Annotated in this window: 41 protein-coding genes and 1 pseudogene; 14 read left to right on the forward strand and 28 right to left on the reverse strand. The window is 50.9% G+C overall.

Features of this window, described 5'->3' with window-relative positions:
• From ACJAZW_RS07855 to ACJAZW_RS07880, 6 genes are all read right to left on the reverse strand, one after another.
• Window positions 1-193 (reverse strand): molybdenum cofactor biosynthesis protein MoaE (locus ACJAZW_RS07855; protein WP_415156785.1); only part of this gene is annotated, 193 nt, incomplete at its 3' end.
• A gap of 1 nt (window position 194) precedes the next feature.
• Entirely contained in the window at window positions 195-446 is a 252-nt protein-coding gene (locus tag ACJAZW_RS07860) for a MoaD/ThiS family protein (RefSeq protein WP_415156787.1), read from the reverse strand.
• Window positions 443-991, reverse strand: coding sequence for a CDP-diacylglycerol--glycerol-3-phosphate 3-phosphatidyltransferase (pgsA, locus tag ACJAZW_RS07865; protein ID WP_415156789.1), 549 nt, complete (start codon window positions 989-991; stop codon window positions 443-445). Before pgsA ends, ACJAZW_RS07860 begins: the two co-directional genes overlap by 4 nt.
• Before the next feature lie 54 nt (window positions 992-1,045).
• Window positions 1,046-2,932 carry an excinuclease ABC subunit UvrC gene (gene uvrC / locus ACJAZW_RS07870; protein ID WP_415156791.1) on the reverse strand — a complete coding sequence of 629 codons (1,887 nt, stop codon included), beginning with the start codon at window positions 2,930-2,932 and terminating at the stop codon, window positions 1,046-1,048.
• The gene (locus ACJAZW_RS07875) at window positions 2,929-3,687 is read right to left on the reverse strand and encodes an SDR family oxidoreductase (RefSeq protein WP_415156793.1); all 759 of its coding nucleotides are present in this window, start codon (window positions 3,685-3,687) and stop codon (window positions 2,929-2,931) included. The genes uvrC and ACJAZW_RS07875 overlap by 4 nt, the downstream gene beginning before the upstream one ends.
• Window positions 3,688-3,693: 6 nt before the next feature.
• Window positions 3,694-4,668, reverse strand: a complete 975-nt coding sequence (locus tag ACJAZW_RS07880) for a calcium/sodium antiporter (protein WP_415156795.1) — start codon at window positions 4,666-4,668, stop codon at window positions 3,694-3,696.
• 171 nt (window positions 4,669-4,839) lie between these two features.
• Between ACJAZW_RS07880 and ACJAZW_RS07885 the strand changes: the two genes are divergently transcribed.
• Entirely contained in the window at window positions 4,840-5,457 is a 618-nt protein-coding gene (locus tag ACJAZW_RS07885; RefSeq protein WP_415156797.1) for a metal-dependent hydrolase, read from the forward strand.
• On the opposite strand, the gene ACJAZW_RS07890 is transcribed toward ACJAZW_RS07885, so the two are convergent.
• Complete coding sequence (locus tag ACJAZW_RS07890) at window positions 5,448-6,311, reverse strand: DMT family transporter (RefSeq protein WP_415156799.1); 864 nt, start codon at window positions 6,309-6,311, stop codon at window positions 5,448-5,450. The two genes, ACJAZW_RS07885 and ACJAZW_RS07890, sit on opposite strands and share 10 nt — an antisense overlap.
• Window positions 6,312-6,320: 9 nt before the next feature.
• Entirely contained in the window at window positions 6,321-7,370 is a 1,050-nt protein-coding gene (locus ACJAZW_RS07895; protein ID WP_415156801.1) for a DUF1176 domain-containing protein, read from the reverse strand.
• A 173-nt stretch (window positions 7,371-7,543) separates the two neighbouring features.
• Between ACJAZW_RS07895 and ACJAZW_RS07900 the strand changes: the two genes are divergently transcribed.
• Both ACJAZW_RS07900 and ACJAZW_RS07905 read left to right on the forward strand, forming a co-directional pair.
• A complete protein-coding gene (locus tag ACJAZW_RS07900; protein ID WP_415156803.1) occupies window positions 7,544-7,831 on the forward strand; it encodes a hypothetical protein in 288 nt (95 codons plus the stop codon).
• A gap of 276 nt (window positions 7,832-8,107) precedes the next feature.
• Complete coding sequence (locus ACJAZW_RS07905; protein ID WP_415156805.1) at window positions 8,108-9,103, forward strand: DMT family transporter; 996 nt, start codon at window positions 8,108-8,110, stop codon at window positions 9,101-9,103.
• A gap of 1,208 nt (window positions 9,104-10,311) precedes the next feature.
• On the opposite strand, the gene uvrB is transcribed toward ACJAZW_RS07905, so the two are convergent.
• The 7 genes from uvrB to iolD form a co-directional block, all read right to left on the reverse strand.
• Window positions 10,312-12,783 (reverse strand): excinuclease ABC subunit UvrB, encoded by a 2,472-nt coding sequence (uvrB, locus tag ACJAZW_RS07910; protein ID WP_415156807.1) that lies wholly within the window; start codon window positions 12,781-12,783, stop codon window positions 10,312-10,314.
• 152 nt (window positions 12,784-12,935) lie between these two features.
• A complete protein-coding gene (locus ACJAZW_RS07915; RefSeq protein WP_415156809.1) occupies window positions 12,936-13,322 on the reverse strand; it encodes a DUF1761 domain-containing protein in 387 nt (128 codons plus the stop codon).
• Between the two features lie 330 nt (window positions 13,323-13,652).
• A complete protein-coding gene (gene iolG, locus ACJAZW_RS07920; protein WP_415156811.1) occupies window positions 13,653-14,642 on the reverse strand; it encodes an inositol 2-dehydrogenase in 990 nt (329 codons plus the stop codon).
• Between the two features lies 1 nt (window position 14,643).
• Window positions 14,644-15,474 (reverse strand): class II fructose-bisphosphate aldolase, encoded by an 831-nt coding sequence (locus tag ACJAZW_RS07925; RefSeq protein WP_415156813.1) that lies wholly within the window; start codon window positions 15,472-15,474, stop codon window positions 14,644-14,646.
• Window positions 15,471-16,313 carry a 5-deoxy-glucuronate isomerase gene (locus ACJAZW_RS07930; RefSeq protein WP_415156815.1) on the reverse strand — a complete coding sequence of 281 codons (843 nt, stop codon included), beginning with the start codon at window positions 16,311-16,313 and terminating at the stop codon, window positions 15,471-15,473. Before ACJAZW_RS07930 ends, ACJAZW_RS07925 begins: the two co-directional genes overlap by 4 nt.
• Before the next feature lie 24 nt (window positions 16,314-16,337).
• Window positions 16,338-17,318 carry a 5-dehydro-2-deoxygluconokinase gene (iolC, locus tag ACJAZW_RS07935; RefSeq protein ID WP_415156817.1) on the reverse strand — a complete coding sequence of 327 codons (981 nt, stop codon included), beginning with the start codon at window positions 17,316-17,318 and terminating at the stop codon, window positions 16,338-16,340.
• Window positions 17,318-19,204: a 3D-(3,5/4)-trihydroxycyclohexane-1,2-dione acylhydrolase (decyclizing) gene (gene iolD, locus ACJAZW_RS07940; protein WP_415156819.1), complete on the reverse strand. Its 1,887-nt coding sequence runs from the start codon at window positions 19,202-19,204 to the stop codon at window positions 17,318-17,320. Before iolD ends, iolC begins: the two co-directional genes overlap by 1 nt.
• Window positions 19,205-19,340: 136 nt before the next feature.
• Here iolD and ACJAZW_RS07945 point away from each other — a divergent pair, with 136 nt between their 5' ends.
• Genes ACJAZW_RS07945 through ACJAZW_RS07955 form a run of 3 tightly spaced genes read left to right on the forward strand, consistent with a single transcriptional unit; the run spans window position 19,341 to window position 22,528 of the window.
• Window positions 19,341-20,465, forward strand: coding sequence for a Gfo/Idh/MocA family protein (locus ACJAZW_RS07945; RefSeq protein ID WP_415156821.1), 1,125 nt, complete (start codon window positions 19,341-19,343; stop codon window positions 20,463-20,465).
• Between the two features lie 11 nt (window positions 20,466-20,476).
• Window positions 20,477-21,370, forward strand: coding sequence for a sugar phosphate isomerase/epimerase family protein (locus tag ACJAZW_RS07950; RefSeq protein WP_415156823.1), 894 nt, complete (start codon window positions 20,477-20,479; stop codon window positions 21,368-21,370).
• 9 nt (window positions 21,371-21,379) lie between these two features.
• Complete coding sequence (locus ACJAZW_RS07955) at window positions 21,380-22,528, forward strand: Gfo/Idh/MocA family protein (RefSeq protein WP_415156825.1); 1,149 nt, start codon at window positions 21,380-21,382, stop codon at window positions 22,526-22,528.
• A 4-nt stretch (window positions 22,529-22,532) separates the two neighbouring features.
• Here ACJAZW_RS07955 and ACJAZW_RS07960 read toward each other — a convergent pair whose 3' ends face one another.
• The gene (locus ACJAZW_RS07960; RefSeq protein ID WP_415156827.1) at window positions 22,533-23,534 is read right to left on the reverse strand and encodes a LacI family DNA-binding transcriptional regulator; all 1,002 of its coding nucleotides are present in this window, start codon (window positions 23,532-23,534) and stop codon (window positions 22,533-22,535) included.
• 180 nt (window positions 23,535-23,714) lie between these two features.
• Between ACJAZW_RS07960 and ACJAZW_RS07965 the strand changes: the two genes are divergently transcribed.
• From ACJAZW_RS07965 to ACJAZW_RS07975, 3 genes are all read left to right on the forward strand, one after another.
• On the forward strand, window positions 23,715-24,668 hold the full coding sequence (locus ACJAZW_RS07965) for a sugar ABC transporter substrate-binding protein (RefSeq protein WP_415156829.1): 954 nt from the start codon (window positions 23,715-23,717) through the stop codon (window positions 24,666-24,668).
• 71 nt (window positions 24,669-24,739) lie between these two features.
• Window positions 24,740-25,864 carry an ABC transporter permease gene (locus ACJAZW_RS07970; protein ID WP_415156831.1) on the forward strand — a complete coding sequence of 375 codons (1,125 nt, stop codon included), beginning with the start codon at window positions 24,740-24,742 and terminating at the stop codon, window positions 25,862-25,864.
• Window positions 25,865-25,895: 31 nt separating this feature from the next.
• Entirely contained in the window at window positions 25,896-26,654 is a 759-nt protein-coding gene (locus tag ACJAZW_RS07975) for an ATP-binding cassette domain-containing protein (RefSeq protein WP_415156867.1), read from the forward strand.
• Between the two features lie 162 nt (window positions 26,655-26,816).
• Here the strand turns inward: ACJAZW_RS07975 and rsgA are convergent, their stop codons facing one another.
• From rsgA to ACJAZW_RS08005, 6 genes are all read right to left on the reverse strand, one after another.
• Window positions 26,817-27,869 (reverse strand): ribosome small subunit-dependent GTPase A, encoded by a 1,053-nt coding sequence (gene rsgA, locus ACJAZW_RS07980; protein ID WP_415156833.1) that lies wholly within the window; start codon window positions 27,867-27,869, stop codon window positions 26,817-26,819.
• 304 nt (window positions 27,870-28,173) lie between these two features.
• Complete coding sequence (locus tag ACJAZW_RS07985) at window positions 28,174-28,644, reverse strand: hypothetical protein (RefSeq protein ID WP_415156835.1); 471 nt, start codon at window positions 28,642-28,644, stop codon at window positions 28,174-28,176.
• A gap of 42 nt (window positions 28,645-28,686) precedes the next feature.
• Window positions 28,687-28,896 carry a hypothetical protein gene (locus ACJAZW_RS07990; RefSeq protein ID WP_415156839.1) on the reverse strand — a complete coding sequence of 70 codons (210 nt, stop codon included), beginning with the start codon at window positions 28,894-28,896 and terminating at the stop codon, window positions 28,687-28,689.
• Window positions 28,897-29,161: 265 nt separating this feature from the next.
• Complete coding sequence (locus ACJAZW_RS07995; protein ID WP_415156841.1) at window positions 29,162-29,824, reverse strand: SH3 domain-containing protein; 663 nt, start codon at window positions 29,822-29,824, stop codon at window positions 29,162-29,164.
• A gap of 172 nt (window positions 29,825-29,996) precedes the next feature.
• A complete protein-coding gene (locus ACJAZW_RS08000) occupies window positions 29,997-30,380 on the reverse strand; it encodes an acyl-CoA thioesterase (RefSeq protein WP_415156843.1) in 384 nt (127 codons plus the stop codon).
• Window positions 30,381-30,383: 3 nt separating this feature from the next.
• Entirely contained in the window at window positions 30,384-31,046 is a 663-nt protein-coding gene (locus ACJAZW_RS08005; RefSeq protein WP_415156845.1) for a thymidine kinase, read from the reverse strand.
• Window positions 31,047-31,431: 385 nt separating this feature from the next.
• Between ACJAZW_RS08005 and ACJAZW_RS08010 the strand changes: the two genes are divergently transcribed.
• Together ACJAZW_RS08010 and ACJAZW_RS08015 are read left to right on the forward strand one after the other, a co-directional pair.
• Window positions 31,432-32,151 (forward strand): DUF2461 domain-containing protein, encoded by a 720-nt coding sequence (locus ACJAZW_RS08010; protein ID WP_415156847.1) that lies wholly within the window; start codon window positions 31,432-31,434, stop codon window positions 32,149-32,151.
• An 86-nt stretch (window positions 32,152-32,237) separates the two neighbouring features.
• Window positions 32,238-32,636: a DUF2147 domain-containing protein gene (locus tag ACJAZW_RS08015; RefSeq protein WP_415156849.1), complete on the forward strand. Its 399-nt coding sequence runs from the start codon at window positions 32,238-32,240 to the stop codon at window positions 32,634-32,636.
• 16 nt (window positions 32,637-32,652) lie between these two features.
• Here ACJAZW_RS08015 and ACJAZW_RS08020 read toward each other — a convergent pair whose 3' ends face one another.
• From ACJAZW_RS08020 to ACJAZW_RS08035, 4 genes are all read right to left on the reverse strand, one after another.
• A complete protein-coding gene (locus tag ACJAZW_RS08020) occupies window positions 32,653-33,555 on the reverse strand; it encodes a DMT family transporter (RefSeq protein WP_415156851.1) in 903 nt (300 codons plus the stop codon).
• Between the two features lie 63 nt (window positions 33,556-33,618).
• Entirely contained in the window at window positions 33,619-34,842 is a 1,224-nt protein-coding gene (locus tag ACJAZW_RS08025; RefSeq protein ID WP_415156853.1) for an aminotransferase class V-fold PLP-dependent enzyme, read from the reverse strand.
• A gap of 176 nt (window positions 34,843-35,018) precedes the next feature.
• Entirely contained in the window at window positions 35,019-35,624 is a 606-nt protein-coding gene (locus tag ACJAZW_RS08030) for a Spy/CpxP family protein refolding chaperone (RefSeq protein WP_415156855.1), read from the reverse strand.
• Window positions 35,625-35,871: 247 nt separating this feature from the next.
• A complete protein-coding gene (locus ACJAZW_RS08035) occupies window positions 35,872-36,108 on the reverse strand; it encodes a hypothetical protein (RefSeq protein WP_415156857.1) in 237 nt (78 codons plus the stop codon).
• 202 nt (window positions 36,109-36,310) lie between these two features.
• On the opposite strand from ACJAZW_RS08035, the gene ACJAZW_RS08040 reads away from it, so the two are divergent.
• On the forward strand, window positions 36,311-37,510 hold the full coding sequence (locus ACJAZW_RS08040) for a pyridoxal phosphate-dependent aminotransferase (protein ID WP_415156859.1): 1,200 nt from the start codon (window positions 36,311-36,313) through the stop codon (window positions 37,508-37,510).
• Between the two features lie 10 nt (window positions 37,511-37,520).
• A complete protein-coding gene (locus ACJAZW_RS08045; protein WP_415156861.1) occupies window positions 37,521-38,543 on the forward strand; it encodes a D-cysteine desulfhydrase family protein in 1,023 nt (340 codons plus the stop codon).
• 156 nt (window positions 38,544-38,699) lie between these two features.
• On the opposite strand, the gene ACJAZW_RS08050 is transcribed toward ACJAZW_RS08045, so the two are convergent.
• Window positions 38,700-39,650, reverse strand: coding sequence for a nucleoside hydrolase (locus ACJAZW_RS08050; protein WP_415156863.1), 951 nt, complete (start codon window positions 39,648-39,650; stop codon window positions 38,700-38,702).
• Window positions 39,647-40,522 (reverse strand): ribokinase, encoded by an 876-nt coding sequence (locus tag ACJAZW_RS08055; protein ID WP_415156865.1) that lies wholly within the window; start codon window positions 40,520-40,522, stop codon window positions 39,647-39,649. Before ACJAZW_RS08055 ends, ACJAZW_RS08050 begins: the two co-directional genes overlap by 4 nt.
• Before the next feature lie 140 nt (window positions 40,523-40,662).
• Between ACJAZW_RS08055 and ACJAZW_RS08060 the strand changes: the two are divergent.
• A pseudogene (locus ACJAZW_RS08060) lies at window positions 40,663-41,005 on the forward strand (protein-methionine-sulfoxide reductase catalytic subunit MsrP); the annotation flags it as partial.

Below are 41,005 nucleotides of genomic sequence, written 5' to 3' on the forward strand. Positions count from 1 at the left end.
TCGCAAAGCGTTCGATTTGTTTTTTGGCCATGGTTGGATGATGTTCAAGGATGAGCGCTTCAATGGGTTTGTCTGGTGTTGAGCGCACCAAACCCGTGAACGTGACCGTTGCACCTGCCGCACCATCGCTGGCAAAAAACGCGTTGCTTTCGCCACCCGGGTCAAACGGTTCTTGTTGGATGCGCACCCACATATTAGCCGCCTGTCATTGGGGGGAAGAACGCTATTTCGCGCGCGCCGGAAATTGATGCATCGGTTTGGACCAATTCATCGTCAATTGAAGCGCGGATGATGTCGCGGTCTGCAAAAGCCAAAGCAAAGCTTTCGTCCGTCGTTGATTTCCAATCGATCAATTGATCAATGGTGGTGACGGTTTGCGGTGGCGATACGTCTTCGCTGCCCTTGTTCATGCGCTCTCTGAGCCATGCAAAATAGAAGATTTTCATTTTTCTTCCTTAATCAGATGCGGCCATGCGCCTGCAAAATACTCGTAGCCAGTGTAAAGCGTCAAACCAGTGGCGAGCCACAGCGTGGCGGTGGCGACAAGCTGAAGGCCAGGCACGATCGGCAGTACCATAACAAACCCCAGTGCAACCAGTTGCGAGGTGGTTTTGTATTTGGCAATACCGGAGACCGGAATGACGATGTTTTGCGGGCCCAAATGTTCGCGCAAACCTGACACGGCGATTTCGCGCATGATAATGAAAATTGCGGCGAATGTCAGTGCTGTAGAAAAGCTGCCGTCAAAGGCGAATGTGATTAGCAACGCGCCAACGATGAGTTTATCGGCAATAGGGTCGAGCATGCGGCCCAATGGGGACACGAGCTTCATTTTGCGGGCCAAATAGCCGTCCAAAAAATCGGTGAGGGCGGTGGTCACGTATAGCGCGAAGGCGATCCATTGGGCGGTTGTGTTGTGCATCATCACCAACGCAACGATGAGTGGTATCACAGCAATACGTGACAATGTGAGTATGTTTGGAATATTCACTGGCCGGTCCTAATCAGTTTTGTTGCCGTAACCAATCGCATCGGATTGTTAAGGTCAAGTGCGCTTGAAATGGTCATAGATGATTTGCGCCATTTGTTTTGAAATACCCGAAATTGCTTGCAAGTCTTTCAATGTTGCACCGCTCACGGCTTTGGCTGATCCAAAGTGGGTGAGCAGGGCCTTTTTGCGTGTTGGGCCGATACCGTCGATTTCATCCAACGGATTTTTGACTATCTGCTTTGAGCGCTTGGCGCGGTGGGTGCCGATGGCGAACCGATGAGATTCATCGCGCAAACGTTGCAAATAATAAAGCACCGGATCTCGGGCTGGCAGCATAAAGGGCTCCCGCCCCTCAAGGATAAACGTTTCGCGGCCTGCGTTACGTTCTTCGCCTTTGGCGATGCCGATTAGGGTTACCTTCTGCGGCAAGTTAAATTCTTTGAGTGTTTCGCGCACCGCCGTTACTTGGCCCTTGCCGCCATCAATCAACAGCACGTCGGGCCAGTCGGGCATCGTTTCCTTGTCGGCGTCAGCGCTGTTGTCGGTTGGTTTGTACTCGCTCACAAGCCGGGTGAAGCGTCGGGTGAGCACTTCTCGCATCATGCCAAAATCATCGCCCGGCGTGATCTCCGTGGATTTAATATTGAAGGTCCGATAGTGCTTTTTCGACAAGCCGTCGCGTCCGGCAACAATCATCGCGCCCACAGCATTTGTGCCTTGTATGTGCGAGTTGTCATAGACCTCGATGCGGCGCGGTGCTGCATCAAGACCAAAGGTTTTGACCATGCCGTCGAGCAATTGAATTTGTGATGCGCTTTCTGACAATTGTCGACCCAAAGCCTGACGTGCATTGTTGAGGGCATGCTCCACAAGTGCGCGTTTTTCGCCGCGCTGCGGGGTCAAGATTTCGACTTTGCGATCCGCACGTATGGCCAAAGCTTCGCCCAACAGCTTAGGCTCTTCTACTGGATGGGACAGAAGCACTAATTTGGGCGGTGTGCGCGCTTCATAAAATTGTGCGATGAAAGCGGTGAGTACTTCTTTTTCGTCAAAACTCTTGTCGGCACGCGGATAATAGGCGCGGTTGCCCCAGTTTTGGTGCGCGCGGAAAAAGAACACCTGAATGCAGAATTTGCCTGCTTCTTGGTGAATGGCAAAAATGTCAGCGTCGGCAACTGTTTGCGCGTTCATATCGCCTTGACCTTGGATATGAGAAAGCGCTGCGATACGGTCGCGCAATAAAGCGGCACGTTCAAAGTCCAATTCCTCAGACGCTTTTTGCATATCTTTGGACAAATCGGACTGCACGGTTTTGGATTTTCCGGACAGAAATTTCACCGCATCGTCGACCAGGACTTGATAGTCTTGAAGGGAAATTTCGCCCGTGCATGGGGCAGCGCAGCGTTTGATTTGGTGTTGCAAGCAAGGGCGGGTACGGGCTTCATAATAACTGTCTGAACAGTTGCGCAGCAGAAAAGCCTTTTGTAGGGCTGCTATGGTGCGGTTGACGGCCGTCACAGAGGCGAAGGGGCCAAAATAATGTCCCTTTTTGCGCCGTACACCACGATGTTTGGTGAGTTCTGCGGCGGCGTGCTCTGTCGCCATCAAAATATAGGGAAAGCTTTTGTCGTCGCGCAGCAACACGTTGTAGCGGGGTTTAAGCCGCTTGATCATGTTGGCTTCTAATAAAAGGGCCTCGCTCTCGGTGTTTGTGGTGACAAACTCCATGGTGCGGGTGGACGAAATCATCCGGCCAATACGAACCGAATTGCCATCGTAACGGGTGTAATTTGTGACCCGCGCTTTGAGGTTCCGCGCCTTGCCCACATAAATCACGTTGCCTGCATCGTCGAACATGCGGTAAACGCCGGGACCCGTTGGCAGGTTCTTGACGAATTTCTTGATGATGTCAGGGCCGGGTGATGTGGTTGCGTCGCTCATTGGGGTGAGATGTTTTCACCTTTGTGGGACCATTTCAAGTGTTCACCACCATCAAGCGCAACCATTTGTCCGGTCATAGATGGTGCAGACAAAATGAACCGTACAGCGTTGCAGATTTCTTCAAGTTTTGGCCCAACTTCTAGGGGCAATGCTTCGATTTCTTTCTGGAAAGCGGCTTGATTCTGGTGAATGTTCTTGATCGTGGGGCCTGGTCCAATGGCGTTTACGCGGATGCGCGGGGCAAGAGATTGGGCCATGGTTTGTGTTGCGGTCCACAATGCAGACTTGGAGAGGGTATAGGAGAAAAATGTTGGCTTGAGCGCCCACACACGTTGATCGATCATGTTGATGACGTTGCCGGTGGCACCCTCGCTCAACTGCTTGGCAAAGGCGCTGGTGAGAAAGACCGGCGTTTCAGCGTGGATGGTGAAGTGCTTTTGCCACAGTTCGGCTGAGAGTGCGTTGATATTGTCTGGCTGAAAAATTGAAGCATTGTTGATTAACACATTCAAAGGACCAAATAGGTTTCGAGCCTGTTCGATCAATTGATTGCGCGCACTTGCCTGCAACAGGTCCGCACAAACTGTTGCTGCGGTGCCGCCATTTGCGGAAATTTGCGCTGCCAGCGCATCTGCTTTTTCGCCGGAACTGTTGTAGTGAATAATTGTCTTGTAGCCATCAGACGCAAGCGCTGTGGCGATCGCGGCCCCAATGCGGTCGGCTGCGCCTGTGATGAGTGCAACACCTTTTGACATTGCTTGTTAAACGCTCCCCTCAACCACGCCGTGGCCAACATTAAATACGATGAACAAATAGATGACGTAGAAGGTTGCCATCACTAACCCTTCGCGTCTGCCAATGCTGCGATGCATGAAAACTATTGGCACCAGACCAAGCGTAACAAGCAGCATGACCCAATAGTCAAACGTGAGGAAGTTGGTGTCAACTTTAAGCGGGATGATCATTGAGGTGACGCCGATGATCGACAAGATATTAAAAATGTTCGAGCCCACAGCATTGCCAATTGCCACTGCTGATTGCTTGCGCAGCGCCGCAGCCATTCCAGCGGCAAATTCGGGCAAGGACGTACCGAGTGCAACAATTGAGAGGCCGACGGCACTTTCTGCCACGCCCATCATTCTTGCAATGTCTAGCGCACTGTCTGTTGTCAGTTTACCGCCAAGCGGCAAGCCAATGATGCCGATAAGTAAGTAGATAGTTATTTTGCGCGTGTCGTCCGGTGCGTCGTTTATTTCCTCGACGATCTCTTCAATCGCTTGGCCTTTTTTGCGCATCCGGTTTGCTTCGATGCCATTGTAAATCAAATAGCCAGCGAGCAGCACGAGCAAAATTAAGCCATCGGAGAAACTGATGATTTGATCAAGGCTTAGTACAATCAAAAGGACGCTCACAAAAACCATGAAGGCTGTGGAGCGGCGTAAACCTGTTTGTTTGCAATCAATGGAGAAAAAAAGCGCCGGAACGCCAAGCACGAACAAAATATTGGTGATGTTTGAGCCGACAACGTTACCAATGGATAGGCCGGATGCGCCCTCGGCTGCGGCGGAAAGTGAGACCACAAGTTCAGGTGCCGATGTGCCAAACGCGACGACAGTGAGCCCGATTACCAGCGGGGGTATGCCCATACGGTTGGACAGGCCGACAGCGCCACGAACCAACAGATCACCAGTTACGACTAGTGTGGCAAGGCCCAAAATGAGCAACAAATATGGCATTTGAACCTTTTCATATAAACGCGTGCGCTTGGTAGTGACAAAGATCGACGCAAAACACAAGAGTCTCTCATATGGGGATTGGGAATTATATGTAAAGACATCACAACTTATGTGATGCGCTGGTCATGTAAATAATTTCCTCGTACAGTTTTATGCGATAGGGGATTGAATATGCTAACCAATACGCACGTTTTGATTGCTGCGGCTGCGCTAACGCGAAGACGATATACACGCAGGCAGAATCTATTGATCGTTTTTGGCGGATTTTTTCCCGATTTGTCATTGTTTGTGATGTTCGTTGTGGGGCGAATGCCCGGGTCACAAATAACGAACCTGTGGCGCAAACCGGATGGGATGTATTGGCAGGAGCCCTGGCAATTTCTGTCTGCCCTGTCGAACTCGTTCCCAATATATATCGCCGCTCTTCTGATCTTCTTGCTTTTGCTGCGCAGCGCGCCAAAATCTCGGGTGGTCTGGTTGAGCCTGGTGTTATTTGTTTTGGCTGGCCTGACGCATATACTCGTTGATTTCATGACGCATGCGGACGATGCCCACGTGCAATTTTGGCCGTTCAGTGGCGCACGGTTCAACTCGCCTATTTCCTATTGGCAGTCGCAATATTACGGCAAATGGGTTGGCGCGTTTGAGTTGTTGATGGGGGCGGGTCTAGTAACAATTTTGTGGCGGCGTTTTGCAAGTTGGCAACCGCGCGTTGGTGTTGCATTATTGGGTTTGCCCTATCTAGCTTCGGTTGCTTTCACATTGGCGGGCTTTGGGCATCAAATTTGAGCGGGTTTGCGCTTAAAAATCGTTGCTACTGCAACGCCTGTCAGAATGAGCGTGCTGGCGACAATGAAGCGCAAACTAAGCTGCTCGCCGAGCAACAATATGCCGCCAGCTGCCGCGATTGCTGGCACGGTGAGTTGGACGACGCCTGCGCTGGTGCGCGCAAGACGTGGTAGCACAGCATACCAAATGGCATAGCCAATGCCTGAGGCCAGCGCGCCTGAAAGTGTTGCGAACAGCACGCCCTTCAAGTCCACCGGCCAAATGTCGGCGATGAGCATTGAGCCAACCACAATGATGATGGCCATTGGTAGCGCCAGCACAAAGTTGCCCATCGTGTCATATAACGGGTTGATTGAACCGCGCCCCAGCAATGAGTAAACGCCCCAGCTGATGCCTGAAATGGTCATTAAAAGTGTCCCAACTGGGTCAGGAGCGACAAGGCCGGGCGATACCAGATAAATGAACGCGCCGAACGCCAACACAATTCCGCCAATCTCAATCGGCCCCGGACGCTCGCCTTTAATGATTGCCCAAACGAGCATGGTAATTTGCACCGAAGCAAACAAGATCAGCGCGCCAAGGCCCGCGCCGAGCGACAAATAGGCGAATGAGAAGAATATCGCGTAACAAAACAGCGCAAGCGACCCGCGCCACGACCCGCCTGCTTTAGCGAACGTCCAAGATTTTTTGTGTGCCGCCACAATCACGACAAGCACCAGCGCGCCGGTTGCGATGCGGATCGCTGTGAACATGATCGGGTCAATCTGGGTTTCCACCAACGCAATGCGTGTGAATACAGAATTGGCCGCAAATGCCATCATGGCGACGGCAGTTAGAATAAGCGTTTTGAGCATTCTTGCGGCCTACTTGGTGAGCGCGGGGAAAATCTGCGGAAACTCAATTTCCTCATCATCTTCAAAACCATCACACTCTGATTTGGCATAAAATTTGAGCATTTTGAAGCCGTAATCTTGCCATTGCCATTCGCCAGATGTGCCACAGTCGCCAAGCCCTCGACCCTTGTAGAAGCTGTATAGTGTTTTGGTTTCAGGCTCATAGGATGGGTTAACAAGCATGTCAGTACCCGTCCAGCCCACGGAGTCCCAATAGTCGGCAAACAGCAGTTTGGATATTCCTGGATATTCAAATGATTGAGTGTAGAACATGTAAGAGAAATTATACGCACCGGCGCTGCACGGCAGCATAAACAAAAGTGTGTCATTGTTGACTTGATAAACTTGCCAGTCGTCGCCGTGTACCAGTTCTGCTGGTGGTTCACAGTTCTCTTGTTTGGCATGTATTTCAAAAATTTCGGCGGGTAAGTCTGTTGGCAACGTTAATTTCGGCTCTGCTAATTCCAGCCCGATTGGCAAATCCCCTGCGATACGTGGATCGCCCAAACGTTCCTGTTGCTCGTCAATCCACAACATGGATGCGGTCAGACCTGAGAGCGAAAACTCCACATTGACGGTTTCGCCCTGATCGCTATCGAATGATCCGGACATATTGCTGCCCGCAAGCATTGCGCCAAGCATTTTCGTTGCGTCGTCGCCGGTCATAAAAATGTCATTGACTGCGCCATGGGCGAGGGCAGAACCGCCTTTTGTAAACCAAAAGCTGTCCTCACCAATCCAGAAATAGAATGTGGTGGTATTGCTTGGCATGGATTTGATCGGGGTGAGCGAAATTTCCCACTTGGTACCGTCTTTGTGCCGGCCAATGCGCAGCCAATGGTCCGCCACGCTGCCGTTACCCGGGTTTGGGTTAATGTATGAAATTGCGGAGCAATAACCAGTATCTGGTCGACATGCGGCCAGCCAGTCTTTGAAGTATTCGCGTTTTTCGCCAGAATTTTGTGCTTGTGCACTCGTAATTGTCAAAAGTGCCATAATAAACATGATCATTAAACGCATGATAAAATACCCCCTGTTGGTCCCAACTGTAGCTTAGATTTTGCATTTAGACAGCAAATTATTGGCGTGATGCTTTGTCAGACAATGTTGGCATATGGCTTTTGTTTTGGCGGTCCGTGCGCTAATATTTGCGTGGCAGATTGAGGGATTTGCCCAAAAAAACGGAGGGAATTATGGAAACAATTTTACCATTACTTATACAAGTGATTGCTGGTGGTATCGGCGGCAACGGTGTTGCGCTGGCGATGAAGAAAGCCAGTCTGGGCACGATGGGCAACACAATCATTGGGGCTATTGGTGGCCTTGGTGGTGCAGCACTTACTGGTGCTGTGGCCGGACCTGACACGCTTGTGGGCTTGGGCCTTGCGGGCGACGGCATTTCTGGCCTGGTCGGCGGTGGCGTTTTGACCGCTATTGTTGGGGTTGTGAAAAGCATGATGGCGAAGAACGCAGAAAAATAGGTGTTCACTGACGAAAAATACCAGCCCCGGTGCGTCATGTGCCGGGGCTACTTTTATTCAGAGTGTGCGCCTGCGGTAAGTCGCGGGATCTAATTCTTTAATGTCCACCGAAATACTACCAACGTCTGTTAGACGAGCCGCCGCAGCTGCTAATATTGCAGATGTAACTTCGATTTTTTGCGCCTCGGTTCCTGCTGTTTGGCGATTGTGGGGAAAAAGCGTGGCGTTCTTTCGAGCGCTTTATAGGTTCATTCTTGTAGGTAGTTTGAAAATTCAATGTTACGGTTCTCGTCTTCAATATTGGACGTGCTGATTTGGTCAGACGTCATTTCATTTTCAGGTCTTGCTATGAATAACACGAGCCCCGCTGCCGGGAATAACATTTCGAAGGGCATTGCCCTGACGCTGATTTCAATCCTGATTTTTTCCGTGCAGGACGTTGCGGTGAAGATGCTGGTGACAGACTACCCACCCACACAGGTGGTGATGATCCGCTTTTGGGGTGTGGCAGTTTTTACCCTTGTTTGGATTATGCGGGAAGGTCCAATTCGGCAGGCCTTTCGCACCAAGCGCCCTAAGCTTCAGGTCACGCGGGGTATTCTTCTTGTGCTCGATATTTGGTTTTTCAGCGCGGCGCTGCAATTTATGCCGCTGAGTGACCTGCAAGCAATATTTATGCTGTTCCCCATTGTTGTGACGCTTTTTGCAATTCCCCTTTTGGGCGAGCAGGTGGGCATTTTCAGATGGTCGGCGATTGGCGTTGGATTTTTGGGCGCGATGATTATCATCCGGCCCGGTTTCCAAGACGTGAATATTGGCGTCTGGTTTATGCTGGGCGCGGTTACAACATTTGCGCTGTATACGGTTTTAACCCGCTTGGTTTCGCGCCACGATAGCACAACGACATCCATGGCCTATATGGCGGTTGTTGGCGTTGTGCTTTCCACGTCCGTCGGTATTTTCAATATGGTGCCGATGGCGCTGAACGCTTGGCTTTTGATGGGTTTGGTGATTATCACAGCCAATGTGGCGCACACGCTTTTCGCCATGGCTTATCGCGAAGCGCCAGCCAGTGCGTTGCAGCCGTTCAACTTCCTTATCCTACCAGCCGCAATCATCATGACGGTGATTTTCTTTGGCCATTGGATAGATGCGATTAGTTTGTTCGGGGCATCATTGACTGTGGGTGCCGGGTTGTTTGTGTGGTGGCGGGAACGTCAAAAGGCGAAAACGGCCAAGCGCGAAGCGTTGAAACAGGTACCAATTCGCTAAGGAAAAAAGATCGGACAGGCGCGACATACGCGGAGAGATCAGATAGGGGATGATCGCGAGAACATGCCCACACCTGTCCGAACACTTGTTGGCAATAAACCTTGGACGGGTTTTGCGAGGCATGAGATGATTGCACACCCGCCAAGGTTATTGCACAGCACCACTTGCGAAGTGCTGATGGAAGGATCACCGCCAGAAAATTAGTAGGTCAACGTGCGATCAATCTCTTCAACTTGCCGCCATTATGCGCAGAAGATTTGATTCTTCTAATTGATATAAATCAATTGCGATTTAGTTACATTTGCAACGTCTTATCGCGCACTGAGCGTTTTTCGCGCCGCACGGGCGGTCGAGTTCACCAACCCTCATGGTGAGCTTGTCGAACCACGAGGGCTGGCTGTTGTGTCGCCCTTCGACAAGCTCAGGGTGAGGGCGGAGATTGGCAGAGGTGATGGTGCCGTTGTTTTGGTCCCGACCCAGGCACCCCCGCCGATTGGTGCATCACACTTATGTTGAGTGAATTTACATCCCCACTTTTTATCATCGTCATCCCCGGACTTGATCCGGGGTCGAATTTCGGTGATGTAAAGCCCCCCACCCTTAATCCCTCCCCACAAGGGGGAGGGAGACATGATTTTGTTGGCGTTGATGTTGTGCACCAACTTCCCAACAAGCATCCTAGGGCTTGCCCCGGGGCCGGGACAGTCTGTGGCGGCGTAACGACGGTGTTTGTGGCAGCGCACGGCTTCAGCTTCCCTCCCCCTTGTGGGGAGGGAGACACTCTCTCTTGTGCCGCACGTGCGATCGAATGGTTGTTTTGGTCCCGGCTCGGGGGCCGGGGACAGTCTGTGGCGGCGTAACGACGGTGTTTGTGGCAGCGCACGGCTTCAGTTTCCCTCCCCCTTGTGGGGAGGGATTAAGGGTGGGGGCTAAGTCGGTCCTCACAGAAAGCTTGTTAAATTATGGAATTTGGTCCCGGCTCGGGGGCCGGGACAGCCAGAGGATTTGGTAATCCTTTTGCCACACATTCTGTGGCATCCCCGCACTTGATGCGGGGTCTGTCTTATTTTTCGCGCCGCCGTTGCAGGTTGCACCTGCTACCCCGGCACCCCCGCCGGATGTTGCGCGCCGCCATCGGCCCCAACGGGCCGACCTAAGACCCCCCGCCGCAGAGTGCTAGGCGGAAAGGGTTTTTTAAAATCAACAATTTAATCGATGATATCGAGTTCCAAATCCTTCAGCCTCTTCACCTCGTCACGTAATCGTGCAGCTTCTTCGAACTCGAGATTGGTTGCGGCTTCGCGCATTTTGGCCTCGAAATCTTTGATCGTGGCGGCGAGGTTGTCGCCCACATGCACCTGGCCTTTGGCAAACTTGTTGCCGGTGCCGATGGTGACGCGGTCGCCCTCGTAAACAGAATCCATGATGTTTTTAATGTCGGACTTGATCGATTGCGGGGTGATGCCGTGTGCTATGTTGTATTCTTCTTGCTTTTCGCGACGGCGGCTGGTTTCGCCCATCGCGCGTTCCATCGATCCGGTGACCTTATCCGCATAAAGGATGACGCGACCATCGGCGTTCCGCGCGGCGCGGCCAATAGTTTGAATGAGTGAGGTTTCAGAGCGCAAAAAGCCCTCTTTATCCGCATCCAAAATCGCCACCAATCCACATTCGGGAATGTCCAAACCTTCGCGCAGCAAGTTGATGCCGATCAGCACGTCGAAAGCGCCAAGCCGCAGATCACGGATAATTTCAATCCGCTCAATCGTGTCGGTGTCGGAGTGCATATAGCGCACCTTGATGCCTTGCTCGTGCATATATTCGGTGAGATCCTCGGCCATCTTTTTGGTCAAAGTGGTCACCAATGTGCGATAGCCGACTTTGGCGACTTTCTTGATCTCATCGATGACATCATCAACCTGGTTTTTGGCCGGGCGGATTTCCACTGGTGGGTCAATCAGGCCCGTCGGGCGAATGATTTGTTCAGCAAATACGCCGCCCGTTTGTTCCATTTCCCATTTGCCCGGTGTGGCCGAAACATAGACGGATTGGGGCCGCATGGCGTTCCATTCTTCAAACCGCAACGGGCGGTTGTCCATGGCGGAAGGCAAGCGGAAGCCATATTCGGCAAGCGTTGCTTTGCGTCGGAAATCGCCACGATACATCGCGCCCAATTGGCCGACAGTGACGTGACTTTCATCAACAAAAACAAGGGCATCGTCGGACAAATATTCGAATAATGTTGGGGGCGGTTCGCCCGGTTGGCGGCCCGTGAGATAACGCGAATAGTTTTCAATGCCCGCGCAGGAGCCGGTGGCTCCCATCATTTCAAGATCAAACAATGTGCGCTGTTCCAGACGCTGCGCTTCCAAGAAACGGCCCATGCCGTTGAGCTCTTGTAGGCGGGCCTGCAATTCGGTTTTGATGAATTTCATCGCTTGGTTGAGCGTTGGCCGCGGGGTCACATAGTGCGAGTTCGCGTATAGCCGGATATATTTCAGGTTAGCGGCTTTGTGGCCCGTTAGCGGATCAAACTCGACGATAGATTCAATTTCGTCGCCCCACAGGGAGACCCGCCACGCAGCGCTGTCATAGTGGGCGGGGAAGATTTCAATCGTGTCGCCGCGCACCCGGAAGGTGCCGCGCACGAACGAAGCTTCGTTGCGTTTATACTGCAAGGCCACCAGTTGGCCGAGCAGTTCGCGCTGATCGATTTTTTGACCTTCTTTTAGGTCAACGATCATCGAGGTGTAGCCCTCCACCGAACCGATACCATAAATGCACGAAACCGACGCCACGATGATGACATCGTCGCGTTCCAACACCGCGCGTGTGGCAGAGTGGCGCATCCGGTCGATTTGATCATTGATGGTGGATTCTTTTTCAATAAATGTATCGGTGCGCGGTACATATGCTTCGGGCTGATAATAGTCGTAGAACGAGACAAAATATTCGACCGCATTGTTGGGGAAGAAGCTTTTGAATTCGCCATAAAGCTGTGCTGCCAAAGTCTTGTTTGGGGCAAGCACGAGGGCGGGGCGCTGGGTGTTGTTGATCAGCGAAGCGACGGTGAAGGTTTTGCCAGAACCTGTGACGCCGAGCAATACTTGATCGGTCTCGCCGTTTTCAATGCCTGCTTGCAGTTCGGCAATGGCGGCGGGCTGATCGCCCTGCGGTGAAAATTTGGTGACCAGATCAAACTTTATGCCCCCTTCAAGTTTGGCCGGTCGAGCAGGACGGTGCGGTTTCCAAGCTTCAACACCTTCCACTTCTTCGCGGCCATATTGAATGAGGTTTTCGAGCGCTTTTACGGTTTCGGACACACCTGTGCTGGCATCAATTGGTTTGCCGGGCAAAACAAATCCCGCTTGGGGAGCCTCAGCGAAGCCGTCTAGGTTTTCTGGTCGCTCAACAGAGTTCGCCTTGGACTTTGGCGACTTTTTGGACATGCCGGTAACGGTGTCAGGATTGGACGTTTTGGTGTTTTTGCGCTTCGCTTCTGCCGCCTCTGCCCGGTCAAGCGCGCGGGCGTTGCGCAACCGATGTTGGGGCAGGGGCTTTGACGCCACAATGTCCTCAGCCTTCTCTATCTCTGATATAAAATCATCAATAGAAAAGTCAGCCTTGCTTGGCCGGCTCGGCTTGTCGGGCTGCTTCGGCTTGGAATCGTCGCCGCTCATTTTAAAGTCCTGGGCATAAGTGGAAGTGAGATGTTGCTGCAATATAGGCATTAACCGTGCGAACGTAAAGAGAACATGCACAAGAATTTGGACGAAAAAGCCCCGCCCTATTTTGGGGCGGGGCCACTCTCTCCGCTAAATCTATGGCGTCTTTAAAGGACCATTTGGACCGCAATCATAACGACGACTGCCGCAATCCAGTATCCGCCATCAACCATTTTCGCGTAATTGTTTTTCTGGGTAAATGAGTTGCCCGACCATTGCAGCAACACGAATGAAATTGTGATCAATATGATGGTCAGCAAGCTATTTGTTGCCGCTGTGATGGCCACAACCCATGCAAGGCCGATCAGGCCTAGAGCCTGTGTTGCCATTGCCACCATTGGCATATCAGTAGCGTTGCCCAATTCCACCTTGCTGCCTTCAGCCCATTTTGTGCCAAATAGTTTTGGTGAATACCAAAGCCAACCCAGCAAAAATGCCAACACAGCGCCCACAATTACAGCCAACCAGCTCACACTTGCAGTTAGTTCTACCATTTTAGTCCCCAATTTACTGCGAGGCAGTTCCCCTAAAACTTGCTGTCGCCCCCTACCAGCCAGGCAAAACTTTGCATGGGTGCGACATTTTGGCAAGCTTTTGTTAACCATTGAAGTTGTTGGCAACAGTGATGGTATTCCAGTTGATGCCTTGGTCGTGCTGATAGGTCGTCTGGCGTGCGCCAGTTATATCGGGTAGGGACCTGATATGGTTGCCAGTTGGATTCACGTTCAAATCAGGACAGAATTTCGGATATATGTAACCGCTGTTTGCGTAACCAGATTTTCAAAATCGTGCACTTCGCAAGCAGATTTCGTGTAAAACATGGCCTAGCCCTTCAACAAAACAGTTTCGCCGGTTTTTGCCGAGCGCATTGCCGCTTCTGCCAGCATTTGTGCTCTAAGGGCATCATGTCCCGACGGCGACGGCGCGGCACCGTTCCTCACAGCGTCAATGAAATGGTCCAACTCGGCCCGATAGGCGGGTAGATAACGTTCTAAGAAAAAATTCATTAACGGCGCGTCGTGATAGCCATCTGCGTTGGCCAAACGCACAGCGTTCTCATGCTGGTTTTTCGCCTGCAATCCGCCTTTTGAGCCATGCACTTCGACCCGCTGATCGTAACCATATGTCGCGCGCCGTGAGCATGAAATTTGACACATCTTGCCGCTAGCGGTTTGCAACTGCACAGTTGCGCTGTCAAAATCACCGGCTAGCCCGATAGCCGGATCAACCAGTGCAGCGCCCATGGCTTGCACCGAGACAGGTTCTTCATTTAACAAAAACCGCGCCATGTCAAAATCATGGATCATCATATCTGCAAAGATGCCGCCTGAACGTGCAATATAGGAAAGTGGCGGGGCACCGGGGTCGCGTGAAATCAGATTGATCATTTCCACGTTGCCAATTGCACCCTGATTGATTTGTGCTTTTAACGCGCCAAAATGCGGATCAAATCGGCGCTGAAACCCAAACATCAAAACTGTTTCGGGCGCCAGCTGGGCCAAACAATCTTTGATGCGATCCGTGTCCAGATCAAACGGCTTTTCACAAAGGATGGCCTTGCCCGATTTAGCCGCGGCCAAGATAAAATCCACATGTGTGTCTGTCGGTGTACCAATCAGTATTGCGTCAATATCCTCTGCGGCGCAAATTGCATCAGCATCGCGCACTTGTGCACCATATTCATTTGCAAGGCTTAATGCTGCGTCATCAATCGCGTCAGCCACGGCGACCAGCTCAGCTTGTCGATTTAGGGCGATGGAGCGGGCATGAACTTGCCCAATACGGCCACAACCTAATAGTCCAATACGTAGCATATTATACTCTCCCAAAGGCGGTGATCACGGTTTTTGTTGCCTCTCGAACAGGGGCAATGGTGGGACCAAGCAGTGCAACCCGATCAAATATGTCGGGCTGATCGTTCAGCGATTTTCGTAGCGCTTGGCCAAACGCCATACGCAGTTCAGTCCCAATATTGAATTTTGATACCCGGCTGGTTTGTGCCAACTCTTGGCGTACATCAACCGGAATTCCGCTGCCACCGTGCAACACGAGCGGCAAATTTGTTACCGCTTCAATTTCGCGCAAAAGTTCGAAATTAAGGCCTGCGGTTTTTTCGGTCTTCAAGTGGACGTTACCCACCGATATGGCCAGAGCGTCCGCACCGCTTTCCTTGTCAAATCGAGCGGCTTCTTGTGGATCAGTACCCGCGGAAGCGGCACCATCTGCATAGCCAACAAAACCAACTTCACCTTCCACAGAAACGCCCGCAGCGTGCGCCAACTCAACAATCGCTGCTGTTTTGTCAATATTCTCAGAAATTGGAAGTTTGGAGCCATCAAACATAACGGAAGTGAAGCCGCTTTCAATGCCTTCGACGCATTCCGCCAACGTGTAACCATGATCAATATGGCACACGACCGGCACACTTGCCTGATCTGCGAGATGCCGGAACATTTTTCCAAGAATTGGCACGGGGGTATGGTTTCGACACCCCGGCCCAGCTTGCAAGATAATGGGAATGCCGGTTTCCTCAGCGGCTTCCACATAGGCGCGGGCATCTTCCCAACCAAGACAAACAAGACCTGCGATCGCATAGCCGCCGTTCATAGCGGGGCGAAGAACATCGGCTAACGAAACTGCACTCATTTGAATTTCGCAATCATGTCTTTGATGCCCGGGATTGTTTCAATCTGATAGGCGTGTGTGGGGTGGAAATACTGCACCAGCGAACGCTGTGATAGCCCGCCAAGAATAGTGAAATAGTACATTTCGTAGCCCGGCGCAGCGACGCAAGGGTGGTAACCATTTTCCAAATAGATGGTCGAGCCATTCACCAAATGATAAGCATCGCCGATCTTACCTTCTTCGCGCTCAACCAATTGCAGGCCAAAGCCGTGATTGGGGCGAAAGCGGTAATTGTAGGTTTCGTCATGCCGGGTTTCATCTGGCAAGCGATCTGTGTCGTGCTTGTGTGGCGGAAAGCCAGACCAGCCGCCTTGGCCAACCGTATAAAGTTCTGAGACCAGAAGCCGGCCAACTCTGTCATGCATCTTGTTGCCAAGAATATGCTTGATTTTGCGGTGGGTTTTGGTGTCGTCGGAGCCATATTGGACCATATCGATATCGGCCGCGCGCACGTCGAATGGGTCAAGCACCTTGTCGTGTGGCGCACCAGCAATAAACACCTCAGCATTCTCGGTCGTGCAAACAAAAGTAGCTTTTGCACCAATAGGCACATAAACCGCCTCGGGTTCACCGTCCCACACGTCCACTGTACGTTGTCCAATGTTTAGATATTTCTGGCCTTCCACATCCACATCAATTGTGCCAGTTGCTGGCACAATGCACGTTTCATATCCGGGCGTTTGATACTCAAATGCATCACCACGATTTAGCTTCACAATATTGAAATAGTTGAGCGGCACACGCGTATCATTCACGTCAACGATCGGCTTGTTATGATTATCAAATGGGGGAATATGCATATTAACTCCTAAGCGCAAAACCGATCATGCAGCCGATAAGCCGCTGTGATTATCTATGAAATCTTCAAGTTGTTTGGTGGTTGGCATGGCGGGTGCGCAGCCGATGCGCGAAACCACATAAGCTGCGGCGGCCGACCCGCGCCGAACGGCTTCTTCAAGCTCTTCGCCCTGTGCCAAAGAGGCCACAAGCGATCCCATAAATGCATCGCCTGCACCCGTGGGCTTTAGCGCATCAACCGCATAAATGCCTGTTTCAAATTGTTGATCTGAGGTGAACGTGATTGACCCCAATTGCCCCATTTTGTAGATCACAATGGCAACACCGGATTGTGCAAGTGATTGAGCAAATGCCTTGCCGTTTGCATAGTCATTTGCCATCACGCCAAACTCGTCGTCATTGCCCACCACGATATCGCAAAGCTGGGCGACGCTATTGTAGGTTTTTGCCGCGACCTCATTTGAGGGCCAAGAATAGGGGCGATAATCAATATCAAATATGATCGGCAATTGCGCGGCTTTGGCAAGGCGTATTGCTTCAAAAGTCGCCGTTTTGGATGGTTGAGCTGCAAGCGCAGTCCCGGTCAAAATTAGCGCACCATACTGGCTGTAATCGAGATTTGCATAGTCATCAGCCTCGACTTCAAAATCCGCAGCGCCATTGCGATAAATGACCGATTGGTGGTCTGTTATACGGCTTTCAACCACTGCCAAAGATGTGCGCGCCTCGCCGCCAACGAGTTTTACATGGTTGCGGCCAACGCCATATCGATCCAATTGGTTGAGGACAAAATGGCCGACGGCATCGTCAGATACAGAAGTTAACAAGTCCGCGATGCCGCCGTGCCGAGTTAAGGCAACCGCAATGTTGGCCGAGGAGCCACCAAGGCATGCAAAGAATTGCGATGCCTCTTTGGTGCGGGTGCCCGGAGGGTCCGGGTAAATGTCCATGCCTGCGCGGCCTAGAACAAGAAATTTGTTTTGTCTGATACGGGAAAGGTCTGCCATCACACCCCCCGTCGCTGACGATGGCGAGTGCTTTCCCAATCCTGATGGGCGGTGCGCACTTTATCATCGTTGCTGATTTCTGGGGTACCAACTTCCCACCAAGCGTGACCTTCTTTGGTCCAGCCTTCGTAAGGGTCAACCTTCATGCAAATCACATAGGTGCGATCAGATGCTTTGGCGCGCGCAAATGCGGCATCAAAATCGTCCATCGACTGAACGGTTTCAGCTGTCGCCCCCATTGCTCGCGCATGGGCTTCAAAGTCCACCGAAAAAGGCTCGCCGACGATATTGCTGTCTTCAATCAGATTATTGAAAGATGCGTTGCCGGTATTGTTTTGGAGCTTGTTAATCACCGCAAAGCCGCCATTATCGCAGACGATCAAAATCATCTTCTTATCTGTCAAAACGGAAGAGTAGATGTCTGAATTCATGATCAAATATGAACCGTCGCCCGCAAAAACGATGGTGTCATTTTCTGGTGAGTTTTCGGTCTGTGCGATGCGTGCGCCCCAGCCGCCAGCTATCTCATACCCCATGCAGGAAAACCCAAATTCTACGTCTATGGATGAGATGGACTTGGTGCGCCAATTGGCTGTCACTTCTGCGGGCAAGCCGCCGGCGGCGGCCACAATGCGATCATCGTCGTCGCAAAGACGGTTCACTGCGCCGACAATTTGCGCGTAAGACATTGGCCGGGTGTTACCCTCAGGCGATTTAGGTTCAATGTTTTCATCCACATACGCGTCCCATTTGGTGCGTTCGACGCCTGCCGTTTGCACCCAATTCTGATCGGCTTTATATCCGTTCAGCTTTTCTGACAGCGCGGGCAAACAAAGTTTTGCGTCCCCAACAATTGGCAGCGCCAAATGTTTGCCTGCATCAAACCGTCCAACATTGATCGAAACCAGCTTTGCGTCTTGCGCAAAAGCGGTCCAAGAACCGGTGGTGAAATCTTGCAGCCGGGTCCCGACGGCCAAGACCAAATCAGCATGTTCAGCCAAATAATTGGCCGAGTTTGAACCGGTGACCCCTATCGGGCCGCAATTTAGTTCGTGGGTGTGCAAAAGGTTTGCGCGGCCTGCGATTGTTTCGACCACAGGAATGTGGTGTTTTTCAGCAAACGCTTGCAGCTGTGCCGTTGCGCCAGAATATTGCACGCCGCCACCCGCAATGATTATTGGACGTTTGGCGGCAGCAATTGCAGCAACTGCATCGTCTATTTCTCGCTGATCTGCGGGTTGTTGACGAATGCGATGCACTTTCTCGTCGAAGAATGAAAGTGGATAATCGTATGCCCATCCTTGCACGTCTTGCGGCAGTCCAATGAAAGCTGGGCCACAATCTGCGGGGTCTAGCATTGTAGCTATTGCATTTGGCAGCGAATGAATGATTTGCGCGGGATGCGTAATCCGATCCCAAAACCGCGTAACCGACTTAAACGCGTCGTTTACGCTGAGTGTCGGGTCGTTGAAATTTTCGATCTGCTGCAACACTGGGTCCGGCAAACGCGTTATAAATGTATCACCGCACAAAAACAAAATTGGCAACCTGTTCGTGTGCGCCAATGCGGCAGCTGTGACCATATTTGTCGTGCCCGGGCCGGCCGATGCGGTGGCAAGCATAAAACGCCTGCGCAGTTTTTGCTTTGCATAGGCAATAGCCGCATGGGCCATAGACTGTTCATTTTGTCCTCGAAAAAGGGGAAGTTCTTCGCGGTGGGCATATAAAGCCTCGCCAAGACATGTCACATTGCCGTGCCCAAAAATGCCAAACCCGCCTGCGCAAAGGCGAACACGTTCGCCCTCGATCTCAATATATTGAGCGGCAAGATAGCGCACGAGCGCTTGCGTCATTGTCAATCGGATCGTGTCAGTTGTGCCTGACATAAGCTACTCCCCAAAGAACCAGAATCGTTTGGCAAAATCCAAGTTGATATTTTGCCCTTGACGATAAACCATATTTGGAGTTTATCTATTTTGCAACCGGTTGCAAAAAGAATCTCAAAAATGTGGGAATTTAGTGGTGGAAATTGGCATAGGAATTGTGGGCGGCGGCTATATGGGCAAAGCGCATGCGGTTGCAATGCATGCTGTTGCAGCGGTCTTCAATACCAAATTACGACCGCGACTTGAAATGGTTTGTGCGACAACCATTAAATCCGCAAATCAATATCGCGACGCGTTCGGATTCGCCCGAGCGACTGATGATTGGCGCGAACTGGTTTTAGATGACAAGGTAGAAGCTATTGTGATTGCGTCGCCACAGGTGACGCATCGTGAAATTGCCGAGCTCGCCTTCAAACACAAAAAGCCCGTTCTGTGTGAAAAGCCGATGGGCGCGTCGCTTGACGATAGCGCGGCGATGGTTGCGGCTGCAAAAAACGCTGGTGTCGCCAATATGGTCGGGTTCAACTATGTGCGTACGCCAGCTACCCAATTCGCTCGGCAGCTCATACGCGATGGAAAAATTGGCGATATCACTTGGTTTCGAGGTGAGCATACTGAAGATTTTCTAGCAGACCCCGATCTCCCTGCCTCGTGGCGCACCAGTGGCACAGCCAACGGCACCATGGGCGACTTGGCACCGCATATGATCAACGCAGCTCTTGCGCTTGCGGGTCCTATAACCGAACTCATTGCAGAAGTTGAAACCGTTTATGACGCGCGTCGCTCAGAAACGGAGATACAAAAAGTCACCAATGATGATCATGCGCAATTGATGTGTCGGTTCGCCTCTGGCGCCATGGGGCATCTGTATTTTTCGCGCACGGCAACAGGGCGAAAAATGGGTTTCGCCTATGAAATCACTGGCTCCAAGGGCGCTATCCGGTTTGACCAAGAAGACCAAAATGCACTGTGGCTTTATGAAATGAAGGGTGTGGAAGCGGAGCGCGGCTTCAAGAAAATCCTTATTGGGCCGCACCATCCAGATTATCTGGCTTTTTGCCAAGGTCCAGGCCACGGCACAGGCTATCAGGATCAAATTATCATCGAGGCTAAAGACTTTTTAACGGCCATTGAAACAGGTGAACCTATCTGGCCGACATTTAGTGACGGGCATGAAGTGAACAAAATCGTTGAAGCAGTATTTGCTTCGGCTGAACAAAAAAGCTGGCAACAAGTTAGCACCAACGCAGAGTGTTTTTGAAAGGCACCTTTATGACAATTAAAATTGGCAATGCGCCATGTTCATGGGGCGTTGAATTCGCCGACGATCCGCGCAATCCAAATTGGCTGCGCGTTCTCGATGAATGCAAGCAGGCAGGATATACTGGCATTGAGCTGGGACCTGTTGGGTTTATGCCAGAAGAATCACATCTGGTCGCAGATGAGTTTGCAAAACGCGATCTTGAGTTGATCGGCGGCGTGGTTTTTCGCGCCTTTCACGATCCTGCGCAATGGGACGACGTGCTAGATGGCGCGGTGCGTACCTGTAAAGCGCTGGCTGCGCACGGCGCGGAGCATTTGGTTTTGATCGATTCAATTTCGCCACGCCGTGCGCCAACCGCGGGCCGTCCCCAACAAGCCGAAAAAATGGACGATGACGAATGGCGGGCATTCCGCCAACGCATTGAGCATATTGCCAAAATGGGGGCAGAGGAATTCGGTTTGACGGTTGGTATTCATCCACATGCCGCTGGCTTTATGGATTTTGAGGACGAAGTCGAAAAACTGCTGGACGAAGTGGATGAGAAATATCTCAAAATTTGTCTTGATACCGGTCATTCGCACTATGCCGGGTTTGACCCTGTTGCTTTTATGAAACGGCATATGAAGCGCATTTCATATATGCATTTCAAAGACATAGACCCGAAAGTAAAAGCGGCGACCATCGCCAACCAAACCGATTTTTATAAGGCATGTGGCGATGGCATTTTCTGCAATTTGGGCGACGGTGAAACAGACTTTGTAGCGGTGCGCGAACTGTTGCTTCAGTCTGGGTTTGAAGGTTGGTGTACGGTGGAGCAGGATTGCGATCCTGAAGGCGACACATCGCCCGTAAGCGATGCAAAATTGAACCGCGACTATTTGCGGTCAATAGGTTTTGAGTAGGACAAAGTGATGGCAAAACTAAATTGGGGCATAATTGGCGGCGGCGAAGGCAGTCAAATCGGACTTGCTCACCGTATGTGCTCCGCACTTGACGACAAATTCCAGTTTAGAGCCGGCGCAATGGATGTTGACCCCGTCAAAGCGTGCGAGTATGGCACACGATTGGGTCTTGAACCAGACCGTGCCTATGGCAGTTGGCAAGATATGCTAGCAGCGGAGAAAATACGAGAAGATCGGCTGGACCTTGTAACGATAGCGACGCCCAATTCGACCCATTTTGAAATCACGAAAGCCTTTTTGGAAAATGGTTTCAATGTCTTGTGCGAGAAGCCTATGACCATGACTTTGGATGAAGCCAAGGAGATTGTTGCTCTACAAGCAAAAACAGGACAAATTTGTGCGGTCAACTATGGCTATTCGGGTTACCCTATGGTCAGGCAAATGCGCGAGATGGTGCGCAACGGTGACTTAGGTGCTGTGCGTTCCTTCGTGGCGGAGTTTTCGCATGGATTTCATGCTGATGCAGCCGACGCGGACAACCCACGTGTGCGCTGGCGGTATGACCCCAAACAAGCTGGCGTTTCAGCCCAGTTTGCCGATTGCGGTATTCATGCCTTGCATTTGGCAAGCTTTGTGTTGGGCCAAAATCCGAAAAAAGTCTCAGCAGATTTTGCAGCCTGTGTGCCAGGTCGGGAATTGGAAGATGACGCGCTGGTGGCTTTGCGCATGGACCAAGGGGCCGTTGGGCGCTTGTGGAGCAGTTCAATTGCCATTGGACGGATGCATGGTCTCACCTTGCAGGTGTTTGGCGAAAAAGGCGGGTTACGTTGGGCGCAGGAACAGCCCAATCAGCTCTATTGGAACCCAATTAATCAAAGTGTGCAAATACTTGAACGCGGGCAGGCGGGCCTTAGTGATGCCTCAATTGACGCCTCGCGTTTGACCATCGGACATGCAGAGGGTGCGCCGGTCGCTTTTGCCAATATTTACAAAAGCATCGCCAAAGATATTGAGGCGCGCAAGCTTGGATTGTCCCTCGATCAAAACGAGTTGGGCTATCCAACCGCGTTCGATGGCATGGTTTCCATGGCGGCGATTGACGCAGCGGCGAAATCGGCTACAGCGGCAAGTGCATGGACAGAGCTAGATTTGAATTAGATCTCTAAACTGGCAAGGGGCGCAAGGTGCCCCTTTCCACCACTTCGCACGGGAACAATCGTGTCTCAAGGGCGCGATCAGGGCTTTCAACCATCGAGACCACAAGTTCAATCGAACTCTTGATGATGTCACGGGTTGGTTGTCTTATGGTGGTCAAATTGTAAGCGCCCCAAGACGCCATTGGCATATCATTGAACCCAATGAAGCCAATGTCTTGTGGGATGCTCAACCCCTTGGACCATGCCTCGTCCATAGCGCCGATACATATGAGATCGTCGCCGCAAAAAATGGCATCGACCTTTTTCTCGTCGAGCAGTTCATGCATGGCGCGACGCCCCGCTTGATACGCGTAGGCGTCGGCGTATCGCACGTCAGCGATCTGAACACCATTCTCCAAAAGGTGTTGGCAGAAGCCTTGTTCCCGATCCTGTGTGGAGGTTGCAAATTTTGGACCGCCCAAAAACCCGACCGATTTATAGCCGTGATCGATAAGCGTTTGTGCCGCCATGCGTCCGCCAGCTTGGTTGTCAATTCCCACCACATGCACATGATGGGCGGGATTGAAGCGACCGAATGCATGCACCACGGGTACGTCGGCTTTCTTGAACGCAACGGCGAATTCGGGTGGAAGCGTCGATGTGGCCACAATGACACCGTCGACGCGATATTGCCGCAGCATTTGCGCAGAATGTTCGGGATCGGTTTCATTGGTCAAATTCACCAATAAGGGGCGCAATCCTTTTTCCTGCAGCGCTTGAGTATAAAGGTCAAAGACCTCCAAAAAAATTGGGTTTTGGAAATTATTTGCGACGAGGCCAATCAGTTTTGTGCGGTTTGTTGCCAGACTGCGCGCAATGAAGCTCGGGCTGTATCCCAGCTCACGTGCTGCTTTTTCTACCTTTTTTCGAGTTTTGTCCGACACGCTTGCGCCATCGGTGAAGGTACGTGATACCGCGGAACGGGAAACCCCCGCCATTTGCGCCACATCCTTCAATGTTACTGCCATTGTTCGCCACGGCCTTTCTTGAAATAGATTGTCCTGTGTCATTTCATCAAAAATCATAAAGTTCAAAAGATTTTTTTGCAACCGGTTGCAAAATGAAATTAGATGTGGTTGGTTATGCAGCATGGAGGGGTCATCAGCATTGATGACAAATCCAATGAATTGATCTTAGGGAGGAATAATATGAAACAGTTTATCAAAACAGTTGCAGGCGTTGCCATTGGTGTTGCCCTTGCGACTACTGGTGTGGTTTCGTCGGCATACGCTGAAGGCGAAAAATACATTTTGGTCAGTCACGCGCCAGATAGCGACAGCTGGTGGAATACAATCAAAAACGGCATTGCGCTGGCTGGCGAACAGATGGGCGTTGAGGTCGAATATCGCAATCCCCCAACGGGTGACCTTGCCGACATGGCTCGCATCATTGAACAGGCTGCGGCGTCGAACCCCAACGGCATTATCACAACACTTGCAGACTATGACGTGCTGAGTGGCCCAATTCGTGACGCTGTTGATCAAGGCATTAACGTCATTATCATGAACTCGGGTACGCCTGAGCAAGCCCGTGATGTTGGTGCGCTGATGTTTGTTGGTCAGCCTGAATATGATGCTGGTTTTGCTGCTGGTCTTCGGGCCAAAGGTGACGGCATTGGTTCGTTTGTTTGCGTAAACCATGTGATCTCGAACACAGTAGTTGCTGAACGTTGTCGTGGATTTGCCGATGGACTTGGGATTGATCTGGGCGATTCGATGATGGATAGCGGGCAAGACCCGGCTGAGATCAAAAACCGTGTCATGGCTTACCTTTCGGCTAACCCTGAAACCGAAGCTGTGCTGACGCTTGGCCCAACCGGTGCTGACCCAACCATCCTTGCGTTGGAAGAAATGGGTTTGTCTGGTGAGATTTATTTTGGAACCTTTGATCTGGGTACAGAAATTGTTAAAGGCATCAAATCGGGTGTTATTCAGTGGGGCATTGACCAACAGCCATTCTTGCAAGCCTATCTGCCGGTGGTCATATTGACCAACTACGATCGGTATGGCGTTTTGCCTGGCAACAACATCAACTCAGGCCCGGGTTTCGTCACTAAAGACGCTTTGGCTAAAGTTGAAGAGTTCGCTGGCGAGTATCGCTAGGTAGATAATTCTCTAGGGCGGCCGTTTTCAAACGGCCGCTTTTTACATACTTTATGCAGGGAGCATGAGTGATGTCGGACACAGATAAATCATCCCTATCGTCAGATGAACGCGTCAAAGAAATATCAACATTTCGCCGTTTTCTAATTCGCCCGGAATTGGGCAGCATCGCAGGGACGATACTGGTCTTTATCTTCTTTTTTTTGATGGCGCGTGACTCTGGCATGTTCTCACCAGCGGGTGTTTTGAACTGGTCGATTGTATCAGCGCAGTTTACCATTATCGCGGTCGGGGCTTGTTTGCTGATGATTGCAGGTGAATTTGATCTGTCCGTTGGGTCGATGATTGGCTTTGCTGGGATGTCTATTGCGCTGCTTTCTGTCAGTTTTGGCTGGCCGGTTTGGTTGGCCATTATAACAACATTTATTCTGTGTATGACAATTGGCGCGCTCAGCGGATGGCTTGTGATCAAAACGGGTCTGCCAAGTTTTATTGTCACGCTGGCATTCCTATTCATTCTGCGCGGACTAACAATTTTTGCGGCCATCGCAACAACACGTAAGACCATTATTGGCGGGGTTCGCGATGTGGCCGAGGGCGATTGGCTCGCACCGCTGTTTGGCGGAAAAATTCTAACAGGTTTCTTTCAATGGATGGGCGATCAGGGGTGGATCGAAACATTCAGCCGTGGCACGCGCGAAGGCCAGCCCGTTGTTGACGGCATCCCGATGCTCATTGTTTGGGCAATCGGATTGGTGATATTCGGGCATATACTTTTGACAAAAACCCGCTTTGGGAACTGGATATTTGCGTCAGGTGGCGACGCCCAATCGGCACGCTATACAGGTGTTCCCGTGAACCGTGTGAAAATCATTATGTTTATGTTCACCGCATTTACCGCAACCGTGTTTGCCACATCGCAGGTGATGGAATTTGGGTCGGCTGGGGCTGACCGCGGCCTGCTTAAAGAATTTGAAGCCATTATTTCGGTGGTTATTGGTGGTGCACTTTTGACGGGTGGATATGGTTCGGTTATTGGGGCGGCACTTGGCGCGCTGATCTTTGGCGTGGTGCAGCAAGGGCTGTTCTTTGCCGGGGTGGAAAGCTCGTTGTTCCGCGTGTTCCTTGGGGTGATCTTGCTGCTGGCGGTGATCTTGAACACCTATATTCGCCGCATGATTACAGGGGAGAAATAAGATGGCTAGTGAGCAAACTCCCATTATCGAAATGAAGAATATTGAGAAGCATTTTGGTGCTGTCATTGCCTTGGCCGGCGTGTCGCTTAATGTATTGCCTGGCGAATGCCATTGCCTATTGGGCGATAATGGCGCGGGAAAGTCGACTTTCATCAAAACCATGTCTGGCGTTCATAAACCGACAAAAGGCGAAATATATTTTGAAGGCAAACCTATGCGCTTTGCCCGCCCGCGGGATTCCATATCGGCAGGCATCGCCACGGTTTATCAAGACCTTGCCATGATCCCTTTGATGTCTGTGGCGCGTAACTTTTTTATGGGCAATGAGCCCACAAAACGGATTGGTGGCATTAACTTCTTTGATCACAAACATGCCAATGAAGTGACGATGTCTGAAATGGAAAAGATGGGCATCAATTTGCGTGGTCCTGATCAGGCTGTCGGCACGCTGTCCGGCGGCGAACGCCAAACCGTTGCTATCGCAAGGGCTGTGCACTTTGGGGCAAAGGTGCTCATTTTGGATGAGCCAACATCGGCGCTTGGCGTGCGGCAAACATCCAATGTTCTAGCTACGATCGACAAGGTGCGCAAAAAAGGCATTGGGGTTGTGTTTATTTCTCACAATGTGCGCCACGCGATGGCCGTCGGAGATCGGTTCACCGTTCTTAATCGAGGGCAAACGTTAGGCACAGCCAAACGTGATGAGATTACACCTGAAGAACTGCAAGACATGATGGCTGGTGGCCAAGAACTTGCAAAACTCGAAGGCTCATTGGGTGGCACAGTTTAGGGTATTACTGTTGTTTTGAGACGTTGCAGTTTGCCGCATTGCCCAGTCTGGAGCAATGCGGCCAATTGTGTTTGAGCGCCCAAACGTTGGCGAGGAACCGCAAGCGCTATATGAATTCAGCTGCCCGGTTTTACAGCTTTGTGTGCCATTATTGCAAAGTCGTTACTCGTCGTGAATTTCTGGTTTGCCGCGCTTGGTTGTTTTGCCTGTGTGCTTTTCGCGGGCGTGGCGTCTGGCCAAATTCGCTGTATTAACCGCGTCTTCCCCCCTCAGCTTCTTCCAGCGCTGCAGGCGATTTTCTTCAAGTTCTCCAGCTTTGAGTGCTGCGCTAATTGCGCAGCCCGGTTCCGTTTCGTGCTTACAGTCGCGAAAGCGGCAGGTGAGGGCCAATTCAGTGATGTCGGCAAATACTTCTTCTACGCCTGTTTGCACGTCGGTCAGTTGCAGTTCGCGCATGCCCGGCATGTCCAGCAGCAGTCCGCCAGAATCTAAAAAGTGCATCTCACGACTTGTGGTGGTGTGGCGGCCTTTGTCGTCGCCTTCGCGAACGCCCTGCGTAACGATTTTCTTGCCACCGATTAGGGAATTAATGAGGGTGGATTTACCCACGCCCGATGATCCCAAAAACGCTGCCGTTTGCCCTTTTGTACACCATGGTAAGAGCTGCTCCACCGCGTTAGAGCTCTTTGCGTTGAGGGAAACAACATCAAGGTTTGGCGCCAACGCTAAGGCGTCTTTTTGAAAGTCCTGTGGGGTATCCGTCAAATCTGTTTTGGTGAGGACAATGACAGGATGAACACCCGCATCATGTGCCAAGGCAAGGTAACGTTCCATGCGCGCAATGCTGAAGTCTTGATTGCAAGAGGAAACAATAAAAATCGTATCAATGTTGGCAGCGATCAGTTGAACTTTTCGACCCTTACCGGGAGCCAGGCGTTTGAGCAGGCTCTTCCGGGTTAATAAGCGTTTAGGTTGAAACGTTGTGTCATCGATCAAAAGCCAGTCACCGACAATGGCTCGCGCCTCATCGTCGCCTTTGGCCGCATAGAATGAGGGGATGAATTGATCCAGCGAGGGGCCAACCACACGAATGTTGCCGCGTTGGACTTCCGCAACTTTTGCTGGGATTTGGCTATCCAATTCGCTCACATTCAGCTGCGAAGAGAAAAAAGTAGTCCAGCCAAAATCAGCAAGGGTAGAAAATTTGGAGTTCATTGATCGCTCAACGATTTCAATGAGATTGGTAGACGCCAATCAAATCCGAGCTTCATAATGCTGTCCATCCAGAATATCGGGATAATTGTTTAGGCTTTGGCCGCAGTGTGGAAGTCAATGACAATCAAAAATCTCCTTTTTAGCGCTCTGTTGGTAACAGTATACGCACCCAGTGTCACGATATTCGATAAGGCCGCAGCTTGCATCTTGCAACATTCTTTGGGGTGATAAAAAAAGAATCGCCCCGGTTGGTGCCGGAGCGGCGTGGTCTGGATTAAGAAATTTGATCGCGACGCAGAGGGGATTAGTCGGCTTCGTCGTGTTCTTTGTATATCCCTGATTTGTCGTACCGTAGAATTGATGTGGTTTTTTGTCCAAACACATTCTGTTTGACGCATCGAATATCGTAAAACCCATTCGTGTTGGTTTGTTGTACCTCAAATTCTTTATCGCAGCGGAATGCCCCATGCACTGCTCGTTTGCCTTTGAAGTCACTAAATATCACATAAATCACGGGTAAATTTGTCCCACCAGTTTCTACGATGGCGTATACGCCATATTCTGTGATCGGCAATCCTGGGGGCGTTGGTTGTGGGTTGGCAACCAAATCCGGCCAGCCGACAAACAAATCATTGTCCGACTGAATAAAATCCGCCTTTGCCAGCATATTGCTAGAAACCACGACAATAAATGCGATGAGGATGGTGAGCATCCTAAGCGCCGCTGTTCGTGGACTTGATCTATCTTGTTGAGAATACTCGCTAAAGTGGTGCATGGCTAATTGGTGTCCTTTCGTAGAATCCATGTTTGGATTAAACTAGGATTTCTCTGCGATACAAATTTCATAGTTTGCGTCGGCCATTTCTTGTGTTTCGCCGTCGTTTAGATATTCTTGATAAGCTTCAGAACATGACAGGCCGTCGTAACCTACTAAAAATTTACGAATAGCAAGGTCAGTCTGTGGATTGCGCGCACAACCACTTAAGACCGCTAAGAGGATCAAGCCGAGCACTAAATTTTTTGTCATGTGATTTGTCCCAATGGTTGTTTTGTTCCTTGGCGCAAGCATCAAATGTGCCTGGCAAAAGATCAACCACGACAGATGTAGCGGTGAAGTTATAGTGACTTGGCGAGGGGGGCGCCGTGAATACCAACAAGAATGGTGCAGGATATTGCTTGAACTTAACTTACTGTTTGCGGCGCGATGCTGACATAATTTTGCACAAAAAACGCCCCGGTTGTTGCCGGGGCGGTTTAGCGTCAGTTGGAGGTCTGACAGGTAGGGTAAAACCCTAGTATTTGTATGATTTGAACGATGAGATTTCATTGTTCAAACGTTTGCCAAGCCTTGGCACGTTGCTGTCAATTGTGCGGCAACGACCATTGAAGTTCTTGTGCTTACATACGGTCACTGTGGCGTCGCCAATCACTTTGATAGATGAAATGCGGTCATTCCATTTTGGTGACAATAGGCGGCTTTTGGAACCAGCATCCACACAGGCCTTTTTGCCCTCAAAATAAGGTTTGCTAAAGAAGCAGATTTTGGCCTGGCGTGGTTGCCGCTGGGGTGTGTACCCATTGTCTGTTGAAAAACCGAATCTGAATGATGAGCCGTTTGATCCGAATTGGAACCCAAACGTGACTTCAGGGTCACTAGGTGTTGGCGAAGGTCTTGGCACCTGTTGGCCGCCAATTCTCTTCAAATATTTTGCTGCGACCCAGCCGTCTGGGCCTGAATGGGTGACATAGCACCATTTTTTTGACTTGGTACATTTGTCGACACTAACTTTTTCGCCAGTATAGAGTGCATCAACAATGTTGTAGCCAGTGCCTGGGCCGGAACGCACGTTCAGCGCCGCTGATGATTTGGCGGTAAAAGCAAACGCGGATGATGCGGTGATGATAATGCCCATTGTTGCAAGGGCTGCGATTTTGGTAAGTTTGCGAACGTCCATTTCAGATCTCCCAGTTAGGTGCTTCACTTGGTGTATGATGCTACTTAACCAAAACCTTGCTGAATGGTTACTGAATGGTAATGTTCAGTTTCAGTTCATGTTCCTGAACGATGTATTTGTTCCCTTTGTTTCAAAGCGATTATGCCGCTTAAAATGGTAAGGTGTTGACGTTTTATTGATTTCCAACAGGTTTTGGGACGCCCTCGTCATCAAGCGCCACATAAACGAACCGTCCAGCGGTGACTTTTTCGCGTTCTTGCAAGCGGCTGCGGCGGGCCCACGCCTCCATAAACACGGAGATCGAGGTGCGGCCAACGCGTTCAATCGTCGTGTAAACGCACAAAACATCACCCACCTTCACAGGTGCGATGAAAGTCATGGCTTCAACGGCGACGGTTGCAACGCGGCTTTTGGAGCGTTCAGTTGCTGTAATGCCACCTGCAATATCCATTTGGCTCAACACCCAGCCCCCAAAAATATCGCCCGATGGGTTGGTATCCCCGGGCATTGCGATCGTGCGAATGGTCAATTCGCCTTGTGGGGTATCGTCGCTCATCATTTATCCTATGGCTGAAATGGTGGGCAGATCATCTTCGTCGTCATCACCCAGGTCAAGTGCTGTTTGGTGTTCAATGTTGACGACACTGGTGGGGTTCATATGTTCTTCCCAATGTCGGCGGCATAAAGAAACGTAGACTTCTTTGCCAATACTCACCTGATCGCCTTCGCGTATTGCTTTGCCGTTCTCGTCCATGCGCACAACCATTGTTGCTTTGGAACCGCACTCACAAATCGTGCGGATTTCGCGTAAGACGTCCGCGATGGCAAGCAGCTCGGCAGACCCTTCAAATAATTTGCCTTGAAAATCGGTGCGCAGGCCAAAGCACATAACAGGGATGTGTAAGCGGTCGGCCACGCGCGCCAGTTGCCATACTTGACCGCTGGTTAAGAACTGTGCCTCATCGACGAATATGCAATTGATCTTTTGTTCGCGGTGAGCGGCTTCAACGTCGGCTAATAGGTCGAGTTCACCATCATATAGGTTGGCATCAACATCCAACCCAATACGAGAGGTGATTTTCCCAACGCCGTCTTCGACATATAATGATGATGTATAGAGCCGCGTGTTCATGCCACGCTCACGATAGTTGTGCGCTGCCTGCAAGAGGATCGTAGATTTGCCCGCATTCATTGCGGCATACGAAAAATAGAGTTTTGCCATGGCAAGGGCTCCAAAGTGGAATCGATTTGAATGGAAACAGTTTAGGCCCTTTTGGACATGGATTTGAAGCAGCCAATGCAACTTTGCGTATCCGCCCCCAAGTTTTGCTGGTTTTGATTTTACGAATTGGCATAAAAAATGGCCGCTGGCGGAGCGGCCATGGCGTGTAAGGGGATATGACACGCTTGTAGTCATCAGCTTTTGCGTTGCTTTTGGAACAAGGTGCGGGGGCATTGCGCCTTGAACAATTGACAAGTTAGCGAACGAAATAGACAGTTCCATGTCTGTTTTGTGACAAAAGGATGACATTTCACAACGTGTTGAGAAACTGTGTTTTGCGGTTTTGAGCTGTCCAAATTCGCCATTTTGAAACGACATGTTGTTGATGGCGAAAACGAAAATGTTTGATGGTGTGGGAGCAGATGAAATTATGATCGATAGCGGGTTTCGAGATTTCTTAGCGGCGTTGAAAGCCAATAATAACCGCGAATGGTTTGAGGCAAATAAACAGCACTATCAAAATGTGGTGGTAAAACCGATGATTGAGCTTGTTGGTACACTCGACGGTGCCGTTTCTCAGCTCACGCCAGCGTTGCGCGCCGACCCCAAAGTCAATGGATCGATCAGGCGGATTTATCGCGACACGCGGTTTTCCAAGGACAAAACCCCATACCACACCCACGTTCATTTGATTTTTTGGGCTGGCGGCCACCCCAATAAGTCGCCGGGGGTGCATGTGATATTTAATGCGGATAGCTACGCTTTTGGCGCTGGGCATTGGGCGCTTGATCATGATCAGTTGGACCGAATGCGGCAGCAATTATTGCTGGATGGTGGCGAAGCGATTGCGAACGCTGTCAAATCGGTCACCAAGCACGGGGTTGAATTGGACCCACCGGCGCTTGCTCGTGTGCCGCGTGGCTTTGATAAAGAAGCTGAGGGCGCCGAATGGTTGCGGTATAAAGGGTTGGTCGTGAAAAGCGAAAATGCGCCATACCCGAAAAGCCTTGAAAACCTGAATGATGCCACTAAATTCATTGTTGATATTTGTCAGAAGATGTCGCCGCTGACCGGTTATATGATGGACAAGGTTTGGACAGTTTGATTTTTTTTGGTGTTAGAGTTCATATTGCCGCCACACTCGCCGCATAACAAAAAGTGCGGGCGGCAATTGTTTTGTTTGGAGATGAAATGAACAAGTTTGCCACAATCAGCAGTGCGATTGCGCTGACCATGTCAATGAGTGTGCCGGTAATGGCTGAGACCTTAAACCCTGAGGGTTTGTGGACGCCTGGCAACAAAGAATCGCGATATGAAATTAGCTATTGCGGCAAAGGCACCGATTTGTGTGCAAAAATTTCTTGGGTAGATCCACGGTTTGTCAATGATGACAATAGAAAGCTTTTGGGGACCAATTTGTTCTCAGAGATTCCCATGCGTGGCCGTAATAAGTGGCGCGGCACCATCAACTTCCAAGGGTACAGGGTGAACGGTACTGTTAAGCAATTGTCTGGCGACAAGCTTTCAGTAAAAGCGTGTTTGTTGTTCCTTTGCGAAGAAGTCTTGTTGGACCGGGTTGCTGCACATTAATGAGCTATCGCCTAGGCTAACTAGGGGCGGCTTTATTGTGACCGGCTTTTTGAAAAAAGACGGGTCCGGCTTCGGCGAGAATTATGGCTGAAAATATCAGCACAATCCCGAAATATCCGATTGGTGATAGTCGTTCACCCAAAATGAGCGCAGCACCGAATGCCGCAAATAAGCTTTCCATGGAGAGAATAAGGGCGGCATTTGCTGTGGGGACGTGTTGTTGGCTGATTGTATGCAGCGTGAAGCCAATCGCAGTTGACAAAACGCCAGCATAAAGGATTTCCACCCAGCCCAGTTGAATGGCCTGAATGCTCACCGTTTCGGTGCCAAATGCGCCCACTGCGCAAATGCTGCCGCCGGCAAGAAAAATGATGGCTGAAACGGTAATGGGGCGTTGTGTCGTCTTGGCTGTGGAGCCAAGAAAAAACACGTAAAGCGCCCAGAAGAAAGAACTTCCAAGTACGAAATAATCACCAACAACGAAGTTTTCGATTTTGCCGCCGCTTAACATAAATAGCCCGGAAAATGCCAACACTGCAGAAACCCAAATCAATTTGTGCAATTTGGCTTTGGTGAAAACCACCAAAAAAACCGGTACAAAAAACACATAAAAGCCGGTCAGAAAACCAGTGTTGGTGACGGACGCGGTGAGAAGGCCAACTTGTTGCAACCATGAGCCAAAAAGGAAGGCGAACAGCAAGACGCCAATCATTTTCCAGCCTTTCTTGCTGAGCGGTTTGTTGATCCTGCGGGTTTCCCAGATTGCGAGCGGTAAAATGAGTATGCCGCCGAGCAAATAGCGTGCAGCCAAAAACGTAAGCGGCTCCATTGCGCCCATGGCGGATTTTTGAGCGATAAATGCCGACCCCCAAATCATGGTGGCGACAATGAGCAAGGCGGTAGCAGTGGCGCGCGTCATGAGCGACAACTTTCACATATCGACAAGGGCATGTCGCCCAATCGAGGCGACGCCGAGTTTAAACTATAGGACCTGATCGAGCGCTTTGATCAGCTGCTCGATTTCTTGTTGGCTGGTATAATGGACAAATGACATGCGCAAAACGCCATGGTCAGCACCCAAATCCAGCGCCTCGACCAATCGATAGGCATAAAAATGTCCGCCAGCAGCCATGACTTTGTGTTTTGCCAGTTCCGCAGCCAGTTCGTCGCCTCGCTTTTGGCAATGAACAGAAATTGTTGGCACGCGGTTAGCAGAAGTTGATGGACCGATGATGCGCACATCATTGCGCTCCCGCAAATAGGCAAGCAATGGCTCAATCAGGTGGGTTTCTTGCGCGCGCATTTTTTGAGAGGTCGCGCGATAAGAATTGGGCGCGCTTTTTGTGTCGGCGATTTTGGCCAAGACATCGAAATAGTCGATAATGCCGTTACAAGCCGCAATTTGAGCGTGATCAGGCCCAGCAGGTACTAATCGTTTGCGCAATATGTCTTTATTGAAAAAGTGACCTTGGTTGGGCAGCTTGTTTGCCAATTCAGGATCGATAACCATCACGCCTTGGTGCGGGCCATAAGTCTTGTAGGTCGAAAACAGATAAATATCTGCGCCCAGATCTGTGATGTCGGGCAATGTGTGGGGGGCATACGCCACCCCGTCAACCACTGTGACTGCGCCCACAGAATGGGCAAGTTCGCAGATTTTTTTGACAGGATTTATGTGCCCAACAATGTTGGAGCAGTGCGGAAATGTGACCAATTTGACTTTGTCATCAAGCAGTGCGGCAAGCGACGCGAGTTCAAGTTCCGCTGTTTGGGTGTTCACCTGCCACTCACGCACTTCAATGCCAATTTTTGCGAGCTTGCGGAACGCGCCGGTATTGGCTTCGTGGCATTGGTTGGTGACGATGATCGCGTCGCCCGCTTCAAGCATTTCGCCAAATGCATTGCCAAGCGAATAAGTATTTGCAGATGTCGACGGACCAATATGGATGGCATCAACTGACGTGTTGAGCGCTTTGGCTAGACGCACATGCGCGCGGTCCATTTCGCTGCCTGCTTCTTGTGAAGCCTGGTAGGCGCCGTAGGGCTGCAATTTGTGCGCTGTGTAATAATGGTTGTAGTGATCGATGACCTGTTGGGCCATAAATGCCCCGCCCGCATTTTCAAAAAATGCCCAACCCTCAAGTTCTTTTTGCTTGAACGCCGGGAAGTTGGCGCGAACCGCATTTGTGCTTAATGGCAATGTCATGATCATCATCCCGAAGAATTGGTTGAACCTCATTGGTACCGTGAGAATGTTTGATCGGCAAGCCAAAACAAAGCACCAATTGTTGGGGGACAATTGGTGCTTCTTTGGGGAGACAAATATTGGGAGATTCAGTCTGGCGACGGGGGCTTTGCCGCCAGACCACGCGCTAGTGCGGACTAGCCGTTTGTTGGAGCAGGTGCATTTTGCCCCTGTGGTCCGCGAGGACCCATGCCGTTTTTGCCGTGTGGACCTTTGCCATTTTCACCACGTGGGCCGTTCTTGCCATTCATTTTGTTGATTTGAGCTTTCTGATCGTCTGAAAGGGATTCATAGAAAGTTTCAAACGCTGGCAGTACAGAATTCATGCTTTCAAGCTGCAATTCCATCATCGCTGTGCGTTGGGCAAGTATTTGCGCCGCGCCTTCAGGCTTCTGGTCTTTCAACGGCCCGCAGCTTTCACCAAATTCGGTTTGTGCGGTCAAGGCTGCCGTTTTTAAATCATCAAATGCAGGGCGCTGGGCATCGGTCAAGTCGATGCGGATCGCCATTATTTCGAGCATTTTGTCCAAACGATCCGCGCCTTCTTCGGCACATACGGCACCCAAGAAACCTTGGCCACCACGTACTGGGCGGAACTGGCCTTTGCCTTTACGGTCCTGCTTTTGTTCAGCTTTTGATGTTTGGTTGCCGCTGTCTTGAGCGAATGCTGATGGCGCAAACGCACCGATAGACATTGTGCCAATAAGAGTTGCTGCAAGTGCGAGGGTTGAGAGCTTCTTCATTTTCTTTTTCCTTTGCCCGATCCGTTGGGCGCTTTGGGTTTGGCGTCTGATCGAGATTGAAGATAAGGAAGCGCACGTTGCGTAAAGTTTTCCGGCAGATGAAAAATCGGTAAGTTTGGAAAGCTTTGGAAATGGAGACAAAAAAAGACCGACGCGCGGGGGCATCGGCCGTAAAGTTTTGGGGCGCTTTCCGTTTGAATTGCTTCAGATGGAAAGCGGGTAGATTGGAGGTCGTAAATTAGTGTGCCTAGCGGCGCGCGCTACGGACGCGAATGAGTTTGGTGCGAGTGATCTGATGCCACACACCAAAAATGATTGCAGAACAAAGTGCCAGGGCGGGCAGGATAATGCTCAGCGCCAAAGTATTGGAATGGTCCACATTGGCGGCAAATGCCGGGCTGACCACAAGCAGGAGCGCGAAAATACCTGCAAAAACACCTGTGATTTTGGCGAGTTCGTTACGGCGCTTTTTGAACTTGTTCATGGGTCTGTCCTTGTTCGCTAAGTTGTTCGATGATGCCAACTTGAACGAGGGATGCGTTCACAATTGGTTCGAACTAGGGAAATTTGCGTTCAATTGTGCGGCGAGTTTGTGGCAGGGCTATCTATGGGAATTGAGACTTGCTAAACCACGCTGAACTTGTTTTGATCTAAACTGATAGGGTCCAACCAAAGAAACTTTCATCATGAATATGATTTCGGATGCGCTGCAGCGCGTGAAGCCTTCTGCCAGTATGAGCATTTCTGCCATTGCTTTAGAAAAGCGTGCGGCAGGTGTTGATATTATCCCCATGAGCGCCGGGGAGCCTGATTTTGATACACCCGAACATATTAAAGACGCAGCAAAGCGCGCGCTGGATGAAGGGAAAACCAAATACACCGTTGTGGACGGAATTCGCGAACTCAAAACCGCAATTGCGGCAAAGTTTGCGCGTGAGAACGGCATTAAGGTAGAGCCAAGCGCGTGTTTTGTGGCGACAGGCGGCAAGCAGATCATTTTTAACGCGCTGGTGGCGACGCTGAACCCGGGTGACGAGGCTTTGGTGCCTGCGCCTTTTTGGGTGTCATATCCTGAAATGGTGAACCTAACGGGCGCAACGCCGGTGATCATGCAAACAAGTGCGGCTACTGGCTTTAAGATCACGGCTGACCAGTTGGCCGCAGCGATTACGCCAAAGACAAAGTGGTTGTTGATCAATTCGCCGGGCAATCCGTCTGGCGCTGTTTACACAAAAGAAGAGTTGGAAGCATTGGCCGAAGTACTGCGTGGCCATCCTCACGTGCATATTCTGATGGACGATATTTATGAGCATCTCACATATGGCACAAAATTTTACACGATGGCGCAAATTGCGCCGGATCTGGCGGGCCGCACGCTAACGATGAATGGTGTGTCCAAGGCCTACTCCATGACGGGCTGGCGCATCGGCTATTGCACAGGGCCTGATTGGTTGCTCAAAGCCATGCGCAAGCTGCAGGGTCAATCCACATCGAACCCGTGCTCGATTGCACAATGGGCTGCGGTTGAAGCGTTGAACGGGGATCAAACATTTTTGGATGGTTGGCGCAAAGCGTTTGTTGAGCGGCGTGATTATTTGGTCAAACGGCTGAATGGCATTGAGGGTATAGAGTGTCTGACACCAGACGGTGCGTTTTATGTTTATCCTTCGTGCGCCGGATTGCTGGGCAAAACGACAAAGGCGGGGCGGAAACTAGAAACCGATGAAGATGTGGCGTTGGCGCTGCTTGAAGAAGTTGATGTGGCCACGGTGCATGGTGGCGCATATGGCCTATCGCCGCACATTCGGATTTCTTATGCCGTATCGTTGGAAGACATTTGCCGTGCTTGTGATCGGTTTGAAGCGTTTGTTGCTGGTTTAAAGTAAGGAATTGATTATGGGTTCAGGTGATCACATTGAAACCGCGTTGGGCAATCTTGCACGGATTGAATTGGCGCATTTGCCGACACCGTTGCAGCGATTGGATCGGCTAAGTGATCGATTGGGCGGACCAACAATCTATATCAAGCGCGATGATTGCACTGGGCTTGCGGGCGGTGGCAACAAAACCCGTAAGCTCGAGTTTTTGATGGCCGACGCGATAGCCAAAGGCGCGGATTGTGTGATTACAACCGGTGGCATGCAATCCAATCATTGCCGACAAACCGCTGCTGCAGCGGCGAAGTTGGGGCTTGATTGCCGACTGGCACTCATTGACAAAGTGGACTGGGCAGAACCATCCTATCGGGTTGCAGGCAATGTTACGCTTGATCATGTGCTTGGCGCAAAGGTTTCAGTTTTTGGCGCTGACGCAGATCGAGATACGGTTTGCGCGCAAATGGTTGAGCAGGCAAAGTCCGAGGGCAAGAAGCCGTATTTTGTGCCGCTCGGTGGTTCAAACGTGATTGGTGCGCTTGGATATGTTGCGGCGATTGGAGAGTTGCAGCAACAGATAGCGCAGCTAGATGTCACGCCAAAAGCGCTGTACTTTTGTACCTCAAGCGGGGGCACTCATGCAGGGTTGGTGGCAGGCGCGATGATCAATGATCGTCCTTATCCAATTATTGGCGTTCATAATGAGGAAGACCCCGCATCAATCCAGGTAACAGTTGAAGGTTTGGTTGATGTTTTGATTGAGCATTTAAGCGTAAGCGTCAGGCGCAGGTCGGATGATGTGCAAGTGCTCAGCGGTTTCGGTGAACCTTCTTATGGTATCCCCAATGCCAAAGGCAATCAGTCGATTACGCTAATGGCGCAGCACGAGGGCATTCTCCTCGACCCCGTTTACACCGGCAAGGCATTTGCGGGTTTGATCGGTGATATTGAAGCAGGAAAGCTCGCAAAGGGCGATGATGTTGTGTTTTTGCACACTGGTGGCGCGCAGGCGCTGGGTGCTTATTCGAGCTTGTTTGTTTCTTGAGATAATTGGATTTCCATTTACACAGTTGATCCCGGCTCAAGGCCGGGAATGCCAAGTATTTTTGGTTGGTCGTGACAAACGAACACATGGCTGCCCCGGACCCTAAGTGGCGTTCGCGGCACGCAGGCTGAGCCGGGGTCGCACTTCAACGTGATGCTAACCGCGTCGTGCGTCGCGGCGAGCGTCGGCTTTTTTGAGTGTTGACAGGAATGTGTCCTTCACGCCTTGGTCGTTTACCTCGAAGCAGATTTTGACTGGGCGGCCATTTTTGGCTGGGTCCGCAATGGTGTTGCCTACTTCGTCGCCTTCTAAAATGGTATTGAGCGGAGCTTCTCTGATCTCAAAAAACTCTGGGTCGGTGATTGCGATAACCGCTGCAGGGTCATGCAAGTAACATCCATTGACGCCAACATTTTCGGTATAGAATTTGATGTAATATTCGGACACTTGTTCCAAGAATTTGCCGATGTCGGGCGAATGTTTGGTGACGTCGCGGAAATCATCCATATTGCAGCTGACGGAATGGGTGACGTCTAGGCCAACCAGGGTGACGTCCCAATCTGCATCAAAAACCATTTGAGCGGCATGTGGGTCGTTCCAAATATTGGCTTCAGCAAATGGCGTGACATTGCCCGGTGCATCCACTGCGCCGCCCATGATCACGACGTTTTTGACGTTCTTCGCAATCTCAGGGTCATGCTGCAAAGCAAGCGCTAAGTTGGTCAACGGGCCGACGGCGCAGATGGTGATTTCGCCGGGGTTTTCTTTTGTGATTTCACACAAGAATTGCGCGGCTGACCGGGTATCTTTTTCGCGGCTTGGCACTTGTGGCGGGTAATCACCAAAGCCCTCAACACCGTGCACAAAGTCCGCATGCGGATTTGGGACGATGGTCAATGGCGTCGCAGCGCCTTCTGCCACTGGAATGTTGAGCCCGGCAAGGTCGGTGAGGTGAATGGCATTGCGGGTGGCTGTTTTGACCGGCACGTTGCCGAAAACAGTGGTGAGGCCAACAACGTCTAGCCGTGCGTCAGCGAATGCGTGGTGTAAGGCCATTGCGTCATCAATGCCGGGGTCTGTGTCGATAATGATTTTGTGGACGGTCATTTGCGTGTCTCCAAGAACTCATAAACTTCTGAAATGGTGGGAATGGCATCAGCTGCGCCCGGTCTTGTGACCTGAATGGCAGCGGCTGCGCTTGCGATTTTTAGGGCGGTGACCGGATCGTCGCCAAGGTCCAGCCGGGCGAGGAAAAATCCAGTGAACGTATCACCTGCGCCAGTCGTATCCACAGGCGTTACTTTGAAGGCTTCGATACCAAAACTCTCATTGCCATCGCTATAGGTTGCGCCTTTTGAACCTCGCGTAATAAGGATTTTTTTGACGGGCAAATCATTGACCGGCATGTTCATGGCATCTGCTAGTTGCGCAGCTTCAATCTCGTTTACGGCGATTAGGTCCACATGCGGGATCATTTTTGCAGCAATCGCAGCGTCAAATGGCGCAGCCGCGTAGGCAATCTTTAGTCCCTTTGATTTGGCTGCCTGGGCGGCATGCAGGATCATGTTGGTCTCGTTTTGCAACAATAGCCAGTCGTTAGGCTGCGCCGGATCAATTGCAGCACTAATTTGCTCGCGGGTAAGCTTCTCGTTGGCACCGCCATGAATGACGATAGTGTTCTCACCTTCATCATTGACATAAATCACCGCGTGGCCGGTTGCGCCCTCATCAATGACAATATGATCAATGTTGACGCCACATTCTAGCAATTTAGCTTTGGTCCAAAGCCCGTCTTCGCCAACCCGGCCCACATGGTAAACTTGGCCACCTGCTAAGGCGATGGCGATTGACTGGTTGGCGCCCTTGCCACCTAGGCCTGCACTATAGGCGCTATTGCGCAACGTTTCGCCCGCGGCAGGGAAATGGGACACGCGGTGGACATAATCAATATTGATCGATCCGATATTGATGACAGGCATTTCACACCTCGCAGCGGTTAAAGTTTCGGCCTTTTACAGATATTTTATCATATGGTCAAAAATAAAGTTGGGTGGTTTGATGTCTTGTTGCGCACTCACGGCGATTTGACAATTGCTCAGTTGCTTGTGAACGAGAAGTTTTGTCTGTTGTAATTGAAGAAAGCCATAAAGAGAGAGATCAGATGCTCATCAAAACCAAGAAAAGCTGGGAGATCGCTGAGCGGGAAGCGACGCCGGAAGGTGCCTATTTGAATAGGCGACAGATTATGGCCGGCGCAGGAGCTATTGGATTGGCAGGTGCGCTTGGCACAATTCGTGGCGCATTCGCTGCGACAGACAATGAGCGGATGGCAATGTCGGCGATCCGCAATGAAGCATTTCAGCTAGATCGTGAGCTAACGCCAGAAGACATTAATTTGAATTACAACAATTTTTACGAATTCGGCTCGCACAAAGAAATTGCAAAAGATGCGCAAGCGCTTG

The sequence above is a fragment of the Maritalea sp. genome (genome assembly GCF_047634455.1).
Lineage (GTDB): Bacteria > Pseudomonadota > Alphaproteobacteria > Rhizobiales > Devosiaceae > Maritalea.

What these genes read in the sequence shown, in the direction of transcription:
- ACJAZW_RS07925 (WP_415156813.1), bottom strand. Translation starts at nt 15,474, where the DNA reads ATGAGTGCAGTTTCGTTAGCCGATGTTCTTCGCCCCGCTATGAACGGC.
- ACJAZW_RS07930 (WP_415156815.1), bottom strand. Translation starts at nt 16,313, where the DNA reads ATGCATATTCCCCCATTTGATAATCATAACAAGCCGATCGTTGACGTG.
- iolD (WP_415156819.1), bottom strand. Translation starts at nt 19,204, where the DNA reads ATGTCAGGCACAACTGACACGATCCGATTGACAATGACGCAAGCGCTC.
- ACJAZW_RS07970 (WP_415156831.1), top strand. Translation starts at nt 24,740, where the DNA reads ATGTCGGACACAGATAAATCATCCCTATCGTCAGATGAACGCGTCAAA.
- iolG (WP_415156811.1), bottom strand. Translation starts at nt 14,642, where the DNA reads ATGCTACGTATTGGACTATTAGGTTGTGGCCGTATTGGGCAAGTTCAT.
- ACJAZW_RS07890 (WP_415156799.1), bottom strand. Translation starts at nt 6,311, where the DNA reads ATGCTCAAAACGCTTATTCTAACTGCCGTCGCCATGATGGCATTTGCG.
- ACJAZW_RS08005 (WP_415156845.1), bottom strand. Translation starts at nt 31,046, where the DNA reads ATGGCAAAACTCTATTTTTCGTATGCCGCAATGAATGCGGGCAAATCT.
- ACJAZW_RS07900 (WP_415156803.1), top strand. Translation starts at nt 7,544, where the DNA reads ATGGAAACAATTTTACCATTACTTATACAAGTGATTGCTGGTGGTATC.
- ACJAZW_RS07950 (WP_415156823.1), top strand. Translation starts at nt 20,477, where the DNA reads ATGACAATTAAAATTGGCAATGCGCCATGTTCATGGGGCGTTGAATTC.
- ACJAZW_RS07990 (WP_415156839.1), bottom strand. Translation starts at nt 28,896, where the DNA reads ATGACAAAAAATTTAGTGCTCGGCTTGATCCTCTTAGCGGTCTTAAGT.
- ACJAZW_RS07965 (WP_415156829.1), top strand. Translation starts at nt 23,715, where the DNA reads ATGAAACAGTTTATCAAAACAGTTGCAGGCGTTGCCATTGGTGTTGCC.
- ACJAZW_RS07885 (WP_415156797.1), top strand. Translation starts at nt 4,840, where the DNA reads ATGCTAACCAATACGCACGTTTTGATTGCTGCGGCTGCGCTAACGCGA.
- ACJAZW_RS07955 (WP_415156825.1), top strand. Translation starts at nt 21,380, where the DNA reads ATGGCAAAACTAAATTGGGGCATAATTGGCGGCGGCGAAGGCAGTCAA.
- ACJAZW_RS07875 (WP_415156793.1), bottom strand. Translation starts at nt 3,687, where the DNA reads ATGTCAAAAGGTGTTGCACTCATCACAGGCGCAGCCGACCGCATTGGG.
- ACJAZW_RS07905 (WP_415156805.1), top strand. Translation starts at nt 8,108, where the DNA reads ATGTTACGGTTCTCGTCTTCAATATTGGACGTGCTGATTTGGTCAGAC.
- ACJAZW_RS08015 (WP_415156849.1), top strand. Translation starts at nt 32,238, where the DNA reads ATGAACAAGTTTGCCACAATCAGCAGTGCGATTGCGCTGACCATGTCA.
- ACJAZW_RS08010 (WP_415156847.1), top strand. Translation starts at nt 31,432, where the DNA reads ATGGCGAAAACGAAAATGTTTGATGGTGTGGGAGCAGATGAAATTATG.
- ACJAZW_RS07895 (WP_415156801.1), bottom strand. Translation starts at nt 7,370, where the DNA reads ATGCGTTTAATGATCATGTTTATTATGGCACTTTTGACAATTACGAGT.
- ACJAZW_RS07995 (WP_415156841.1), bottom strand. Translation starts at nt 29,824, where the DNA reads ATGGACGTTCGCAAACTTACCAAAATCGCAGCCCTTGCAACAATGGGC.
- ACJAZW_RS08050 (WP_415156863.1), bottom strand. Translation starts at nt 39,650, where the DNA reads ATGACCGTCCACAAAATCATTATCGACACAGACCCCGGCATTGATGAC.
- uvrB (WP_415156807.1), bottom strand. Translation starts at nt 12,783, where the DNA reads ATGAGCGGCGACGATTCCAAGCCGAAGCAGCCCGACAAGCCGAGCCGG.
- ACJAZW_RS07860 (WP_415156787.1), bottom strand. Translation starts at nt 446, where the DNA reads ATGAAAATCTTCTATTTTGCATGGCTCAGAGAGCGCATGAACAAGGGC.
- ACJAZW_RS07915 (WP_415156809.1), bottom strand. Translation starts at nt 13,322, where the DNA reads ATGGTAGAACTAACTGCAAGTGTGAGCTGGTTGGCTGTAATTGTGGGC.
- ACJAZW_RS07880 (WP_415156795.1), bottom strand. Translation starts at nt 4,668, where the DNA reads ATGCCATATTTGTTGCTCATTTTGGGCCTTGCCACACTAGTCGTAACT.
- ACJAZW_RS08040 (WP_415156859.1), top strand. Translation starts at nt 36,311, where the DNA reads ATGAATATGATTTCGGATGCGCTGCAGCGCGTGAAGCCTTCTGCCAGT.
- ACJAZW_RS08030 (WP_415156855.1), bottom strand. Translation starts at nt 35,624, where the DNA reads ATGAAGAAGCTCTCAACCCTCGCACTTGCAGCAACTCTTATTGGCACA.
- ACJAZW_RS07960 (WP_415156827.1), bottom strand. Translation starts at nt 23,534, where the DNA reads ATGGCAGTAACATTGAAGGATGTGGCGCAAATGGCGGGGGTTTCCCGT.
- ACJAZW_RS08025 (WP_415156853.1), bottom strand. Translation starts at nt 34,842, where the DNA reads ATGACATTGCCATTAAGCACAAATGCGGTTCGCGCCAACTTCCCGGCG.
- uvrC (WP_415156791.1), bottom strand. Translation starts at nt 2,932, where the DNA reads ATGAGCGACGCAACCACATCACCCGGCCCTGACATCATCAAGAAATTC.
- ACJAZW_RS07985 (WP_415156835.1), bottom strand. Translation starts at nt 28,644, where the DNA reads ATGCACCACTTTAGCGAGTATTCTCAACAAGATAGATCAAGTCCACGA.
- iolC (WP_415156817.1), bottom strand. Translation starts at nt 17,318, where the DNA reads ATGGCAGACCTTTCCCGTATCAGACAAAACAAATTTCTTGTTCTAGGC.
- rsgA (WP_415156833.1), bottom strand. Translation starts at nt 27,869, where the DNA reads ATGAACTCCAAATTTTCTACCCTTGCTGATTTTGGCTGGACTACTTTT.
- ACJAZW_RS08000 (WP_415156843.1), bottom strand. Translation starts at nt 30,380, where the DNA reads ATGAGCGACGATACCCCACAAGGCGAATTGACCATTCGCACGATCGCA.
- ACJAZW_RS08020 (WP_415156851.1), bottom strand. Translation starts at nt 33,555, where the DNA reads ATGACGCGCGCCACTGCTACCGCCTTGCTCATTGTCGCCACCATGATT.
- ACJAZW_RS08035 (WP_415156857.1), bottom strand. Translation starts at nt 36,108, where the DNA reads ATGAACAAGTTCAAAAAGCGCCGTAACGAACTCGCCAAAATCACAGGT.
- ACJAZW_RS08045 (WP_415156861.1), top strand. Translation starts at nt 37,521, where the DNA reads ATGGGTTCAGGTGATCACATTGAAACCGCGTTGGGCAATCTTGCACGG.
- ACJAZW_RS08055 (WP_415156865.1), bottom strand. Translation starts at nt 40,522, where the DNA reads ATGCCTGTCATCAATATCGGATCGATCAATATTGATTATGTCCACCGC.
- ACJAZW_RS07975 (WP_415156867.1), top strand. Translation starts at nt 25,896, where the DNA reads ATGAAGAATATTGAGAAGCATTTTGGTGCTGTCATTGCCTTGGCCGGC.